This is a genomic window from Mycobacterium sp. 94-17, from assembly GCF_035617725.1.
In the GTDB taxonomy this organism is placed as follows: domain Bacteria; phylum Actinomycetota; class Actinomycetes; order Mycobacteriales; family Mycobacteriaceae; genus Mycobacterium.
On record NZ_JAPIYN010000001.1, the window covers coordinates 282672 to 338431 of the forward strand.

Annotated in this window: 60 protein-coding genes and 1 tRNA gene (1 of these 61 only partly in view); 26 read left to right on the forward strand and 35 right to left on the reverse strand. The window is 66.0% G+C overall.

Annotated elements, in window-relative coordinates; all coding sequences use genetic code 11:
- Positions 1–94 precede the first annotated feature (94 nt).
- Together OQ789_RS01390 and OQ789_RS01395 are read left to right on the forward strand one after the other, a co-directional pair.
- Positions 95–1237: an aromatic ring-hydroxylating oxygenase subunit alpha gene (locus tag OQ789_RS01390; protein WP_324682939.1), complete on the forward strand. Its 1143-nt coding sequence runs from the start codon at positions 95–97 to the stop codon at positions 1235–1237.
- A gap of 152 nt (positions 1238–1389) precedes the next feature.
- Positions 1390–2550, forward strand: a complete 1161-nt coding sequence (locus tag OQ789_RS01395) for an iron-containing alcohol dehydrogenase (protein ID WP_324682940.1) — start codon at positions 1390–1392, stop codon at positions 2548–2550.
- A gap of 539 nt (positions 2551–3089) precedes the next feature.
- Here the strand turns inward: OQ789_RS01395 and dapF are convergent.
- Both dapF and OQ789_RS01405 read right to left on the reverse strand, forming a co-directional pair.
- On the reverse strand, positions 3090–3956 hold the full coding sequence (dapF, locus tag OQ789_RS01400; protein WP_324682942.1) for a diaminopimelate epimerase: 867 nt from the start codon (positions 3954–3956) through the stop codon (positions 3090–3092).
- Positions 3957–4046: 90 nt separating this feature from the next.
- A complete protein-coding gene (locus tag OQ789_RS01405) occupies positions 4047–4976 on the reverse strand; it encodes an alpha/beta hydrolase (protein ID WP_324682944.1) in 930 nt (309 codons plus the stop codon).
- A gap of 256 nt (positions 4977–5232) precedes the next feature.
- Between OQ789_RS01405 and OQ789_RS01410 the strand changes: the two genes are divergently transcribed.
- Positions 5233–6261, forward strand: coding sequence for a hypothetical protein (locus tag OQ789_RS01410; RefSeq protein WP_324682945.1), 1029 nt, complete (start codon positions 5233–5235; stop codon positions 6259–6261).
- A gap of 99 nt (positions 6262–6360) precedes the next feature.
- On the opposite strand, the gene OQ789_RS01415 is transcribed toward OQ789_RS01410, so the two are convergent.
- A complete protein-coding gene (locus OQ789_RS01415) occupies positions 6361–7284 on the reverse strand; it encodes a metal-dependent hydrolase (protein ID WP_324682946.1) in 924 nt (307 codons plus the stop codon).
- A gap of 165 nt (positions 7285–7449) precedes the next feature.
- Here OQ789_RS01415 and OQ789_RS01420 point away from each other — a divergent pair, with 165 nt between their 5' ends.
- A complete protein-coding gene (locus OQ789_RS01420; protein ID WP_324682947.1) occupies positions 7450–7560 on the forward strand; it encodes a recombinase XerD in 111 nt (36 codons plus the stop codon).
- A 76-nt stretch (positions 7561–7636) separates the two neighbouring features.
- Here the strand turns inward: OQ789_RS01420 and OQ789_RS01425 are convergent.
- Both OQ789_RS01425 and OQ789_RS01430 read right to left on the reverse strand, forming a co-directional pair.
- A tRNA-Thr gene (locus OQ789_RS01425) sits at positions 7637–7708 on the reverse strand.
- Between the two features lie 27 nt (positions 7709–7735).
- Positions 7736–8452, reverse strand: a complete 717-nt coding sequence (locus OQ789_RS01430) for a hypothetical protein (protein ID WP_324682949.1) — start codon at positions 8450–8452, stop codon at positions 7736–7738.
- A gap of 158 nt (positions 8453–8610) precedes the next feature.
- Here OQ789_RS01430 and OQ789_RS01435 point away from each other — a divergent pair, with 158 nt between their 5' ends.
- Both OQ789_RS01435 and OQ789_RS01440 read left to right on the forward strand, forming a co-directional pair.
- On the forward strand, positions 8611–9330 hold the full coding sequence (locus OQ789_RS01435) for a response regulator transcription factor (RefSeq protein ID WP_324682950.1): 720 nt from the start codon (positions 8611–8613) through the stop codon (positions 9328–9330).
- A 40-nt stretch (positions 9331–9370) separates the two neighbouring features.
- Positions 9371–10804 carry a HAMP domain-containing sensor histidine kinase gene (locus tag OQ789_RS01440; protein ID WP_324682952.1) on the forward strand — a complete coding sequence of 478 codons (1434 nt, stop codon included), beginning with the start codon at positions 9371–9373 and terminating at the stop codon, positions 10802–10804.
- Here OQ789_RS01440 and OQ789_RS01445 read toward each other — a convergent pair.
- From OQ789_RS01445 to OQ789_RS01485, 9 genes are all read right to left on the reverse strand, one after another.
- Positions 10792–11196: an HIT family protein gene (locus tag OQ789_RS01445; RefSeq protein ID WP_324682953.1), complete on the reverse strand. Its 405-nt coding sequence runs from the start codon at positions 11194–11196 to the stop codon at positions 10792–10794. The genes OQ789_RS01440 and OQ789_RS01445 overlap by 13 nt on opposite strands.
- 37 nt (positions 11197–11233) lie before the next feature.
- The gene (locus OQ789_RS01450; protein WP_324682954.1) at positions 11234–11671 is read right to left on the reverse strand and encodes a ketosteroid isomerase family protein; all 438 of its coding nucleotides are present in this window, start codon (positions 11669–11671) and stop codon (positions 11234–11236) included.
- A gap of 8 nt (positions 11672–11679) precedes the next feature.
- Positions 11680–12807, reverse strand: a complete 1128-nt coding sequence (locus OQ789_RS01455; protein WP_324682955.1) for an NDMA-dependent alcohol dehydrogenase — start codon at positions 12805–12807, stop codon at positions 11680–11682.
- A 146-nt stretch (positions 12808–12953) separates the two neighbouring features.
- Positions 12954–13499, reverse strand: a complete 546-nt coding sequence (locus OQ789_RS01460) for a nuclear transport factor 2 family protein (protein WP_324682957.1) — start codon at positions 13497–13499, stop codon at positions 12954–12956.
- A gap of 2 nt (positions 13500–13501) precedes the next feature.
- Positions 13502–13708: a ferredoxin gene (locus tag OQ789_RS01465; protein WP_324682959.1), complete on the reverse strand. Its 207-nt coding sequence runs from the start codon at positions 13706–13708 to the stop codon at positions 13502–13504.
- 8 nt (positions 13709–13716) lie between these two features.
- Positions 13717–15069: a cytochrome P450 gene (locus OQ789_RS01470; RefSeq protein ID WP_324682961.1), complete on the reverse strand. Its 1353-nt coding sequence runs from the start codon at positions 15067–15069 to the stop codon at positions 13717–13719.
- Positions 15066–15890, reverse strand: a complete 825-nt coding sequence (locus tag OQ789_RS01475; RefSeq protein WP_324682963.1) for an SDR family oxidoreductase — start codon at positions 15888–15890, stop codon at positions 15066–15068. Before OQ789_RS01475 ends, OQ789_RS01470 begins: the two co-directional genes overlap by 4 nt.
- Positions 15891–17108 (reverse strand): cytochrome P450, encoded by a 1218-nt coding sequence (locus OQ789_RS01480; RefSeq protein WP_324682965.1) that lies wholly within the window; start codon positions 17106–17108, stop codon positions 15891–15893.
- The gene (locus OQ789_RS01485; protein ID WP_420716017.1) at positions 17109–17738 is read right to left on the reverse strand and encodes a TetR family transcriptional regulator; all 630 of its coding nucleotides are present in this window, start codon (positions 17736–17738) and stop codon (positions 17109–17111) included.
- A 209-nt stretch (positions 17739–17947) separates the two neighbouring features.
- On the opposite strand from OQ789_RS01485, the gene OQ789_RS01490 reads away from it, so the two are divergent.
- From OQ789_RS01490 to OQ789_RS01505, 4 genes are read left to right on the forward strand one after another with little or no spacing between them, the layout of a single operon-like run.
- Positions 17948–19417: an aldehyde dehydrogenase gene (locus OQ789_RS01490; RefSeq protein WP_324682967.1), complete on the forward strand. Its 1470-nt coding sequence runs from the start codon at positions 17948–17950 to the stop codon at positions 19415–19417.
- Positions 19418–19447: 30 nt separating this feature from the next.
- Complete coding sequence (locus OQ789_RS01495) at positions 19448–20197, forward strand: SDR family oxidoreductase (protein WP_324682969.1); 750 nt, start codon at positions 19448–19450, stop codon at positions 20195–20197.
- Positions 20194–21051, forward strand: coding sequence for an NAD(P)-dependent oxidoreductase (locus tag OQ789_RS01500; protein WP_324682970.1), 858 nt, complete (start codon positions 20194–20196; stop codon positions 21049–21051). The genes OQ789_RS01495 and OQ789_RS01500 overlap by 4 nt, the downstream gene beginning before the upstream one ends.
- Positions 21051–21479 carry a carboxymuconolactone decarboxylase family protein gene (locus tag OQ789_RS01505; RefSeq protein WP_324682972.1) on the forward strand — a complete coding sequence of 143 codons (429 nt, stop codon included), beginning with the start codon at positions 21051–21053 and terminating at the stop codon, positions 21477–21479. Before OQ789_RS01500 ends, OQ789_RS01505 begins: the two co-directional genes overlap by 1 nt.
- Before the next feature lie 6 nt (positions 21480–21485).
- On the opposite strand, the gene OQ789_RS01510 is transcribed toward OQ789_RS01505, so the two are convergent.
- Entirely contained in the window at positions 21486–21809 is a 324-nt protein-coding gene (locus tag OQ789_RS01510; RefSeq protein WP_324682973.1) for a helix-turn-helix transcriptional regulator, read from the reverse strand.
- A gap of 127 nt (positions 21810–21936) precedes the next feature.
- Here OQ789_RS01510 and OQ789_RS01515 point away from each other — a divergent pair, with 127 nt between their 5' ends.
- On the forward strand, positions 21937–22086 hold the full coding sequence (locus OQ789_RS01515) for a hypothetical protein (protein ID WP_324682975.1): 150 nt from the start codon (positions 21937–21939) through the stop codon (positions 22084–22086).
- Positions 22087–22127: 41 nt separating this feature from the next.
- On the forward strand, positions 22128–22358 hold the full coding sequence (locus OQ789_RS01520; protein WP_324682977.1) for a hypothetical protein: 231 nt from the start codon (positions 22128–22130) through the stop codon (positions 22356–22358).
- Between the two features lie 6 nt (positions 22359–22364).
- On the opposite strand, the gene OQ789_RS01525 is transcribed toward OQ789_RS01520, so the two are convergent.
- The gene (locus OQ789_RS01525; RefSeq protein ID WP_324682978.1) at positions 22365–23459 is read right to left on the reverse strand and encodes an aldo/keto reductase; all 1095 of its coding nucleotides are present in this window, start codon (positions 23457–23459) and stop codon (positions 22365–22367) included.
- A gap of 73 nt (positions 23460–23532) precedes the next feature.
- Between OQ789_RS01525 and OQ789_RS01530 the strand changes: the two genes are divergently transcribed.
- Positions 23533–23940, forward strand: a complete 408-nt coding sequence (locus OQ789_RS01530) for a MarR family winged helix-turn-helix transcriptional regulator (protein WP_324682979.1) — start codon at positions 23533–23535, stop codon at positions 23938–23940.
- A 51-nt stretch (positions 23941–23991) separates the two neighbouring features.
- A complete protein-coding gene (gene purD, locus OQ789_RS01535; RefSeq protein WP_324682981.1) occupies positions 23992–25260 on the forward strand; it encodes a phosphoribosylamine--glycine ligase in 1269 nt (422 codons plus the stop codon).
- Here the strand turns inward: purD and OQ789_RS01540 are convergent.
- Complete coding sequence (locus tag OQ789_RS01540) at positions 25257–26840, reverse strand: gamma-glutamyltransferase family protein (RefSeq protein WP_324682983.1); 1584 nt, start codon at positions 26838–26840, stop codon at positions 25257–25259. The genes purD and OQ789_RS01540 overlap by 4 nt on opposite strands.
- Positions 26841–26918: 78 nt before the next feature.
- Positions 26919–27836, reverse strand: coding sequence for an alpha/beta hydrolase-fold protein (locus tag OQ789_RS01545; RefSeq protein WP_324683347.1), 918 nt, complete (start codon positions 27834–27836; stop codon positions 26919–26921).
- Between the two features lie 61 nt (positions 27837–27897).
- Between OQ789_RS01545 and OQ789_RS01550 the strand changes: the two genes are divergently transcribed.
- The gene (locus OQ789_RS01550; RefSeq protein WP_420716018.1) at positions 27898–28515 is read left to right on the forward strand and encodes a TetR/AcrR family transcriptional regulator; all 618 of its coding nucleotides are present in this window, start codon (positions 27898–27900) and stop codon (positions 28513–28515) included.
- Here OQ789_RS01550 and OQ789_RS01555 read toward each other — a convergent pair.
- A complete protein-coding gene (locus OQ789_RS01555; protein WP_324682985.1) occupies positions 28469–29242 on the reverse strand; it encodes a DUF429 domain-containing protein in 774 nt (257 codons plus the stop codon). The genes OQ789_RS01550 and OQ789_RS01555 overlap by 47 nt on opposite strands.
- 119 nt (positions 29243–29361) lie before the next feature.
- Between OQ789_RS01555 and purB the strand changes: the two genes are divergently transcribed.
- Entirely contained in the window at positions 29362–30780 is a 1419-nt protein-coding gene (purB, locus tag OQ789_RS01560) for an adenylosuccinate lyase (protein ID WP_324682986.1), read from the forward strand.
- On the forward strand, positions 30777–32015 hold the full coding sequence (locus tag OQ789_RS01565; RefSeq protein WP_324682988.1) for a cytochrome P450: 1239 nt from the start codon (positions 30777–30779) through the stop codon (positions 32013–32015). The genes purB and OQ789_RS01565 overlap by 4 nt, the downstream gene beginning before the upstream one ends.
- Before the next feature lie 159 nt (positions 32016–32174).
- Here OQ789_RS01565 and OQ789_RS01575 read toward each other — a convergent pair whose 3' ends face one another.
- Entirely contained in the window at positions 32175–32798 is a 624-nt protein-coding gene (locus tag OQ789_RS01575) for a hypothetical protein (RefSeq protein ID WP_324682989.1), read from the reverse strand.
- A 51-nt stretch (positions 32799–32849) separates the two neighbouring features.
- On the opposite strand from OQ789_RS01575, the gene OQ789_RS01580 reads away from it, so the two are divergent.
- Entirely contained in the window at positions 32850–33752 is a 903-nt protein-coding gene (locus OQ789_RS01580; protein ID WP_324682990.1) for a phosphoribosylaminoimidazolesuccinocarboxamide synthase, read from the forward strand.
- Positions 33749–35872: a S9 family peptidase gene (locus OQ789_RS01585; RefSeq protein ID WP_324682991.1), complete on the forward strand. Its 2124-nt coding sequence runs from the start codon at positions 33749–33751 to the stop codon at positions 35870–35872. Before OQ789_RS01580 ends, OQ789_RS01585 begins: the two co-directional genes overlap by 4 nt.
- An 18-nt stretch (positions 35873–35890) precedes the next feature.
- On the opposite strand, the gene OQ789_RS01590 is transcribed toward OQ789_RS01585, so the two are convergent.
- Positions 35891–37510 carry a DHA2 family efflux MFS transporter permease subunit gene (locus OQ789_RS01590; protein ID WP_324682993.1) on the reverse strand — a complete coding sequence of 540 codons (1620 nt, stop codon included), beginning with the start codon at positions 37508–37510 and terminating at the stop codon, positions 35891–35893.
- Between the two features lie 156 nt (positions 37511–37666).
- Here OQ789_RS01590 and OQ789_RS01595 point away from each other — a divergent pair, with 156 nt between their 5' ends.
- Both OQ789_RS01595 and OQ789_RS01600 read left to right on the forward strand, forming a co-directional pair.
- Positions 37667–38371: a DUF2334 domain-containing protein gene (locus OQ789_RS01595; protein WP_324682995.1), complete on the forward strand. Its 705-nt coding sequence runs from the start codon at positions 37667–37669 to the stop codon at positions 38369–38371.
- Positions 38372–38420: 49 nt separating this feature from the next.
- Positions 38421–40088, forward strand: coding sequence for an FAD-binding dehydrogenase (locus OQ789_RS01600; protein ID WP_324682997.1), 1668 nt, complete (start codon positions 38421–38423; stop codon positions 40086–40088).
- Between the two features lie 230 nt (positions 40089–40318).
- Here the strand turns inward: OQ789_RS01600 and OQ789_RS01605 are convergent, their stop codons facing one another.
- Positions 40319–40957, reverse strand: a complete 639-nt coding sequence (locus tag OQ789_RS01605; RefSeq protein WP_324682999.1) for an MBL fold metallo-hydrolase — start codon at positions 40955–40957, stop codon at positions 40319–40321.
- Between OQ789_RS01605 and OQ789_RS01610 the strand changes: the two genes are divergently transcribed.
- The 3 genes from OQ789_RS01610 to purQ all read left to right on the forward strand — a co-directional run bounded on the left by OQ789_RS01610 (position 40934) and on the right by purQ (position 42642).
- A complete protein-coding gene (locus tag OQ789_RS01610) occupies positions 40934–41668 on the forward strand; it encodes an ATPase (protein ID WP_324683000.1) in 735 nt (244 codons plus the stop codon). The genes OQ789_RS01605 and OQ789_RS01610 overlap by 24 nt on opposite strands.
- Before the next feature lie 63 nt (positions 41669–41731).
- The gene (purS, locus tag OQ789_RS01615; RefSeq protein ID WP_044487430.1) at positions 41732–41971 is read left to right on the forward strand and encodes a phosphoribosylformylglycinamidine synthase subunit PurS; all 240 of its coding nucleotides are present in this window, start codon (positions 41732–41734) and stop codon (positions 41969–41971) included.
- Complete coding sequence (gene purQ, locus OQ789_RS01620) at positions 41968–42642, forward strand: phosphoribosylformylglycinamidine synthase subunit PurQ (protein WP_324683001.1); 675 nt, start codon at positions 41968–41970, stop codon at positions 42640–42642. The genes purS and purQ overlap by 4 nt, the downstream gene beginning before the upstream one ends.
- Here the strand turns inward: purQ and OQ789_RS01625 are convergent.
- From OQ789_RS01625 to OQ789_RS01640, 4 genes are all read right to left on the reverse strand, one after another.
- Positions 42609–44036, reverse strand: a complete 1428-nt coding sequence (locus tag OQ789_RS01625; RefSeq protein ID WP_324683003.1) for a wax ester/triacylglycerol synthase family O-acyltransferase — start codon at positions 44034–44036, stop codon at positions 42609–42611. The two genes, purQ and OQ789_RS01625, sit on opposite strands and share 34 nt — an antisense overlap.
- Positions 44037–44143: 107 nt before the next feature.
- Positions 44144–44959, reverse strand: a complete 816-nt coding sequence (locus tag OQ789_RS01630) for a lysophospholipid acyltransferase family protein (RefSeq protein ID WP_324683004.1) — start codon at positions 44957–44959, stop codon at positions 44144–44146.
- Positions 44960–45412: 453 nt separating this feature from the next.
- A complete protein-coding gene (locus OQ789_RS01635; protein WP_324683006.1) occupies positions 45413–45880 on the reverse strand; it encodes a YbjN domain-containing protein in 468 nt (155 codons plus the stop codon).
- A 116-nt stretch (positions 45881–45996) separates the two neighbouring features.
- Positions 45997–46824 (reverse strand): GntR family transcriptional regulator, encoded by an 828-nt coding sequence (locus tag OQ789_RS01640; RefSeq protein ID WP_324683008.1) that lies wholly within the window; start codon positions 46822–46824, stop codon positions 45997–45999.
- A 101-nt stretch (positions 46825–46925) separates the two neighbouring features.
- On the opposite strand from OQ789_RS01640, the gene OQ789_RS01645 reads away from it, so the two are divergent.
- Entirely contained in the window at positions 46926–47324 is a 399-nt protein-coding gene (locus OQ789_RS01645; RefSeq protein ID WP_324683010.1) for a VOC family protein, read from the forward strand.
- Here the strand turns inward: OQ789_RS01645 and OQ789_RS01650 are convergent.
- The 9 genes from OQ789_RS01650 to OQ789_RS01690 form a co-directional block, all read right to left on the reverse strand.
- Positions 47318–47785: a cupin domain-containing protein gene (locus tag OQ789_RS01650; protein WP_324683012.1), complete on the reverse strand. Its 468-nt coding sequence runs from the start codon at positions 47783–47785 to the stop codon at positions 47318–47320. The genes OQ789_RS01645 and OQ789_RS01650 overlap by 7 nt on opposite strands.
- A 3-nt stretch (positions 47786–47788) precedes the next feature.
- Entirely contained in the window at positions 47789–49246 is a 1458-nt protein-coding gene (locus tag OQ789_RS01655; protein WP_324683013.1) for an NAD(P)/FAD-dependent oxidoreductase, read from the reverse strand.
- Positions 49247–49303: 57 nt separating this feature from the next.
- Positions 49304–49993: a haloacid dehalogenase type II gene (locus OQ789_RS01660; RefSeq protein WP_324683015.1), complete on the reverse strand. Its 690-nt coding sequence runs from the start codon at positions 49991–49993 to the stop codon at positions 49304–49306.
- A 1-nt stretch (position 49994) separates the two neighbouring features.
- The gene (locus OQ789_RS01665; protein ID WP_324683016.1) at positions 49995–50588 is read right to left on the reverse strand and encodes a TMEM175 family protein; all 594 of its coding nucleotides are present in this window, start codon (positions 50586–50588) and stop codon (positions 49995–49997) included.
- Entirely contained in the window at positions 50585–51454 is an 870-nt protein-coding gene (locus tag OQ789_RS01670; protein ID WP_324683018.1) for a DUF427 domain-containing protein, read from the reverse strand. Before OQ789_RS01670 ends, OQ789_RS01665 begins: the two co-directional genes overlap by 4 nt.
- A 45-nt stretch (positions 51455–51499) precedes the next feature.
- The gene (locus OQ789_RS01675; RefSeq protein ID WP_324683019.1) at positions 51500–52546 is read right to left on the reverse strand and encodes a zinc-binding dehydrogenase; all 1047 of its coding nucleotides are present in this window, start codon (positions 52544–52546) and stop codon (positions 51500–51502) included.
- Between the two features lie 122 nt (positions 52547–52668).
- A complete protein-coding gene (locus OQ789_RS01680; RefSeq protein WP_324683020.1) occupies positions 52669–53340 on the reverse strand; it encodes a TetR/AcrR family transcriptional regulator in 672 nt (223 codons plus the stop codon).
- Positions 53341–53364: 24 nt separating this feature from the next.
- Positions 53365–54060, reverse strand: coding sequence for a TetR/AcrR family transcriptional regulator (locus tag OQ789_RS01685; protein WP_324683021.1), 696 nt, complete (start codon positions 54058–54060; stop codon positions 53365–53367).
- Between the two features lie 59 nt (positions 54061–54119).
- Positions 54120–54989, reverse strand: coding sequence for an alpha/beta hydrolase (locus tag OQ789_RS01690; RefSeq protein ID WP_324683022.1), 870 nt, complete (start codon positions 54987–54989; stop codon positions 54120–54122).
- Positions 54990–55243: 254 nt separating this feature from the next.
- Here OQ789_RS01690 and OQ789_RS01695 point away from each other — a divergent pair, with 254 nt between their 5' ends.
- Positions 55244–55760 carry the 5' portion of an SDR family oxidoreductase gene (locus OQ789_RS01695; RefSeq protein WP_324683024.1) on the forward strand. The gene runs 200 nt beyond the window's last position, so only the first 517 of its 717 coding nucleotides appear in the window; it begins with the start codon at positions 55244–55246; the stop codon falls past the right edge of the window.

Consider the following 55760-nt stretch of genomic DNA (forward strand, 5'->3'; position numbering starts at 1 on the left):
TACCGTCGCTAGACGGCTGACGTTAGATGTCTAGTCACCTGCTGGGCTCGGGTGCTTGCACATCGAGTCGAGTCAGAGTTAGGGAGTCATAGACATGCCACGCCAGGAATCTTTGGATCTTACGCACAGGTCGCTCAAGCAGTTCGAGAACAACTCATTGGAAGTCGCCGACGATGTGTGGCGTGAGCCCCGCGCCACCTATGTCGATCAGGACAGGTTCGATGCCGAGGTGGGGATGCTTCGCCGAACTCCGCACATCATCGCCTGGTCCGGCGAGGTTGCGACCGCCGGTTCCTTCACCACCAAGGACGTCCTGGGTACTCCGGTGTTGGTGGTCCGTGGCCGCGACGGCGAGTTGCGTGCCTTCATCAACGGGTGCGCTCATCGTGGTGCTCAGGTAGCCGCCGAATGCGGGACGACGAGAACATTCACATGTCCTTATCACGGCTGGACCTACGGGCTCGATGGCAAAGTGGTGGGTGCGCCGGCCCGCAGGATGTTTGCCGGCGCGCTCGACGGGCGAGGGCTAGTACCGCTGTCAGTCGTCGAACAGGCCGGACTGGTCATCGTCGCTCTCAGCGATGAGGTGGATTTGTCCGATCCACTCGGTGACATCGCAGAACTGTTGGGGCACTACGACTTCTCCACGCGGCACCACGCGAATTCCAGGCGATTCGACATCGCGGCAAATTGGAAGCTGGCGGTCGATGTCAACTTCGAGGGCTACCACTTTCCCTACGTGCACGCTGACACGCTGGATCCGATCGCCTCCAACAACTCCGTATATGACATCTACGGTCGCCACAATCGCTGGGCGTTCCCTTTCCGCGACCTGGTAAACATGCGCGACACACCAGAAGCTGCGTGGCCGGACCAGTACTTCGGAACGGTGGTGTATGGCCTGTTTCCCAGTTGCGTGCTGATCGAAGCGCCGGCGTCGTATCAGATGCTGCGCGTCTATCCCGGTCGCACCCCCAGCAGCAGCGTGGTCCATCTGACGTACGGAGCGCCGACGCCGATCACCACCGACCAGGAGCGTGAGTGGTACAGCATCCTGATGGATGGGGTATGTAACGTGTTGGCCAATCAGGACTTCCCGATGGCCGAGGCCTGCCAGCGTGGCCTCGAAGCGGGCGTTCCCGAGGTGGTGTTCGGACGTAACGAGCCGATGCTGCACCACCTGGCCTTGGTGCGACAACAAGCTCTGCTGGAATCCACCACGACCGGAAGACGCTGATGCGCGGCACGGGGGCGGGCGAACGGTGCTGGGCGATCTGCCATCGGAATGACAACGCGATGTTTGCCAATGACGTCGACGCGGCGCAGCCCGTTCCGGCCTGACCCCGCGCATGGTGGCATCAACCTTATCCTCCCCGAAACGATGACGCGATGTATTGCAATGTGACGCTGCCTCGGCACAACAAGATTGGCGCCGGTGCCATCGAGGAACTGGGAACGCTCAGCTCACAGTTGGGAATTCGGAGGCCGGTGCTGGTCACCGACAGCTACCTCAACGGTGCTGGGCAGACCGATCGGCTGGCGACTATCCTGCGTGCCGCTGGTTGTGATCCAGCAGTCTTCTCGGACACGGTGCCGGATCCCACGTCGTCATCTCTGATCCCCGGAGTCGAGGCTGTTCGACGCCACAAGGCCGACGCGGTGATCGGTTTCGGCGGTGGTAGTCCGATAGACACGGCCAAGGCATTGGCTGTGTTGGCGACCTCAGAGCGCGGCATCGCCTCTTTCAAGGCGCCCAGCTTTTACAGCGGGCCGGCTCTGCCGATCGTTGCGGTTCCCACGACCGCTGGGAGTGGTTCAGAGGCAACTCAATTCACGATCATCACCGATGACGAGACGCACGAGAAGATGCTCTGCGCGGGCGTGTCGTTCCTTCCTCTGGCTGCCGTGATTGATTTTGAACTCACCGTCACGATGCCGGCGCGCCTGACGGCTGACGCCGGTGTCGACGCGCTGACACACGCCATCGAGGCATACGTGAGCCGTCGCGCCAACCCGTTCAGTGATGGATTTGCACTCACGGCGATGCGTAGCATCGCCGTGAACTTAAGGCGTGCGTACGTCGATGGCCAGGACCGAGTCGCACGAGAAGCGATGATGCTGGCATCCATGCAGGCGGGGATAGCCTTTTCCAATGCGAGCGTGGCGCTGGTCCATGGGATGAGCCGACCCATCGGGGGACATTTCCACGTGGCTCACGGGCTTTCAAACGCGATGCTGCTTCCCGTCGTCACGCGTTATTCCGCCGAAGCCGCCCCCGGGCGCTACGCGGACTGTGCGCGGGCGATGGGATTGGCCGACGATGCGACAAGCGACGTGGTCGCTGCGGCGGCGCTGGTTGACGAGCTGGATGCCCTATGCGATGACGTCGCGGTGCCCTCGCCGGCTGAGTACGGCATCAACGAAAAAGACTGGAACACTCGCCTTGATGTCATGGCCCAGCAGGCCCTCGCCTCTGGATCACCGGGAAACAACCCGCGAATACCCGACATCGACGAAGTAATCCAGCTCTATCAGAGGATGTACCGATAATCGGCTCACGCGATTCGTACGCCGGGTGCGCCTCAACCGTACGACCGCCCTGACCGGGCATAGCGGCGGCAAGAACCGGCATTGTCCCGGCGCAGACCCCTGACGACGTCGTGATGGACGTCCTAGGTGTGCTGGACTGGCAAAGTTGGTTGGGTAAGTGTGGATGCTCTGACCGTTGGCTATTTGCCTCGCGACTGTCGATAATGGCCGCAACGGTCTATGCGCTGCTGGTGCGGTGCCAATTGAACCGGTAGCCGCACATCGAAATCTGCCGCGGTGAGCCGCTACGAGCACGAGCATCCGGTGCGGGTGGTGAAGGACGGGTGGAGGTCAAGCCGAACGAGCGCTGGGCCTACACGAGCTCCTACTCAGCGATGTGCCTAACCTCGCGTGGTGTATCGGATATGCCAATGCATCCTGGACGATCTTGTGGACTTCCGATTCGACCGCATCGAAGAATCGATGGTGTTCAGCCGGTCCTGTTCGACACCGATGCTGCCGGCAGGATCGGCTGCGGCGGCTGCGCAGCCCGTTCGGCGCTATTGATCGCGCCACCATTTTTCAGATAACTCACCAGTGGCCACCAGGACCGACCGTCCGCGCAGATAACTGGTCTCATCGGCGACCGTCACCCTGACTTGTCCGCCCGGCACGCGAACTTCGACCGCGCCCGCGTGCGAACCGGAGAACGCCAGCGCCGCAACGGCTGCCGCAACCGCCCCGGTAGCGCACGACCGGGTCTCGCCGATGTCACGTTCAACGAAGCGCATTGACACCGATCGATCTACCGGTGCCGTCAGCACTTCGACGTTGAGGCCTGGGGGGAGCCGCGAGTGGTCGACGGTGCCTGGCGCCGGCAAGTCGAGCGCGGCCAGCTCGTCGAGCGTCAGGTCGGGGTCGACACAGGCGAGATGCGAGCCGCCCACGTCGATCGTCAGGCCCGCGAAGCGCCGCCCGCCCACCTTCGCCTCTCCGGTGCCGCGTTGAGTGGTCCTACCCATCTCGACCGTTACGTCCGCCGTGGTCGAGTCGGCGGAGTGTAGTTCGACGGGGCGTCCACCCGCGAGAGATCCGATCACGAACTCCCTGCGACGCTCCAACCCGGCCGCCCAGAGGTAATGCGCGAACACGCCGACGCCGTTGCCGCACATCTGGGCGATCGATCCGTCCGCGTTGCGGTAATCCATGAACCAGTCGTCGAGGGTAATGCCCTGCGGCAGTTGATCGAAGAGCCCTGCCTCACGAGCGGAACCCGCGACCGTCACCCGCAGCACGCCGTCGGCGCCCAGACCGCGGCGGCGGTCACAGAGGGCCGTCACGGTTGCCGGCGTGAGGTCGAGCCTCGCCGGCAGATCCATCAGCAGCACGAAATCGTTCAGGATGCCATGCCCTTTGGCGAACAACACGTGCTCAGGATCCGCGAATAGAGGGCAGCCGGTTGGCGTTCACGCCAGCCGTGAAATCTGTTGCACTCCGTAGTGCTGCGCATAGGGGAGTCACTGCTGACCCTGGGTTGCGGGATCGGGTCGGGAGGCCAGATAGTCCAGGATGGCTTCGGCGACCGGGCCCGGCCGATCTACCTGCAGGAAGTGGCCCGCCCCCGGGATGGTTTGAGTGCGGCTTCCTGCCGGCAAGGAGTCCAGCAGCTTTTCGGTGTAGCCGACCTGCATGGCGCCGTCGACGGCGCCATGCAGAAGCAACATCGGGTGACACGGCAACTCGAAGCGGTAGCGGTGCAGGTCCGCGTAATGCGCCGGCGGCGGGGTGAAACGAAACATATCCCGGTAGTAGCGGACTGCCGCCTTGCGGTGGGCGTCGTTGGGCAGCGCCGTCAGCGCATGGGCGGCGCCCTGGCCGGTGTCCGAGTCACACGGCGACCAGTCGCGCCACAACCGCGGGATCACCCTGCCCAAGGTGCGGTGCGGTCGCACCGGCAATTGGAAAAACAAGATATACCAACTCATTCGGAGCTGGATGGCCGACATCTTCAGCGTTCGCGCAAGCCCGTACTCTGAGACATCGATCGCTTGCACCGGTGGTAATGCCATCGAGATGTGCTCGGCGAAAGGCGATTCCGGCCATGCGGCGAGGGCATTGCAGGTCCATGCGCCCCAGTCGTGACCGATTAGTACAGCGTCGTGCGGAGCACCGAGTTCCCGGTGTAATTCGACGAGGTCGGTCATCAGCGCGCCGATGTGATGGCTGCCGTCGTCGGGCAGCGACGTCGGTGCGTAGCCCCTGGTGTAGGGCGCAACCACGCGGTAGCCCTGATCGGCCAGGATGGTCGCAACCGGGCGCCAGCTGTCGGCGCTGTCGGGGAAGCCGTGCACGCACAACGCAAGTCGTCCATCGGACGGGCCCCACGCCAGCGCGCCCATCCGGACATGCGAAAGCGTGAATTCGAGTTTCTCCGCCACGTCGGTCATCGCGCCACCGTTCGCTGATGAGCTGCGGGCGTGTTGGATGCCATGAGCTCCCGTCCCCGACACCAGTCAGTCCAAGCCGCCAGACGATCGACGCCGGCCGACGGCGCCACGGAGGCTCTGACGGTGTCCAGGGACGCTCTGATGTCGTGCACTGTCGTTGACAGATCGTACGACCCGAGCATACATTACCAAAATAATGTCCAGCCATCGACTGCTGGCCCACGCTGGCGCTCCTAATCAACGGGCGGGGTGAAAGATGAGCCTGATCGTCTTGAACAATCCAGCGGAAATTCCTTGGCAGACGAACGTGTTCGATCTGCTGATGCTGACGATGTTCGTGGCGGCGGTCGTTCACACCGTCGTGCAGTTCCGGCGGGGCCGGCGGATTTATGCAGCAGTGCTGATCGCGGCGTTCGTCTATGGCCTCATCTTGGAGCTGGCTGGCATGGCGACATTGAACATGTACGTGCAGGGAGATTTCCTGGTGATGCTCAACTGGACGGCCATCCCGTTGTGGAAGGGGACCACGATGATGCCGTTCTACGTCACGATCTTCTACCCGGTCTTCCTATTCACCGGCTTCAAAGTCGTTGAGGCGCTGGGCATTAAAAAGCGGTGGCAGGCGGCAGCCACGGGTGGTCTGTTCATGATCGCCCTCGACGCGCCATACATCATCGAAGGCAACCTACGCCATGTCGTGTGGTGGACGTGGGACCCGAACTTCACATATTTCCAGTACTGGGTCGGCTGGCCCCTGGTCGACATGTGCTGGCAGGGGCTTTGGGATGCACTCTTCATCTATGTCGCGTTATGGGCCTTGCCGCGCATCGATGGCACGGCGACTGCGCCGGCGCGCTGGTCGACAGCCAAAGCTTTGGGAGCCTTTCCGCCCCTCGCGGCGCTGGCCGTCCTGGTCGGCGGACCTATCTTGATGTCGCCTCTGACAGTCGTCTCTGCGCTTAAGGGACCGCAGTGGCCGTTGGCTGCCCTGTTGGTTGCGACGTATTGCGCCATCGCGGTGACAGCGCTTCGCTCGGCGCGGGTTAACGATCGCGTCGAACCTGTAACTGCGCTCGTTGTGGGCCTTTACGTCGTGAGCTTCGGTACCTTCGTGATCGGCAACGTCGTCCACGAGGGCGGTATCACGTCGTACCTGCTAGTGCAGACGCTGGGACTGGTTGTCACCAGCGGCTTCGCGCTCTCACCGATAGTCGTCGGCGCACGACGGCGCGCGGTTCACTCCAAATTGCCGAACCGAGCGAGCGTCGAACACATATCCGCGTAAGGGTCCGGGTGCTTGCGGGCATCTGGGCCGAGGTCAGCACACGACGCGGCGTATGGATGCCGCAAATCGGGCAGGCTCGGTCAGGCATTCCGCGCTCGGTCAGGCAGTCTTAGTGCCCACGGTGTACCAGCGTGCGGCGCTGCGAGGTTCCTCCTCGTAGCGGCGGAACCAGCGGCCGGCCAAAGCGGGTAAGGTCTCAAAATCCGGATTGTGGCCAGGAGCCTGGGAGCGCACCAGGCCCATGAGCATGGCTGCCATTTCGCGGTGCGGCACACCGGCGTACGTGGCCTGGTCGGGTCGGTGCAGCTCCTTTGCGGCTTTCATAGAAGCTCGCATTGCCTTGGGCGACATGCCTTTTGGGATCAGTCGACCCAGATCGCCGCCGTCCTCGGGTGGAACATGCTTCTGGAATCCGGTGGAAATGATGGACAGAATCTCACTCATGTGCTTGATCACGCCCGCCATCGTCTTGAACCGATACCAGTAATCGTTACGCACAGCGTTATAGACGATCAGCGCCGAGCTGCGGTGTTCGATCTCTTCGACGAAATGCCACATGAACAGCGAAGCGACCCGCTCGTCACCGGGTTCGAACAACTTGTCGTCGTGATCGAGGAACACCTTGAAGTAGGGCGTGAAGGTGTTTTCGATGACTGCCGTGTATGCGAGCCGCCAGTCCAGAGGCTTGGTGGCCGTGAGGTGATCGTAGGAAGCGATGACCTGATCCATTGTCTCCTGTAGCCCTGGCCAGCGCCGGCACAACGCATTAATGTGCCGCACGTGAGCCGACGAATGCTGGGCCTCCTGGCGCAGATACAGGTTGGCCTCTTCGATCGATTGGGCGTCGGTCATCAATGGGATAGCCTCGCGGGTCGCATCGACCACGAACTTCTCGAAACCGGGCGCGAAAAAGGAGATGGTGTTGCACTGCATCGCGAACGCCGGTCGTTCGGGATGCCAGTTAAAGGGGATGTCGTCTCCGGCAAGGTCGAATCGGACGCGCCGCACTTTAAGATTTGACATCAGACCCCTAAAGCACCGTCATCGGAAAGTAGGCTGGACTACTAGACACTATCACAGATCCGTATGGTCTCCCAGCCAAGGTTCGGAAGATTCGGCTGCATCACGCCGGGCATAGCTGCGCATGCTAATGCAGGCCGAGGGCGTGCCGATCGCGGTGATCTCTGCGTGGTTCGGCACGCCGACCCGGCTTTCACGATGCGCACCTACGTTCACGCCCAGGACGACGCGCTGAAGCTGGCGGCAGCGACCTTGCAGAAGGTTGTGACATCGACGTGACATCGAGCAGGATTCGAACACCCTTGCGGACGACGGCCGAACTTGTTTGCCCAGCTAGATAGGGATTTTGGCGCAGAGCCCCCTGTCAGGATTGAACTGACGACCGCTCGCTTACAAGGCGAGTGCTCTACCACTGAGCTAAGGAGGCGGGTGAAACCGGACCCAGCCTAATCGGTCACCCGTCGGTGTCGATGACGCGCGCTGAGCGCACCGCACGTGACGAGGGACGCCGTCGTCCCGGCAGCGGAATGCGGTCGGCGATGTTGCTCAGCGGGTTGACCACCATGGTCAGCGCGATGACGGCGTCCTGCAGGGTGGCGATGGCGGGCTCGAGGGCCTCCATCCCGGGCGTCAGTCGGGCCAGGGTGTCGGCCACGTCGGCGAGTTGGTCCAGCGGTCCGTGCTTCGCCGTCAGCTTGTCGACCAGCCCACCTTCGGCCAGCAACCGGTCGGCCAGGCCGTCCTCGGCCAGCAGCCGCTCGATCAGACCGTCTTCGGCGACCAGCTGATCGGCCAGCCCGCCGGGCTGCAGCGTACGTTGCAAGGCCCCACCCTCGGCGGTCAGCCGGTCGAGCAGGCCACCCTCCGACGTCAGCAGGTCGACCACGCCGCCCGGGCGCAGCATGCGATCGATCGGGCCGTCCGGGGCCACCGCCCGGCCCAGCGGGGCGTCGTCGTCAAGCAGCCTGGCCAGGCGATTCGCCCGAAGGATCGCGTCGTCGATCCCCAGCATGGACGTCATCGCGTTGGTGCCGGCGGCCCCGCCCTCACCGAGAGCCCGCTTCGCCACGCCGACGGCCGCGCTCGCGACGCTCAAACTTGCGTCCGCAGCGGCCAGCCCCATCCGCGCGGGCGCGGTCGCAGCCGACATGACGCTTTTGGCGAGATTCATTCCAAGAGTCTATTCGCCACGCATTGTCGGGCAACGGCTTTACATTCCAAGGGATTGCGATGATTCCTAGCAGACTACTATCAGTGTGTCGGCACTAATCTTGCAGGAACTACACAACCATCACATAGCAGCCTTTTAGTAAGGGACATGAGCAACTGATGACATCGGCAACTCCCAGTGACGCGAAACCCGAGGCTCGCGTCCTCGTGGTCGACGACGAAGCCAACATCGTCGAGCTGCTCTCGGTGAGCCTGAAATTCCAGGGGTTCGAGGTCTACACGGCAACCAACGGCGCCCAAGCCTTGGATCGGGCGCGCGAGTCACGTCCCGACGCGGTGATTCTCGACGTGATGATGCCGGGCATGGACGGCTTCGGAGTGCTGCGACGGCTGCGCGCCGACGGCATCGACGCCCCCGCACTGTTCCTCACCGCCCGGGATTCCTTGCAGGACAAGATCGCCGGCCTGACGCTGGGCGGCGACGATTACGTGACGAAGCCGTTCAGCCTCGAAGAGGTCGTCGCCCGGTTGCGGGTCATCCTTCGCCGCACCGGCAAGGGCGGCGCCGAACCGCGCTCCGCGCGCCTCACTTTCGCCGACATCGAGCTCGACGAGGAAACGCATGAAGTGTGGAAGTCTGGTCAGCCAGTATCGCTGTCCCCGACAGAATTCACGCTGCTGCGTTACTTTGTGATCAACGCCGGCACAGTGTTGAGCAAACCGAAGATCCTCGACCATGTCTGGCGCTACGACTTCGGAGGTGACGTCAATGTCGTCGAGTCCTACGTGTCGTACCTGCGTCGCAAGATCGATACCGGGGAAAAACGGCTGCTGCACACCCTGCGCGGAGTGGGATATGTGTTGCGGGAACCGCGCTGAACCGTCCCGCAGGCAGCAGCGGTAGCGAAGAAGTAGGTAGATGGTCAACAAGCCCCAACGCGGTTTGCCCCTCCGGATAGGGCTCGTCACCGCGACCCTGGCCCTGGTCGCCTGCGGCCTCGCCGTCTCCGGCATCGCGGTGACGTCGATGCTGCGGCACCGCCTGGTCAGTCGCATCGACTCCGCTCTGCTCGAAGCGTCCAGGGGCTGGGCTCAGGCCCCGCCGTCGCCGCCCTTCGAGGATCCCGACCCGGGCCGGCCGCCATCGAAGTTCTACGTGCGCGGCGTCAGTATCGACGGCACCCCGTTCACCGCCATCAACGACCGCAGCGCCGCACCGGCGCTACCGTCCGACAACGACGTGGGCCCCAACCCGACCACACTTCCCTCGGTGAACGGCTCCGACATTCAGTGGCGGGCCGTGTCGGTGCACGGTCCGCACGGACTGACCACGGTCGCGATCGACCTGTCCGACGTTCAGCACACGCTCCGCTCGCTGGTCTGGCTGCAGATGGGCATCGGGGCGGCGGTGCTGGCCGTGGTCGGAATCGCCGGCTTTGCGGTGGTGCAGCGCAGCCTGCGGCCGCTGGTAGAGGTCGAGCAGACAGCCGCGGCCATCGCTTCGGGTCAGCTGGATCGCCGTGTGCCAGAACGAGATCCGCGCACCGAGGTGGGCAGGCTGTCCCAGGCGCTCAACGGCATGCTCGCGCAGATCCAGGAAGCGCTGGCATCCTCGGAGTCCTCCGCCGAGCGGGCCCGTAGTTCCGAGGACCGGATGCGGCGGTTCATCACCGATGCCAGCCACGAACTGCGCACCCCGCTGACGACCATCCGCGGTTTCGCCGAGCTGTATCGCCAGGGCGCCACCCGCGACGTCGCGATGCTGTTGTCGCGGATCGAAAGCGAGGCCTCCCGGATGGGCCTGCTGGTGGAAGACCTGCTGCTGCTGGCCCGCCTCGATGTGCAACGCCCGCTCGAATACCACCGGGTGGATCTGCTGGCGCTGGCCAGCGATGCCGTGCATGACGGACAGGCGATGGATTCCGGCCGCACGATCACCATGGAGGTCCTCGACGGTCCCGGCACACCCGAGGTGCTGGGTGACGAAACGCGGCTCCGCCAGGTGCTGAGCAACCTCGTCGCCAACGCCGTGCAGCACACCCCGGTAAGCGCCGACGTCACCGTACGGGTCGGCACCGACGGGGCCGACGCGGTGCTCGAGGTGGCGGACGAAGGACCCGGCATGACCGAGGAGGACGCGTCGCGCGTCTTCGAGCGGTTCTATCGGACCGACGCGTCGCGGGCACGAGCCAGCGGCGGCACCGGCCTGGGGCTATCCATCGTCGAGTCATTGGTGCGCGCGCATGGCGGCGCGGTGAGCGTCACCACCGCGCCCGGCGAGGGCTGCCGGTTCCGGGTAACGCTGCCGCGCATCAGCGACGTGCCCACACACGAGGCGATTCACGCCAACTGAGCCAGCGCCGCCTTGATCTTGGCCTGGGCCTCGTCCAGCGACTGCGCCGACGGGTTGCGGTCGACGTTGGCGAAGCCGAAGTCGCTCAGGCTGCGGGTGGGAAAGACGTGCACGTGCAGATGCGGCACCTCGAGCCCGGCAATGATCAGGCCGGACCGCTCGGTGCGGAAGGCCTTGCACACCGCCTTGCCGATCAACTGGCCCACTTCCATGACGCGGGCGAAGGCCGGGCCGTCGACGTCTTGCCAGTTGTCGATCTCGGCGCGCGGCACGACGAGCGTGTGCCCCTGCGTCATCGGCTCGATCGTGAGGAACGCGACGACGTCGTCGTCCTCGTAGACGAAGCGGCCGGGCAGTTCACGGTTGATGATCTTGGTGAAGATCGACGCCATGGCCCCAGCATAGGTGGGGCGTTCAGGCGGCCCCTCGTCAGTCCGCGCTCTGCTCCTCTTGGCCGAACTTCATCATGTCGAGGTTCCAGTACCCACGCATGTTGGTGATCAGCCCGGCGTCGTTGACCTTGTAGGTGAACACGCCGCGCACCGAGCTGGTGACGCCGCCTTCGAACCTGCTGTTGAGCACCAGAATGTGGGCGACCTCGTCCGGCGAGCTCGATGGGAAGGTCTCCTCGCAGGTGATGCTCAGTCGATTGGCCGCGATGTTGGTGTCGTAAAAGGTTGCGACGCCGTCCCTTCCGTGGACCCCGGAGCCGTCCGGATTGGTGACGGACTTGCCGATCGGGTCCTCGACGACGACGTCATCGGCCATCAGCGCCAGCCAGCCCTCCCGGTCATGGGCCTGGACGCACCGCCACGAGGCCTGCGATGCGGCCAGTGCCGGCGATGCCTGGGATTCGGTCTGGGTCATGTCGACCCTTACCGGTCGGCGTCTGTGAAACGGATGACGCCGCGAATGTTCTTGCCGTCCAGCATGTCCTGGTAGCCGTCGTTGATCTGCTCCAGCTTGTACTGGCGGGTGATCATGTCGTCCAGGTTGAGCTTGCCGGCCTTGTACATCGACAGCAGCTGCGGGATGTCGTACTGCGGGTTGCCACCACCGAAGATGGTGCCCTGCAGGTTCTTCTGCATGAGGGTCAGCATCGCCAGGTTCAGGTTGACGTTGGTGTCCAGCAGGCTGCCGATCGCGGTCAGCACGCAGGTGCCGCCCTTCTGGGTGATGTTCAGGTAGTTGTCGATGTCGGCGCCCTGCAGCTCACCGACAGTGACCACGACCTTGTGGGCCATCAGGCCGTAGGTGACCTCGGCCATGCCCGCCATCGCGGCCATGATGTCGGGGTAGACGTGGGTGGCCCCGAACTTGAGCGCCTGGTCACGCTTCCACTCGACCGGGTCGATCGCGAAGATGTAGCGGGCCCCCGCGTTGACGGCTCCCTGCAGTGCCGCCATGCCGACCCCGCCGACGCCGACGATGGCGACGTCCTGGCCCGGGCGGATGTCAGCGGTGCGGACCGACGACCCGTACCCGGTGGTGACGCCGCAGCCGACCAGCGCGGCGACCTCGAAGGGGACGGACGGATCGATCTTCACCACCGAGCTGCGGTGCACGACCATGTAGGGGGAGAACGTGCCCAACAGCGTCATAGGGAACACGTTCTGGCCGCGGGCCTGGATACGGAAGGTGCCGTCGGACACCGCGGCGCCGCCCAGCAGGCCGGCGCCCAGGTCGCACAGGTTGCGCATGCCCGCCTGACAGGTCGGACACTGCCCACACGATGGGATGAAGGACAGCACCACGTGGTCACCGGGCGCGATGTCTTCCACGCCCGGACCGACCTCGGTGACGATGCCTGCGCCCTCGTGGCCGCCGAGCACCGGGAAGCCGGCCATCGGGATGCCGCCGGTGACCAGGTGATGGTCGGAGTGGCACATGCCCGCCGCTTCCATCTGGATCTTGACCTCATGGGCTTGCGGGTCGCCGATCTCGATTTCCTCGATAGACCAGGGCTGGTTGAACTCCCAGATCAGTGCGCCTTTTGTCTTCACGATGGTCCTGACCCCATTTCGCCTTTGAATTGATCAGAGCTGACCGGCCCGTTCACGCCGGCCAGCTAAGTGACGAGTGCCACAGGCACCCTTGTCGCGTCAGCATAGCGCGTGCAACGAATCAAATGCTTGGTTGGTACCAGCGCTCACCAAATCGGGACGGGCGCCTCGCCAAGCGGGTAGTAGCCGGCCAGCTTTTCGCCGGCGATGCTGCGCTCGATGCGCTTCTGCATGCCGTCGCTCAGGTCCCCGGACTCGATGAGCTTGCCGAACATGTACGCGACGTGACCGAAGTCGAAGAAGTCGCGCTGCCACTCGATGAGCTGGTCGCTGTCGAGGCGGAACCAGCTGCCGCCGATGCCGTAGATCTCGTCCTGGGTGCCGTCGGTCTTGTTGACGATCTGCTTCCAGAAGCCGACGATCTCGCCCTGCTTCTCGTCGATGAGCACCTTTTGGTACTCGTACACCCAGTTCTCCAGGCCCTCCATCTCCAGGCCCAGGGCGACGTCGCGGATCTCGTCTATGCCGACGCACATCACATCTTCCTTGGGGCCGATGTTCCAGCCATAGGTGGCGCCTTCGGTGTAGAAGTCCGCCAACGGCCGCCAGTCACCGGCCTTTTCGCAATCCTTGTTGGCCTGTAGCCAGCGGTCGACCCATGCTTCGAGTTCCTCGCGGGAGTGTGACGACACTGTCAGTCTTCTTTCTCTTTGATGAATAGTGCTTGGGTTGGACACATTTGGACCGCCAGTTCGACCTCGTCGCGGGCGTCTTCGGGCGGTTCGGGGTCGACGATCTCGACCTTGCCCCGCTTGGGCACCCTGAAGTAGTCGGGTGCCTCCAGTTCGCACATGGCGTGGCCCTGACACAAATCCAGATCCGCTTCGATTCGAAATCCCATGGGAGGAGCTACTTCCGGCGCTTACGGTAACGCGCCTTAGCCGGCCTGGCCAGCTGGACGACCATCTTGGAGTGGTCGTTGTGATAACTGTCGGCTGGCTGCGCCATCTCGAACTCATACTCGCGCAACAGAACCGAGAAGATCGCTTTGATCTGCATCTGCGCGAAGGCCGCCCCGACACAGCGATGCCGGCCGGCGCCGAACGGAATCCAGGTCCACCGGTTGGCGACGTCTGCCTGCTCGGGTTTGTTGTAGCGATCGGGGTTGAACGTGTTCGGGTCGGGAAAGTCCTCCGGAATCCGGTTGGAGATCGCCGGGGACGCGGCGACATAGTCACCGTCGTGGATCGGAAAACCCTCGACTTCGAACTCGCCCTTCGCCACCCGCATCAGGATGATCAACGGTGGGTGCAGGCGCAACGTTTCCTTGACCACGTTGTCAAGCTTCGGAATCTGGCGCAACGCATGGAAACTCACCTCCTGGCCGTCGGCGTAGAGCTCCTCGAGTTCGGTGAGCACCTCGGCGTAGGCGTCGGGATGGCGGATCAGCTCGATCAGCGTCCAGGCCGAGGTGCCGGAACTGGTGTGGTGCCCGGCGAACATCAGGGAGATGAACATCCCGGTGACCTCGTCGGCGGAGAACCGCAGATTGCCCTCGTCGTCCTTGATCGACACCAGCACGTCGAGCATGTCGCGGTCGCTCTTGTCCTTGGGCGGGTTGACGGCCCGCTGGTTCATGATCTCCTGTACGAGTGCCACCAGATCTTTGCGGGCCTGGTCACGCCGCTGGAAGCTCTCGATCGGCAGGTAGGGGTCCACATAGCACAGCGGGTCGGTGCCGCGCTCCAATTCGTGGTAGTAGTGCGCGAACCGGGAGTCCAACTGATTGCGGAACTTGACTCCGATCAGGCAGGCCGTCGAGGTGTAGATGGTGAGCTCGGCGAAGAAGTCCAGCAGGTCGATCTCGCCCTCGTCGCCCCAGTCGGCGATCATCCCCCGTACCTGATCCTCGATGGTGGAGGCGTGCCCCTTCATGTGCTCGCCGCGTAGTGCGGTGTTGTGCAGCATCTCGGCACGCCGCTCGGGGCTGGCGTCGAAGACCACGCCCTTGCCGAAGATCGGCGCCATGAACGGATACGCCGCGGCCTGGTCGAGATCATCGTCGGCCGAACGGAAGAAGAACTCGTTGGCGCCCGCGCCGGAGAGCAGAATGACGTGCTTGCCCGCCAGCTGAAACCAGCCGACGTCGCCGCATTCGTCGCGGACCCGCTGCATCAAGGCAATCGGGTCGGTCCGGAATTCCTCGAGGTGACCGTGTTCTTCTTCGCCGCCCGAAACGCGCGGCACGATCGCTGTGGTCATGAATTCAACGCTTTCTCGTCGACTTTGAGTTGCTGGCGTTCTTTCGCCGCGGCTAACGGCGCTTCGGGCTGAAGCTCCATGTTCGCGATGAAGCCACCGCGCGGTGTCTCGGCGACGAACGTGATGGCACGTCCCAAATCCGCCGCACGCAGGAAATAGTCGTGTCGAGCCTGGCCCCACTTCGCCCAGTCCTCGAGCGCGGGGCCGATCTTCTCGGCGGGCAGGCTCCAGCCCATCGATGTCTTCGTCGGGCCGGGATGCACGATCGAGGCCCGCACGCCGGTGCCCTCGAGCTCCATCTGCAGGTTGGTGACCATCGCGACGAGCGCGGCCTTGGCCGCGCCGTAGGCGCCCATGTGCGGCCGCTGGCGCAGGGCCACGTCGGATCCGACGAAGATCAGGTCGCCGCGCTGCCGCTCGAGCATGCCGGGTAGCACCGCGGTGGCCAGCCGGTTGGCGCCGACGAGATGGATCTGCAACTGCGACTCGAACTCGTCGGTGGTGATCTCGGCGAGCTTGCCGAAATAGGTGTCGCCGGCGCCGGCCACCAGCACCTCGACGTCACCGAGCGCCTCGGTCGATTGTGCGACAAAGGATTTCACCGAGTTCGGGTCGGTGACGTCCAGGTGGAATCCGACCGCCTCGCCGCCGTCGGCGTTGATCTTGCCGACGATGTCGTTGAGCTTCTCCACCCGGCGGGCGCCCAGCGCGACCGGGAAACCATGCGCCGCGAGCTCGATGGCGGTCGCTTCTCCGATGCCGGAGGAAGCGCCGGCCACGATGGCGGGCCTGCGTTCGGGCAGGGGATCAAAGCGGGGCATTCAGCGGACCTCCAAGGTCATTGGTAGGTGAGCGAATCCGCGGACATTGCTCGAGTGGACGCGGACGGCGTTGGCCTCGTCCACCTCGTACCTGCGGATTCGCTTGAACAACTCGGCGAGCGCAACCCGCGCTTCCATCCGCGCCAGATGCGCACCCAGGCAGAAGTGTGCGCCGCTGCCGAAACTCAGTAGTTTGGCCCCGATTTCGCGGCCGATCAGGTAGTCGTCGGGGCGGTCGAAGACGCGCTCGTCGCGGTGCCCGGACCCGGGCAACAGCAGCAGTACATCCCCGTCGGGAATGGTGGTGTCGTAGAGGGTGAGCTCGCCCGAGACGGTGCGCGCCAGGATCTGGCTCGAGGTGTCGTAGCGCAGGGTCTCCTCCACCCATAGCGGCACCTGCGACAGATCCTCGTAGATCGGTGTCAGCTGATCCGGGTTGCGGTGACCCCAAAAGGCAGCGTTGGCAAGCAGTTTGGTGGTGGTCTCGTTACCGGCGATCACCATCAGGAACATGAAGCCGAGCACTTCGTCGTCGGTGAGCCGGTCGCCGTCGATCTCGGCTTCCAGCAGCGCCGAGGTCAGATCGTCGGTCGGGCTCTTACGTCGCTCGGCCACCATGCCCTGGTAGTAGACGATCAGGTTGAGGGAGGCCTCAACCGCCTCGGGCGGCACGTCGGTGACGCCCTCCTCGCGGTGCATCACCCCGTCGGCCCAGGCCCGCACTTGATCGCGATCGGGCTCGGGTACCCCCATCAACTCCGAGATGACGTCCATGGGGAGTTTGCCGGCGAACTCGTCGACGTAGTCGACGGTGCCGTGCGAGGCCTTATCCAGCATGGTGTCGAGGTGCTGTCGGGCGATCTCGGTGACACGGGGTTCGAGTTCGCGAATCCGCCTGGGGGTGAAGCCCTTTGAGACCAGCGTCCGCAGACGCAGGTGGCCAGGGTCGTCCATCGCCAGGAAGGACATGGTCTTGCTCGCGTGCGGGCCTCGCGATGCAGGGTCCAGCGAAACCCCGTACTTGTTGGAAAGCGTTGTGCTGTTGCGGAATCCCTGCAGCACGTCTTGGTGCCGCGACAGCGCCCAGAACTTCAGCTCATCATTGCGATACAGCGGGGCCTCGTCGCGTAGCCGCTTGTAGTAAGGGTACGGATCTTCGTGGAAGTCGTAGTCGTAAGGATCGAGGACCAGCTCGTGGTCGCCCACATGGACGGTCATTTAAGTTCTTGTCTCCTGGCTTGTCTTCCCGGGCAGGATCAGGCTCACTACATAGGCCAATCGGTCGGCAATCTGGTGATAGGTGAACTGACCACTGGCGGCCTGTACCAACGCGCCGAAAAACGTCATCTCCAGCGCGGCCACCGTGTTCGGGTCGGCTCCTGGTCCGATCGCGGTCGCGATGCGGCGGTGGATCTCGGCGCCGATGCGGTCGCGCACCGCACCCACCGCGGGGTCGGTGCCTCCGCCGAGCAGTGCCGTCGTGCACGCGGCGCCGACCTCGGGCTCGTCGGCGACCACCAGCGCCAGGTGACGCAGCACCTTGTCCACCCGGACCGGCATCGGGTCGTTGACGTCTGTGAAGAACGGGACCTGATGCACCAAGTCCAGGTAGACCTCGGCGATCAGGTGGTTCTTTGACGAGAAGTAGGTGTACGCGGTGGCCGGGGCTACCTTGGCGCGTGCGGCGACCGCCCGGACCGTCAGGTCGGCGTATGACTTCTCCCGCAGGGTTTCGATGCCCGCCGCCAGCACCTTGCGGAAGGTCTCCTCCTGGCGACGGTTGCGCGCCGGCTGACCGGTCTGGCGGTCGCCGTCGGATGAGATGGTCACCAGTGCGTCGCTGGACACATGTCCAAGCTAACGGAAGGAAACGGCACGAAGCAAGCCCGTGCGCTAAATACGCAGTTCAGCGGCGTTAGTCACGGCTTTGTGCGCGACATTCGTGATCGCCTCTTGCACCGTTGATGACCAGGCGGCTATGGTTCGATCGGACAATATCGGACAACTGTCCACCACATTGGCGTGCCGAGTCGGCCGCGCGCAGACGGGAGCGGGACATGGCCTTGCTGGCCGACGGCGTGAGTGAACTATTCATCGACGGCAAGCTGTCGGCCGGGAGCGCCGGCAACTTCCCCACGGTGAACCCGGCGACCGAGGAGGTGCTGGGTGTTGCCGCCAACGCCGACGCCACCGACATGGACCGCGCCATCGACGCCGCGCGGCGGGCCTTCGACGAGACGGATTGGTCCCGCAACACCGAATTACGGGTGCGGTGCATACGGCAGTTGCGCGACGCGATGCTCGAGCACATCGAAGAACTGCGCGACATCACCATCGCCGAGGTCGGTGCCCCGCGGATGCTCACCTCGGCCGCCCAATTGGAGGGACCGGTCGGCGACCTGAGCTTTGCGGCCGACACCGCCGAGTCCTACGAGTGGAATCAGGATCTCGGCCAGGCATCGCCGATGGGCATCCCGACCCGGCGCACGATCTCGCGGGAAGCCGTTGGTGTCGTCGGCGCCATCACCCCGTGGAACTTCCCGCACCAGATCAACCTCGCGAAACTGGGACCCGCGCTGGCCGCGGGCAACACCGTGGTGTTGAAGCCCGCGCCCGACACACCCTGGTGTGCCGCCGTGCTCGGCGAAATCATCGCCGAGCAAACTGACTTCCCGCCCGGCGTCGTCAACATCATCACGTCGAATGACCACCGGGTGGGGGCGCTGCTCTCCAAAGACCCTCGGGTGGACATGGTTTCGTTCACCGGATCGACCGCGACCGGCCGCAGCGTGATGGGCGACGCCGCCGCGACGATCAAGCGGGTGTTCCTGGAGCTGGGCGGCAAGTCGGCGTTCGTCGTTCTCGACGACGCCGACCTGGGCGGGGCCTGCTCGATGTCGGCGTTCACCGCGGCCATGCACGCCGGGCAGGGGTGCGCCATCACGACCCGGCTGGTGGTACCGCGGGCCCGCTACGACGAGGCCGTCGCCATCGCGGCGGGCACCATGGGCTCGATCAAGCCCGGCGACCCCAACGACTCCGGAACCGTATGCGGGCCGGTGATCTCCGCCCGGCAGCGCGAGCGCGTGCAAAGCTATCTCGATCTCGCGATCACCGAGGGCGGGACGTTCGCCTGCGGCGGCGGCCGCCCGGCTGACAAGGACCGCGGGTTCTTCATCGAACCCACCGTAATCGCGGGCCTGACCAACGACGCGCGGCCCGCCCGCGAGGAGATCTTCGGCCCGGTGCTCACCGTAATCGCCTACGACGGTGAGGACGACGGGCTGCGCATCGCCAACGACTCGCCGTATGGCTTGTCGGGCACCGTGTTCAGTGCCGACCCCGACCGTGCCGCGAAGTTCGCCGCGCGGATGCGGGTGGGCACCGTCAATGTCAACGGCGGTGTCTGGTACTCCGCCGACGCACCGTTCGGCGGATACAAGCAATCCGGCAACGGACGAGAGATGGGCGTGGCCGGCTTCGAGGAGTACCTGGAAGTCAAAACCATTGCCACAGCCGTGAAGTGACCGCGCCAACTAGGCGAGCGAGAGGAAGACATGCGATTCGAAAATAAGGTCGGCATCGTCACCGGTTCTGGTGGTGGCATCGGGCAGGCGTACGCCGAGGCGCTGGCCCGCGAGGGCGCGGCGGTGGTGGTCGCCGATATCAACGCCGAGGCCGCCGACGCTGTCGCGAAGCAGATCGTCGCCGACGGCGGAACCGCCATCAGCATTCCGGTCGACGTGTCCGACCCCGCGTCGGCCAAGGAGATGGCCGACCGAACGCTGGCCGAATTCGGCGGCATCGACTACCTGGTCAACAACGCCGCGATCTTCGGCGGCATGAAGCTGGACTTCTTGCTCACCATCGACCCGGAGTACTACCGCAAGTTCATGAGCGTGAACCTCGACGGCGCGCTGTGGTGCACCCGCGCGGTGTATAAGAAGATGGCCAAGCGCGGCGGCGGAGCGATCGTCAACCAGTCATCCACTGCCGCCTGGCTTTACGCGAACTACTACGGCCTGGCAAAGGTCGGGCTGAACGGCCTGACGCAACAGCTTTCGCGCGAGCTGGGTGGCCAGAAGATCCGGATCAATGCGATCGCCCCCGGGCCCATCGACACCGAGGCCAACCGGACCACCACGCCCAAGGAGATGGTCGACGACATTGTCAAGGGTCTGCCGCTGTCGCGGATGGGGACGCCCGAGGACTTGGTCGGCATGTGTCTGTTCCTGCTCTCCGACGAGGCATCATGGATCACCGGACAGATCTTCAACGTTGACGGCGGACAGATAATCCGATCATGAGTGACGATCTGAAGCTCGGATTCATCGGACTGGGCAACCAGGGCACGCCGATTGCCAAGCGGCTCGTCGAATGGCCCGGCGGGCTAACGGTTTACGACCTTCGCGCCGAGGCGATGACCCCGCTGGCCGAAGCCGGCGCCGGCCTGGCCGACAGCGTCGCCGACGTCGCGCGGGCCGACCTCATTCATATCGTGGTGCTCGACGACGCCCAGGTGCGGGAGGTCGTCGGCGAACTGGCGGCGAACGCCAAGCCCGGCACGATTATTGCGATCCACTCGACAATCAATCCGGACACTGCGGTCGAGCTCGCCGAGCGGCTGGGGTCCGCGGGTATCCATATCGTCGACGCGCCGGTGAGCGGCGGGGACCGCGCGGCGAAGAAGGGCGAGCTGGCGGTGATGGTCGGTGCCGACGACGCTGCATTCGCTCTTGTGCAGGAGCCCTTCTCGCGATGGGCATCGCTGATCGTTCATGCCGGCGAGCCCGGAGCGGGCACCCGGATGAAGCTGGCTCGCAACATGCTGCATTTCACGTCTTTCGTTGCAGCGTGCGAGGCGCTGCAGCTCGCCGATGCGGCCGGTATCAGCCTGCAAGATCTGGGCAACGTTGTGCGCCACAGCGATAAGCAGACCGGTGGTCCCGGCATGATCATGTTCCGCGACGACGCCAAGCCGTTGATGCCAGACCACTTCCTCTACCAACCCTTCTTGCATACCCGGGCGCTGGGGGAGAAGGACTTGGGCCTGGCCCTGGCGTTGGCCGACGAGCTGGATGTTGATCTGCCGCTGGCACGGCTTGCCATACAAAACCTGGCAGCCGGCCTCGGGGTCCCGCACACGGGGAAAGAGGCGTAATGGACGAGCTGCGCAGCAAGGGCCTCGCGAAGATGAACGAGGTCTACGGCTGGGAGATGCCCAACATCGAAGGCGACGCGTACTTCGACCTGACCGTCGACCACCTGTTCGGCAGCATCTGGACGCGACCGGGATTGTCGATGCGAGACAAGCGCATCATGACGCTAACCGCGGTGACCGCGGTCGGAAACCGCGATTTGGCCGAAATCCAGATCAACGCAGCACTTCTCAACGGCGAACTCACCGAGACCGAGCTCAAGGAGATGGCCGTCTTCCTCACCCACTACCTCGGGTTCCCGCTCGGTTCTGCGCTCAACGGAGCGGTCGACGCCGTCGTGGCCAAACGCAAGAAGGCTGCGGCGAAGGGTTCTGGAGAGGACAAGAAGGCCAACGTCGAGGGTGCGGTCAAGATGCACAGGGGCGGGTGACCGCGACTAAGCGTGCCGTGCAGCCTCTTTGGCGAGCTGCACTCGCGAGGCGATCCCCAACTTGGAGTAAACGTTGCTGAGGTGCGCTTGCACGGTACGCGGCGACACGAACAGACCCGCCGCGATGTCCTTATTGGCAAGCCCTTCGCTGACGAGTTTGACGACGTTGATTTCCGCCGGCGTCAGCGATTCCCAACCGGTTGACGGTCGATTGCGCTCCCGACCGCCGCGTTGCGCGTAGGCGATCGCGTCGTCGAGGGACATCGCGTCACCGTCGGCCCACGCATCCTCGAATTCCTTATCGCCCAGAGCTTCGCGTAGCGCTGCCACCGTTGCGTCGTATGCGGCGTCGTAGATATTCATGCGCACATAACCGGTTCGGTTGCGTTCCGCCTGTGCCGCTCCGAGAAGGCGCGCGGCCTCACGGCCTGCCGCCGCCAGGGCGGCCAGGCATTCGATGACAAGCCTTCAGGTCGACCGCTCCGATCAGCGCGTCATTACTGTCGCGCTGCGCTTGCTCGAAGTCGCCTTGAGCGATCGCGGCCCGGGCGCGCTTCGCCAGCGCGAGCACCCGGTGCACGCCGGGGGCTGCCGCGACGGGACCTGATCTTTCAAGAGCAGGCCAACGGCACCGACCTGGTGTTGGCCATGCCGACTCGGTGGGGCATGGGCTTCGCCCTGCCGAATCCCGAGGCGGTGCCCGACGTTCCGAACGAGAAGATCTGCTACTGGGGCGGGTGGGGTGGCTCCATGGCGGTCATGAATCCGTACTGCCGCACTACCTTCGCCTACGTGATGAACAAGATGGGCCAGGTGACGCCGGCCGGAACCGAACGCACACGCAACTACACGCGGCTGATCTATCAGGGCCTCGGCTGAGGACTATCAGTACGGCTGAATACCTTCGGGCATCACGTATTCGGAGATCGGCCCGGTGACGCCATTGATGGTCGTTCCGCCGTTGATGATGCCCGGCGCCAATCCCAGCATGTTGTGCGGGAATCCGAGCCTCGGTTTGGTCAGCGCGTCCAGCCGCGCCAGCTCGTCACCGCTCAGGTTCACGTCGACGGCCCGGACGTTGTCGTCCAGCTGGGAAAGCCGGCGCGCGCCGATGATGACGGACGAGACGCCACGCTGCGCGCGGACCCAGGCCAGCGCCACGCTCGCGACGTTCGCGCCGTGCGCCGTCGCGATGGCCTCGAGTTCGTCGATGACGGCGTACGTCTTCTCGTTGAGGAAGGCATCGACCATGGCGCCGCGATCGGCGCTGTGCCGGCCCGCGTTGGCGCGGGTGTACTTGCCGCTGAGGACGCCGCCTTTCAGCGGCGACCACGGCGTGATACCGAGGCCGAACTCGGCCGCCATCGGCACCAGTTCTGCTTCGATGGTGCGTTCCAGTAGCGAGTACTCGACCTGCAGTCCGATGAACGCCGACCAGCCGCGGAGCCGGGCGATGAGGTTGGCCTGGGCGATCTTCCACGCGGGGGTGTCCGAGACGCCGATGTAGCGCACCTTGCCGGCGCGAACGAGGTCCTCGAGTGCCGCCATGGTCTCCTCGATGGGGGTGTTCTGGTCCCAGATGTGCAGCCAGTACAGGTCGATGTAGTCGGTTTGCAAGCGCCGCAACGAATTGTCGCAGGCATTGATCAGCGACTTGCGGCCCGAGCCGCCGCCGTTGGGATCACCCGGATACAGGTTGCCGCTGAACTTGGTCGCGATCGTCAACCGGTCGCGGCGGGCCGGGTGGCGCCCGATGTGGTCGCCGATGATCTTCTCGGAGTGGCTTCGGGTGTAGAAGTTGGCGGTGTCGATGAAGTTGCCGCCGAGCTCGATGTACCGATCGATGATCTGTTGGGACTCGTCGACGCTGGTGCCCCAGCCGAGGTCTTCGCCGAACGTCATCGCGCCCAGGCACAGGGGGCTGACGCGCAGACCGGATCGCCCGAGTGTCACGTATTGATCCAGCGGCATGATGCCCACTTCCGGTAGATTGTTCGACCATGAGTTTGTTCATATCGAAACTAGTTCGTAGCTGAACGATCTGACAAGTCGAATGTCTGCGGTCGACGCGGCCAGGATCTGGTCACTGAACTATCGGGTGCTGCTCTCGGTCATCTCGTGCGTCGAGCCCGACATCTGCGCGCTGGGCCTGGAGTCCAAGGAGCTGTTCCTGCTCGCCGAGATCGACGAGCACCCCTACCCGGCCGAACTGGCGGCGACGTTGAGCATGCCCAAGGCGACGGTGACCCTCTACCTGAAGCGGCTCGAGTCCGCGGGGTTTGTGCGCCGCGAAATCGACCCGTCCGATCTGCGCCGCCATCGGCTGCTGCTCACCCCGGCCGGGCGTCAGGTCGCCGGGAAGGGCCTCAGGATGCTCTCCGTCGAGTTCGACAAGCGCCTCGGTCGCCTGACGGTCACGCAACGCAACGACCTCAATCGGCTGCTGGAGAAAATCCTCTGAATCCACGGGCCTGTGGGCGTGAGCGGCCCGACCGGGCTAGTCTGACCTCTCGTGCGCGTCCTGGTGATCGGTTCCGGTGCCCGTGAACATGCGCTGCTGTTGGCGCTTCGCAAAGATCCCCAGGTCACGGGGCTGGCGATCGCTCCCGGCAACGCCGGCACCGCGCGGCTGGCCGACCAGCACGACGTCGATGTCGCGTCGGCAGAAGACGTCGTCGCGCTGGCGCGCGAGGTCGGCGCCGATCTGGTAGTCATCGGTCCGGAGGTGCCGCTCGTCCTCGGGGTGGCCGACGCGGTACGGGCCGCCGGCATCGTCTGCTTCGGCCCCGGCAAGGACGCCGCCCGCATCGAAGGCTCCAAGGCTTTCGCCAAAGAGGTCATGGCCGCGGCCGGGGTGCGCACCGCGAAAAGTGAAATCGTCGATACCCCAGCGCATTTGGATGCTGCCCTGGACCGGTTCGGCCCACCGGTGGGGGAGGCGGCGTGGGTGGTCAAGGACGATCGCCTGGCCGCGGGCAAGGGCGTCGTGGTGACCCCGGATCGCGGCGCCGCACGCATGCACGCCGCCGGTTTGCTCGAGGCGGGCCACCCGGTGCTGCTGGAGTCCTACCTGGACGGACCGGAGGTGTCGCTGTTCTGCGTCGTCGACGGTAAAACCGTGGTGCCGCTGCTGCCGGCGCAGGATTTCAAGCGTGTCGGCGACGGCGACAGTGGGCCCAACACCGGCGGCATGGGCGCCTACGCGCCCGTGCCGTGGCTGCCCGACGAGGTGTATCGCGACGTGGTCAGCAACATCGTCGAACCCGTTGCGGCGGAGATGGTTGCGCGTGGCAGCTCGTTCAGCGGACTACTGTACGCCGGGCTCGCCATCACCGCTAACGGGCCCGCGGTGATCGAATTCAATTGCCGCTTCGGCGATCCCGAGACACAGGCGGTGCTGGCGCTGCTGGAATCGCCGCTCGGACAGCTGTTGTACGCGGCCGGCAGTGGCACCTTGGCGGACTTCGGCGAGCTGCGCTGGCACGACGGGGCCGCCGTGACGGTGGTGGTGGCGGCGGAAAGCTATCCCGGACGCCCCCGCGTGGGAGACGTCATCGTCGGCTCCGAAGCCGACGGGGTCTTGCACGCCGGAACGGCGCGCCGCGAGGACGGCGAAATCGTCTCCTCGGGCGGCCGGGTGTTGTCCGTGGTGGGCACCGGCGCCGACCTGACGGCCGCGCGGGCCAACGCTTATCAGGTGGTGCGGTCAATTCGATTGCCGGGCAGCCACTTCCGAAGCGACATCGCCCAGTTGGCGGCCGAGGCCAAGATCCACGTCTAGAACGCGGCGGCCTGACCGTCCCGGCGCGGATCGCTGGCCGCGAAATAGCCACCATCCAGGCGCCAGATCGCCTGGCAGCTGCCGAACTGGTTGTAGTCGTCGACGGCGACCAGATCGTGTCCGCGCCGGCGCAGCTCGTCCAGTGTCGAAGCCGGGAAACCTTTTTCGCAGCTGACCTGTAAACCGTCCACCCACCGGAACCGCGGGCCGTCACACGCCGCCTGCGGGTTCTGCGCGTGGTCGGCGATGCGCACCATCACCTGCACGTGGCCCTGCGGCTGCATCGTGCCGCCCATCACCCCGAAGCTCATGACCGGGGCTCCGTCTTTGGTCACAAACCCTGGGATGATGGTGTGGTATGGACGCTTGTTCGGGCCCACGGAATTCGGATGTTCCGGGGTTGCAACGAAATTCGCTCCGCGGTTTTGCAGCGCGATTCCGGTTCCCGGCACCACCACACCCGAACCGAAGCCCATATAGTTCGACTGGATCATCGACACCATCATCCCCGCGGCGTCGGCTGCGGTCAGATAGACGGTTCCGCCCGCCGGGGCTCCCGCGGAGGCCGGCTGGGCGTGTGCGCGGTCGATTTGTGCCGCCCGTTGCCGCAGATATTCCTTGTCCAACAGCCGTTGCGGCGCCAGCGGCATGTGCTCGATGTCGGCGACATAAGCCTGGGCGTCGGCGAACGCCAGCTTCACCGCCTCGATCTGCAGGTGCACGCTGTCGGCGGAATCAGCTGGCAGCGAGGCCATGTCGAAGTGTTCCAGGATGCCCAGCGCGATCAGCGCGACGATGCCCTGCCCGTTGGGCGGGATCTCGTGCACGGTGTATCCGCGGTAGCCGCCGTCGACGGTGCCGACCCAGTCGGCGCGGTGTGCCGCCAGGTCGCTGGCCCGCATGGCGCCGTCGTTGTCCAGCGCATGCGCCTCGAGGGTGGCGGCCAGTGGACCGCGATAGAACGCCTCGCCGTTGCTCGTCGCGATAGTCTCGAGCGTGGCGGCATGATCGGGCAGGCTGAATCGCTCGCCGGGGAGCGGCGCTTGCCCGCCGGGCAGAAACGCCTCGGCGAAACCCGGCTGGTCCGCAAAAAGCGTCACCTGGGCGGCCCATTGCTCAGCGACCGTCGGCGAGACCAGAAAGCCGTTGCGGCCGTAGGAGATTGCGGGCTCGAAGAGCCGCTCGAACGGCAGCTTGCCGAATGTGGCGTGCAGTTCGGTCCACGCCGACACCGCGCCGGGCACCGTCACCGAATTCCAGCCCAGGGCCGGTACGCCGCTGCCGCCGAAGTAGTCCGGCGTCCATGCCGCGGGTGAGCGGCCCGAGGCGTTCAGGCCGTGCAGCCGCGTGCCGTCCCAGACGATGGCGAAGGCGTCCGAACCGATGCCGTTGGATACCGGTTCCACGATCGTCAGGGTGATGGCCGTGGCGACGGCCGCGTCCACCGCGTTCCCGCCTTGTGCGAGCATCCGCAGGCCCGCCTGGGCGGCGAGCGGTTGGGATGTGCACACAACGTTTTCGGCCACGATGGGCTTGCGTGGCCAGGCGTAGGGAAAGGTCCAGTCGAAAGGCGCGGTCACCGCCCTTAACGTACGCCGCGAGTCACTCTGGCGTGACGCTCGACGCTCACTGCCGCGCTGGCGTGACGCTCGAGCGCATCAGGCGGTCAGCAGCGGGGCCATCCAGGTCAGCTCGGCGGGCAACTGCGAGCTCCAAAACGCCCCGTCGTGCCCACCGGGCGAGAACCCACCCGCCGGGGGATTGGGCAGTTGCGCGATGAACTGCTTCGTCGCGGAGTAAAACGGATCGCTTTCTCCGCAATCGATCCGGATGGGGATCGAGGCCAGGGCGGGCATGCCGAACACCGAGTTCGCCGCGAAGTCATCCGGCCCGTCGAACGCTCCCGGCGCCGCCGCACCCGAGGACATCCACAGCGCCGGGCTCACCGCGCAGATCACCGCGGTGCGTGCCGGTCCCAGCCGGCCGCCCAGCAGCAAGGCGCCGTAGCCGCCCATCGACCAGCCCAGGAACGCCACCCGTGAGGTGTCCAAATTCTGGCCGCCGAGCATCGGGATGAGCTCGTCGAGCACCATGGCACCGCTGTCCTCGCCGGAAGACCGCTTGTGCCAGTAGCTGCCGCCGCCGTCGACGGCGACCACCGCGAACGGGGGCAGACCCGCGTCGACGGCCTGCGCCAGACCGTGTTCGACACCGCCCGCCATCACGGTGGACGCGTCACTGCCCTTGCCGTGCAGTGCGATCACGGGCCGTAGCGGCTTGGTCTGGCCCGGCGGACGCGCGATCGCCCAGTTCGTGTTCACCCCGCCGCGCGCGGCGGAGACGAAGGAACCGGTCGCCATCGTGGGTGCGGGCGCCGCCGGGGGAGCGGGATCGCGGGGCGGGCCGGGCGCCGGCGCCAAGGGCATCGGGGCGCCGGCGGTCGATGCCGGCACGGCGTGAGATGTGCGCGGCTCTAACAGGATGTCGAGCCCGTAGGCGCTCACCGCGCCGAGAGCCGCGCCGGCGCCGAGGCCGAGAAGGGCGCGTCGGCTCAAGTCGGGCATGCGGGCCATTATGCCCTGGCCGTTTGGCCGAAATGGCAATGCAGTACCACTCTGGCTGGCACGATGGCTACTCGTGACTGCAGCGGTTACTCCGAAAGGAGAACGTCGGCGGTATGCGCTCGTCAGCGCTGCCGCCGAGCTGCTGGCCGAGGGCGGGTTCGAAGCGGTGCGGCACCGGGCGGTCGCGCGCCGGGCCGGATTGCCTTTGGCGTCCACCACCTATTACTTCTCCTCCCTCGACGATCTGATCGCGCGCGCCGTCGAACACATCGCCATGATCGAGGTCGCGCAGCTGCGGTCGCGGGTCGGCGCCTTGTCGCGGCGGCGGCGGGGACCGGAGACCATCGCCGAGGTGTTGGCCGATCTGCTCGTGGGCGACGTTTCCGGAGCGGGCCTAACCGAACAGCTGATCTCGCGATACGAGCGGCACGTCGCGTGCATCCGCCTGCCCGCGCTGCGCGAGACGATGCGCCGCAGCCTGCGTCAGCGCGCCGAGGCGGTGGCCGAGGCGATCGAGCGCTCGGGCCGGTCCGTGCACATCGAACTGGTGTGCACGTTGATCTGCGCGGTCGATGGTTCGGTGGTGTCGGCGCTGGTGGAGGGCCGGGACCCGCGCGCGGCGGCCCAAGGTGCGGTGGTCGACCTCATCGAGGTGCTCGCGCCCATCGATCAGCGGCCCGTGCAGATCTGACCGGGGGCGACGGGGTGACGATGCACCCGGTGTCCAGGTCGCCGTAGAGCGTCACGTCCGCCGGGCTGCGCTGCGCAAATAGAGCCACGTAGGCGCACACCACGGCGTCGACGGGATCCTCCGCGCGGCGCAGTTCGCTTTTGCGCTGCGCGGCGGCAACGGCCCGGCGCAGCGCGACCCAGCCGTCGTGCCCGCCGACCTTCAGCGGCACCGGCGCCCGCGCCAGTCGCTCGACGCCGTCCATCAGCAGCATCAGCTCGGATTTGAGCCCGTCGACGGTGCGCCCGGGCTTGGCCTTGTACTTCAGCGTGCGCTCCAGGCGGAACAGCGCGACGGTGGCGGCGTGCGGGTAGACCTCGATGGCGCGCCGGGCGGCCGGAGACCGCGGATCGAGATCCAGGCCCAGCGCCGCGGCCAGCCGGCCCGCGCGCGGGCCGGCGGCGAATTCGGGCTTTCCGGTGTTGCAGGGGTGCGTGCCGGCCTCGTACCTGCGGAAGTCGCGGTTGAGCGCGGTCTCGGCGGGACGTTGGCCGGCCGGGTTGTTCACGATCAGCGGCGCATCGAAGGCGACCAGGCAATCGCCCTGCACATACGGGTGCAAAGCCGTCAGGATCTCGTCATCGTCGCGGACCGCGCACACGCTCACCAGGGCGCCACCGGAGTCGACGACGGCGACGCCGGTCGGGTTGCGGCCTGCCCACGCGAGGTCGACGCCGACGAAGTACATCCGCCACATTGTGCCGCGAGAGTGCAGCTACCAACGCGCCACTCCGGAAACGCGTCGCCCGTCGCACTCTGCTGGCGTGGGGGAGCCGCGACCGTAAGCTGTGTGTTCGTGAGGACCAAGTGAGCATTCCGAACGTGCTGGCCAGTCGGTACGCCAGTGCCGAGATGGTCGCGATCTGGTCGCCGGGGGCCAAGGTCGTCGCCGAGCGGCGGCTGTGGCTGGCGGTGCTGCGCGCGCAGGCGGAACTCGGCATTGCGGTGCCTTCCGAGGCCATCGCCGACTACGAGCGGGTGATCGAGGACGTCGACTTGGCTTCGATCGCGGAGCGCGAACGGGTGCTGCGCCACGACGTCAAGGCGCGCATCGAGGAATTCAACGCACTGGCCGGCCACGAACACGTGCACAAGGGCATGACCAGTCGCGACCTGACCGAGAACGTGGAGCAACTGCAGATCCGGCGTTCGCTGGAGTTGGTGTTCGGTCACGCTGTGGCGGTCGCCGCGCGCCTCGCCGAGCGGGCCGTGGCCTATCGAGACCTGGTGATGGCCGGACGCAGTCACAACGTCGCCGCGCAGGCCACCACGTTGGGCAAGAGGTTCGCCTCGGCGGCCCAGGAAACGCTGATCGCGCTGACCAGGCTGCGCGAATTGATCGACCGCTACCCGCTGCGTGGCATCAAGGGCCCGATGGGCACCTCGCAGGACATGCTCGACCTGCTGGACGGTGACGCGGCCAAGCTCGCCGACCTCGAGCGGCGCATAGCCGAATTCCTGGGATTCACAACGGTATTGACCAGTGTCGGACAGGTATATCCGCGTTCGCTGGACCACGACGTGCTCTCCGCGCTGGTGCAGCTGGGCGCCGGGCCGTCGTCGCTGGCGCACACCATTCGACTGATGGCCGGGCACGAACTGGTCACCGAGGGGTTCGCGGAGGGCCAGGTCGGCTCGTCGGCGATGCCGCACAAGATGAACACCCGCAGTTGCGAGCGGGTCAACGGCCTGCAGGTGGTGCTGCGCGGGTACGCCTCGATGGCGGCCGAGCTGGCCGGCGCGCAGTGGAACGAGGGCGACGTGTTCTGCTCGGTGGTGCGCCGGGTTGCGTTGCCAGACAGCTTCTTTGCCATCGACGGGCAGATCGAGACGTTCTTGACCGTGCTCGATGAGTTCGGCGCCTACCCGGCGGTGATCGATCGCGAGCTGGACCGATACCTGCCGTTCCTGGCCACCACCAAGGTTTTGATGGCCGCGGTGCGCGCGGGCCTGGGCCGCGAGGCCGCGCATCATGTGATCCGCGAACACGCGGTGGCCACCGCGCTGGCCATGCGCGAACACGGAGCCGAGCCCGACCTGCTGGAGCGCCTGGCCGCCGACGAGCGGCTGCCGCTGGACCGCGCGGCGCTGGGCGCCGCGCTGGCCGACAAGAAGGCGTTCACCGGCGCCGCCGGTGACCAGGTGGACGAGGTGGCCGCGCAGGTGGACGCGCTGGTGAACCGCTACCCGGACGCGGCCAAGTACGCCCCGGGCTCGATCCTGTGACGCCGCCCGGCGCGCTCGCCGACATCGACTTCACCGATCTGGACAACTTCGCAGACGGATTTCCGCATGACCTGTTCGCGATCCATCGCCGCCAGGCGCCGGTGTACTGGCACTCGCCCACGGACAACACCCCGGACGGCGAAGGCTTCTGGTCGGTGGCCACCTACCCGGAAACCCTTGAGGTGCTGAAGGATCCGGTAACGTACTCCTCGGTCACCGGCGGCGATCGACCGTACGGCGGCACGTTGTTGCAGGACCTGGCGATCGCGGGTCAGGTGCTCAACATGATGGATGACCCCAAGCATTCGCGGATTCGGCGGCTGGTCAGTTCCGGGCTGACGCCGCGGATGATCCGGCTGGTCGAGGACGACCTGAGAGCCAGGGCGCGCCGGCTGCTGGACGCGGTGGTGCCGGGCGAGCCGTTCGATTTCCTGGTGGACGTCGCCGCCGAATTGCCGATGCAGATGATCTGCATTCTGCTGGGAGTTCCTGAATCCGAACGGCATTGGTTGTTCGAGGCGATCGAGCCGCAGTTCGATTTCGGCGGATCGCGCAAGGCCACATTATCGCAGCTCTCGCCGCGAACGACGGTGGAAGAGGCCGGGTCGCGAATGTATGCCTACGGCCAAGAGTTGATCGAAGCGAAGCGAGGCGAACCGACCGACGACATGCTCTCCGTCGTCGCCAACGACCCCGAACTGTCCGATCTCGAGGTGTACCTGTTCTTCAGCCTGCTGTTCAGCGCCGGCGCGGAGACCACGCGTAACGGCGTCGCCGGCGGGCTACTCGCGTTGGCCCAGCACCCTAACCAATTGCACATGCTGCGTGCGGATTTCGACCTGCTTCCGACCGCTATCGAGGAGATGATGCGGTGGACGTCGCCGTCGCCCTCCAAGCGCCGCACCGCGACCCGCGACGTCACGCTGGGCGGGCAGTCGATCGAGGCGGGGCAGAAGATACAGATCTGGGAAGGCTCGGCGAATCGCGACGCCGCGGTATTCGAGAAGGCCGACGAATTCGACATCTGCCGAAAGCCGAACCCGCACCTGGGATTCGGTCAGGGTGTGCACTATTGCCTGGGCGCCAACCTGGCCCGCCTCGAACTGCGGGTGCTGTACGAAGAGCTGCTGTCTCGGTTTGGCGGCGTGCGTGTGGTCCGGCCCGTCGAGTGGACCCGCAGCAACCGGCACACCGGCATTCGCCATCTCGTCGTGGAGCTACGCGAAGAACCGTGACGATCCGGTTCCCCGATGTCGAGCCCGCGCCCGATGTGTTCGCCGCGGTGATGGCAACGGGGATCTTGCCGATCGATGCGCACAATCACGGGTACCGGTTGATCAGCGACACGTTGGGTGTCATCGCGACCCGGGCTGCTGCTCTTGTCACGCGCGCTGCTACTGGAGCCCGCGCATCGCGATGCCGGCCGACCGTAGTTCGAGCGCGGCCAGGGCCCAGATGGTGGCCGGATCCTCATGGCGCCACCCGCCGACGGGATCGGCGCTGGCGGCCATCAACTTCCGCGGCGGACGGGTGGTCAGCGCGCGCAGCGCAAGCAGTTGAGCACCGGCCGGGGTTGCGGCCAGTGCGGTCACCGTCAACTTGCGCCGAAAGAAGCGCAGCCGCAGAAAAAACCACGGGAGCACCGCGATGAGGATGGGGACCGCGACGACGGCCATCGCGAGCAGCACCGCGAGCCAGCTCGCCGTGGTGTCGAGATCGTGGCCCGCGCCGGCGATGTCCAGCGCGGCCTCGCTCGCGGAATTGAGGGGCTTGCTGACCTCGTCGCCCACCAGCGGAATCCGCTGGGCGCCGTGGCCGGCGGACGCGAGGTTGCCGGCGATGCCGTGCGCGCCGCTCTCGACCTGGCGGCCGGCGTCGGCGATGGTGGCGATCGCGTCGTAGACGGCCAGGCCGACGAGTAGCCAGAGCACCGTCCACAGGGCGACGGCCAGGTCGCTGAACAACTGCACGGCCAGCCGGCCGGGCCTGGTGGAGTAGGGCAGAAACCGCGGTGTCATAGGCCGATCCCAGCACAAAGCCGGTTTGCGGGTGCCCGATAGGCTGACCGGATGCCTGCACTGTCCGACTACCAGCATCTGGCCAGCGGCAAGGTCCGCGAGCTGTATCGCGTCGACGACGAGCACCTGCTGCTCGTCGCCAGCGACCGCATCTCGGCGTACGACTTCGTCCTGGATAGCACCATTCCGGACAAGGGCCGCATCCTCACCGCGATGAGTGTCTTCTTCTTCGGCCTCGTCTCGGAGCTCACCGAAGTCCCCAACCATCTGGCCGGGCCGCCGGACGACTCCCGCATTCCGGACGAGGTGCTGGGCCGCGCGCTGGTGGTGCGCGAGCTGGAAATGCTTCCGGTGGAATGCGTGGCGCGTGGTTACCTGACCGGCTCCGGATTGCTGGACTACCAGGCGACCGGCACGGTCTGCGGCATCACACTTCCGCCGGGCCTGGTCGAAGCCAGCAGATTCGCCGAACCGCTGTTCACCCCCGCCACGAAAGCGGCATTGGGTGATCACGACGAGAACATCCCCTTCGCGCGGGTGATCGAGCTGGTCGGCGCCGTGCCCGCCAACCAGCTGCGCGACCGCACCCTGCAGATCTACGTTCAGGCCGCCGATCACGCGCTCAGCAAGGGAATCATCATCGCCGACACCAAGTTCGAGTTCGGCACCGACCGCGACGGCAACCTGCTGTTGGCAGACGAGATCTTCACGCCGGATTCGTCGCGGTACTGGCCGGCTGACGAGTATCAGGTCGGTGTCGTCCAGAACAGCTTCGACAAACAGTTCGTCCGGAACTGGCTGACCGGCCCCGAGTCCGGCTGGGATCGCCACGGTACACAACCCCCACCCCCACTGCCGGAGCCCATCATCGAGGCCACCCGTGGTCGTTACATCGAAGCCTACGAACGCATTTCCGGCCTGAGCTTCGACGACTGGATCGGCCCGAGCGCGTGACCGAAGTGCACCTGGACGGGCCGGTTCCTCCTGTCGCCAAGCGGGTGGAGAGTCGGCGTGAGCATCACGGCGACGTCTTCATCGACCCGTACGAGTGGCTGCGCGAAAAGACGAACCCCGAGGTCATCGCCCACTTGGAGGCCGAAAACGCCTACGTCGACCGGATGACGGACCACCTCGAACCCCTGCGGCGGCAGATTTTCGATGAGATCAAGGCGCGGACCAAGGAGACGGATCTGTCGGTGCCGACCCGGCAGGGCGAGTGGTGGTACTACGCGCGCACCTTCGAAGGCAAGCAGTACCGCGTCCAATGCCGTTGTGCGATAAGCGGTCCCGATGACTGGGATCCACCGGTGCTGGACGAGAACACCGAGATCCCGGGCGAGCAGATCCTGCTCGATTCCAATGTCGAAGCGGAGGGCCACGAGTTCTTCTCCCTGGGTGCCGCGACGGTCAGCCGGGATTCCCACCTGCTGGCGTACTCCGTCGACACCGTCGGCGACGAGCGGTACACGTTGCGGTTCAAGGACTTACGTACCGGTGAGCTCTATCCCGACGAGATCGCCGACATCGGGGCGGGCGCGACCTGGGCCGCCGACAACCGCACTGTGTACTACCTGACCCTGGACGAGGCCCACCGCCCCGACAAGGTGTGGCGGTACCGGGTGGGCTCGGGCGAAGCGTCGGAGCTGGTGTATCACGAAGCGGACGAGAAGTTCTGGCTCGGCGTGGGGCTCACCCGCAGCGAGGCGTACGTCTTCATCGCCTCGGGGTCCTCGATCACCTCCGAGTACCGCTACGCCGACGCCGCCGATCCGCAGGCACGATTCAGCGTCGTGCTGCCGCGCCGCGAAGGCGTCGAATACGCGGTCGAGCACGCGGTCATCGGCGGGCAGGACCGGTTCTTGATCCTGCACAACGACGGCGCGGTCAACTTCACCCTCACCGAGGCGCCGGTCGGCGATCCGGAACGGCAGCGCACCCTGATCCCGCACCGCGACGACGTCCGGCTCGACGGGGTGGACGCCTTCGCCGGCCTCCTGGTGGTCAGCTACCGGCGCGAGGCGCTGCCCCGGATGCAGCTGTGGCCCGTCAACGCCGACGGCACATACGCACAGCCCGAAGAGATTTCATTCGATTCCGAGCTGATGACGGCCGGCCTGGCCGGCAACCCCAACTGGGCGGCGCCCAAGCTGCGGATCCGGACGGGATCGCTGGTCATTCCGGCGCGGGTGTACGACATCGACCTCGTCACTGGCGAGCGCACCCTGCTGCGCGAGCAACCCGTGCTCGGCGACTACCGGCCCGACGACTACCTGGAACGGCGTGACTGGGCGGTCGCCGACGACGGCACCCGCATCCCCGTTTCCATCGTGCACCGTGCCGACCTCGAATTCCCGGCCCCCGCTTTGCTTTACGGTTACGGCGCCTACGAGCTGTGCACCGACCCGAGCTTCTCCATCGCCCGGCTGTCGCTGCTGGATCGTGGAATGGTGTTCGCCATCGCCCATGTGCGCGGCGGCGGTGAGATGGGCCGGCTGTGGTACGAGCACGGCAAGCTGCTGGAGAAGAAGAACACCTTCACCGACTTCGTCGCGGTCGCACAGCATTTGGTGGATGAAGGGGTCACCCGGGCGCGTCAGTTGGTGGCGCTGGGGGGCAGCGCGGGTGGTTTGTTGATGGGGGCCGTCGCCAATCTGGCGCCGGAACTCTTCGCAGGCATTCTCGCGCAGGTGCCGTTCGTCGACCCGCTGACCACCATTTTGGATCCCTCGCTGCCGCTGACCGTCACCGAGTGGGACGAGTGGGGAAATCCCTTGGCGGACAAAGAAGTCTACTTTTACATGAAGTCCTATTCGCCGTATGAGAATGTCAAGGCCAAACGCTACCCGGCGATTTTGGCGATGACGTCGCTGAACGACACGAGGGTGTACTATGTGGAGCCCGCCAAGTGGGTGGCGGCGCTGCGCCACGCCAACGGTGACGGCAGCCCGGTCCTGTTGAAGACCCAGATGAACGCCGGGCACGGCGGCGTCAGCGGCCGCTACAAGGGCTGGGAGGAGGCCGCCTTCCAATACGCGTGGCTGTTGGCCGCCGCCCAGGCCGACTCGTCGGCGTAGTCCCGGCCGGCGGTGGCGTCATCCGCCCGCGGTTTCGGCGGCCGGCCTCTTCGGCAGGAACCACGCGGGAATCAGGGTGCACACCACCAGCGCGACGGCGATCGCGAACACCGCGGTGTAGGCGTGCGAAAGGTCGTGCACCACGTTGCCGGAGAACCCGGGGGCGAGCGCCTGCGCGGGTATGGCGGACTGGTCGACCGGGATCGCGTCGACGGCCGCCTTCTGATGCAGGGCGGCGAGCTTGTTCGCCGCGACGATGTTGGGGCTTCGATTGAACTGGTTGGTCAGGATCATCGACATCAGCGCGGTCCCGATCGACCCGCCCACCTGATGGCTGACGCTCATCAGCGTCGTGCCCCGCGCGATCTGATGGGGTGCCAGCGCCTGCACCGAGGCGACCGACAGCGGCATCATCGTGCAGCCCATGCCCAGGCCCATGATCGCCAATGCGACCAGCAGCGTGGGCAGATAGTGGGCCTGGGTGGCCACCGCGAACGCGAACGCGCTCAGGCCCGCGGTGATGAGCGCGATGCCGACCAGCACGATCTTGCCCGGCCCCTGCCTGTCGACCAGCGGTCCGGTCAGCCGCATCGTCAGCATGGCGCCCAGCCCCTGCGGGATCAGGTGCACGCCCGCCTGCATCGGCGTTTGGTGCAGCACCTGCTGGAAGTAGCTCGGGAGCAGCAGCCCGGCCCCGAAGAAGGCGCCGGCGAAGACCAGCATCGTCAGGTTGGCGTGGGTGAGCACGGGATTGCGGAACAGTCGCAGGTCGATCAGGGGGTGGTCCGCGTGATGCCACGCGTGTGCGACGAAGCCCGCGATCAACGCCAGCCCGATCACCGCCGGTATCACCACGTGGCGGTCGGCCACGGTGCCGCGGCCCGGGACGGAGGACACCGCGAACAAGAACATCGCCAGGCCCGGCGAGAGCAGCAGCACACCGACGGCGTCGAAGGTCTCCGACCGCGCCGGATGGTCGCGCGGGAAGATGATGGCGGCCAGCGCGATGGTGAGGACCCCGATCGGCACGTTGATCAAGAAGATCCACCGCCAGCTCGACGTGTCGATCAGCCAGCCGCCCAGGATCGGCCCGCCGATCGGGGCGAGCAGCATCGGGATACTCAGGACCGACATCAGGCGCCCGAGCCGTCGCGGGCCCGCTTCGCGGGTCAGGATCATGAAACCCAACGGCAGCAGCATGCCGCCGCCGATTCCCTGCAGCACGCGAAAGATGATGATTTGCACAATGTTTGCGGCGATCGCGCACAGCAGCGAGCCCAGCATGAAGGCCACCACGGAACCGATGAAAAGCCGTTTGGTGCCGAACCTGTCGGCCGCCCAGCCGGTTATCGGGATGACGGTCGCCAGCGCGAGCGTGTAGCCGGTCATCGTCCAGGCCACGACGGCCTGCGACGACGCGAACAGGTCGATGAAGGTGCGTTGCGCGACGCTGACCACCGTGACATCCAGGATCGCCATCACCGTGGCCAAGATGCACACACCGGAGATGCGCAGCAGCGGCGCATCGAGCCTGTCGGGATATTCCCGTTCCTCGACGCCCGGCTGTCCGCCGGGCCGGTGCGGCGGCGGTGTTGTGGCCGCTGTGTACGAGGCCTCATCCATGGCGTTGGTTAGCATATCGAACTGATCGCATCGGCCGGCGTTCGCGACGGTTGCGGCCTGGGCAGAACCGGGAACAAGCTGATACCGAGTTATCGGCGCGGCGATTGCGTATACGCCTGCTGTCCGCGTGTCCTTCACCATTCGGACACTTGGGATCGGCAAACTGCTGGTGTGTCTGGAAAATTGATCGTCTCGGTCTCGGGGATCTGCGAACGCACCCGGCCCGACGTCGAGGCGTTCTGCGCGCAAATGGATGCCCGCAAGGTACCGGTGTCGTTACTCGTGGCTCCCCGCCTGTCCGGCGCCTACCGGCTCGACCGCGACCCGGACACCGTCGAGTGGCTGACCGGTCGCCGCGCCGGTGGTGACGCCGTCGTGCTGCACGGCTACGACGACGCGGCCACCAAGAAGCGGCGCGGCGAATTCGCGATCCTGCGGGCGCACGAGGCCAATCTGCGCTTGACGGCCGCCGACCGGGTGCTCGAGCACCTCGGGCTGCGCACCCGCCTGTTCGCCGCGCCCGGCTGGGTGGTGTCGCCCGGTGTTGTCAAAGCCTTGCCGGACAACGGCTTCCGCCTGCTGGCCGATCTGCATGGGATCACCGATCTGGTCCGCCACACCACGGTCCGCGCACGCGTCCTCGGCATCGGCGAGGGCTTCCTCACCGAGCCGTGGTGGTGCCGGATGGTGGTGCTGTCCGCCGAACGGATCGCTCGGCGCCACGGCGTCGTGCGGGTCGCGGTCGCCGCGCGGCACCTGCGCAAGCCCGGCCCGCTGCAGGCCATGGTCGACGCGGTCGACCTGGCGTTGATGCACGACTGCACGCCCACCGTGTATCGCTGGCGGCCGGCCAACGCGGTGGCCGACGCGGCCTGACCAAGCGTCCGTCCGACCTGCTCGCGGCGGGGCACTACCCTTGTCCGACATGAGCGATTCTTCGATTGCGGGGTTCGACGCCGATGCCGTCGTCGTCGGGGCGGGCCTGGCCGGGCTGGTCGCCGCCTGCGAACTGGTGGATCGCGGCCTGCGGGTGCTCATCGTCGATCAGGAGAACAGCGCCAACCTGGGCGGGCAGGCCTTCTGGTCCTTCGGCGGCCTGTTCTTCGTCGACAGCCCCGAGCAGCGCCGGCTGGGTATCCGGGACAGCCACGAACTCGCGTTGCAGGACTGGCTCGGCACGGCGGCGTTCGACCGCCCCGAGGACTACTGGCCACGTCAATGGGCGCACGCCTATGTCGATTTCGCCGCCGGGGAGAAACGCAGCTGGCTGCGCTCGCGCGGACTGAAGCTGTTCCCACTGGTGGGCTGGGCCGAGCGCGGCGGGTACGGCGCACAGGGACATGGCAATTCGGTTCCACGCTTCCACATCACCTGGGGCACCGGGCCCGCGCTGGTCGAGATGTTCGCGCGGCAACTGCGCGACCGCTCATCGGTGCGCTTCGCGCACCGTCATCAGGTCGATGAGTTGATCGTCGAGGGCGAGGCGGTGACCGGCGTCCGGGGCACGGTGCTCGAGCCCACCACCGCTCCGAGGGGAGTGGTGTCATCGCGAAAATCGGTAGGGGAGTTCGAATTTCGAGCTGCCGCGGTGATTGTGACGAGCGGCGGCATCGGTGCCAATCACGAACTGGTGCGCAAGAACTGGCCCAAGCGGATGGGCCGCGTGCCCGAGCAACTCCTCAGTGGCGTACCGGCGCACGTCGACGGCCGGATGATCGCCATCTCGCAGCGGGCCGGTGCGCGGGTGATCAATCCCGACCGGATGTGGCATTACACCGAGGGCATCACCAACTATGACCCGATCTGGCCGCAGCACGGGATCCGGATCATTCCGGGTCCGTCGTCGCTGTGGCTGGATGCGACCGGCGTGCGGCTGCCGGTCCCGCTTTACCCCGGCTTCGATACGCTGGGCACGTTGGAGTACATCACCAAATCGGGATTCGACTACACCTGGTTTGTGTTGAACGCCAAGATCATCGAGAAGGAGTTCGCGCTCTCCGGGCAGGAGCAGAATCCGGACCTGACCGGACAGAGCATCCGCGAACTGCTGCGAAACCGGGCGCGGTCCGGGCCGCCGGGCCCGGTGCAGGCGTTCGTCGATCGCGGTGTGGACTTCGTCAGCGCGAACTCGTTGCGCGACTTGGTGACCGCGATGAACACGTTGCCCGATGTGCAGCCGCTGGACTACGCCACGCTGGAGGCGGAGGTCACCGCCCGCGATCGGGAGGTGGCCAACAAGTTCAGCAAGGACGGGCAGATCACTGCGATCCGCGGCGCCCGCAGCTATCTGGGCGACCGGCTGGGCCGGGTGGTGGCGCCGCACCGGTTGACCGATCCGAAGGCGGGACCGATGATCGCGGTCAAGCTGCACATCCTGACCAGAAAGACGTTGGGCGGCATAGAAACCGACCTTGCCTCACGGGTTTTGAAGGCCGACGGAACGCCGCTGAGTGGTCTGTACGCCGCCGGCGAGGTGGCCGGGTTCGGTGGCGGAGGGGTGCACGGCTATCGCGCCCTGGAGGGCACGTTCTTGGGTGGCTGCATCTTCTCCGGCCGCGCCGCCGGACGTGGCGCCGCAGACGACATCGCCTAGGCCCGGCGTATCGGAACGCTGGCTGTCGAGCGTCACGCCAGCGTGACCGCGGAGCGCGAGCGTCACGCCAGCGTGACCGCGGAGCTCGAGCGTCACGCCAGCGTGACCGCGGAGCTCGCGCTGTCGAGCGTCACGCCAGCGTGACCGCGGAGCGCGAGCGTCACGCCAGCGTGACCGCGGAGCGCGCCGCGCGCCGCGCGCCCGCGGAACACGCCCGCGGGACGCGACAGCTAGAACGTGACGGCGTCCTCTTCGGGCAGCACCATGAAGTCGGTGCTGGTCATCTCGGTGAGCCGGCCGTAGTAGATCCCCCGCGCATCCGGGGCGATGATGCCCTGGTGGATCGGGACGGCGCGCTGCGGGGCGACCGCTCGCAGGTAGTCGACCGCCTCGGACACCTTCATCCACGGCGCGGCCGCCGGTGTCGCCAGGACGTCCACCGGCTCGTCGGGCACGAAGAGCGCGTCACCGGGATGCATCAACCGGGCGCGGTGGCCGTCATCGCCCACCAGAAACGAAATGTTCTCTATCACAGGGATTTCCGGGTGAATCACCGCATGTTTGCCGCCGACGGCGCGAACCGTCAGCTCACCGATGTGCAGCTCGTCGCCGACACGGACCTCGCGGCACGGCGCGCCCAGTTGCGCGGTGGTCTGCGGGTCGGCGAAGAGCGCCGCATCCGGGTTGCCCTCGAGCAGCGCCGGCAGCCGGTCGGCGTCGACATGGTCGGGATGCTGATGGGTGATCAAGATGGCGGTCAGCCCGGTGATTCCCTCGAAACCGTGCGCGAACGTACCGGGGTCGAACAGCACGCGGGTGTGGTCGAACTCGGCAAGTAGGCACGAATGGCCGAAATGCGTCAGTTGCATATCTACGATTGTGCCTTGATGGACAAGCTGCCGATGCGCGTGATCCTGGCCACGATGCTGGTCGCCGGCACCTTTGCCGTTGCGCTGATCGTCGTCGTCCCCGCCCACGCCGAGCCGGAGACCTGCCCGGCCCTGTGCGACCGGATCCCGAACACCGCGTGGATCGACCGGCACGCCGTGCCGCTGGACGCGGTGTATCACTGGCCCGCGCTCGCCGGCCAGGCGGTTCAGACGACCGGTTCGGTGCCCGGCCCGCGGTTCCGGTTCGAGGAGCTGTGCGCGGCGCCGCCGATACCCCAGGATCCCCGCGACTCGGCCGTGGCGGCGCGCTCGACTGTCGCGCAGCCGGACGGGCAGTGGCAACTGCAGGCCCAGGTGCTGCACTGGCGCGGTGACACGGTCCGTGGTGGCGCGACCGCGGCCGCGGCATTCAGCAACGCCGTGGCCGCGCTGCGGGCCTGTCAGCAGCGCGCACCACAGGAATCACCGTCGCTGACCAGCGACGAAGCGAATCGGATGGCCGCGGTGATCAGCGGCCCAGTCGTCATGCACACCTATCTGCTCGCCCACCCGGCCAGCAGCACCATCAGTGAAATCACGCTCTGGTCGACCTCGCCGCCGCAGACGTCCTGGCCGGCGATGGCGGACGATCCGGTGCTCAACGCCATGGGCGCACCCCTGTGCGATGCCTACATCGCCTCGTGCCCGTAACGCCGAGCTGCGCTTCCGCCGGTAGAGTTGGCGCCGAAAACGCCAAACTCAGGAGGAGCGCCGGTGGCCCGGGTGATCGTGAGCGTGATGCCCAAAGCGGAGATTCTCGACCCGCAAGGTCAAGCGATTGTGGGCGCGCTGGGTCGCCTCGGACACCCGGGAATCTCAGAAGTTCGGCAGGGCAAGCGGTTTGAGCTTGAAGTCGACGACAGCGTCGACGATTCGGCGCTCGCCGAGATCGCGGAATCGCTACTGGCGAACACCGTGATCGAAGACTGGACCATCAGCCGGGAAACGCAGTGACCGCACGCATCGGGATCATCACCTTCCCCGGCACGCTCGACGACGTGGATGCCGCCCGCGCGGCGCGACGCGTCGGTGCCGAGGCGGTCAACCTCTGGCATGCCGACGCCGATCTCAAGAGCGTGGACGCCGTGGTGGTGCCGGGGGGATTCTCCTACGGCGACTACCTGCGTGCCGGCGCGATCGCCCGGTTCGCCCCGGTGATGACCGAGGTGGTGCAGGCCGCGCGGCGCGGCATGCCGGTGTTGGGCATTTGCAACGGATTTCAGGTGCTCTGCGAGGCCGGACTGCTGCCCGGGGCGTTGACCCGCAACGCGGGTCTGCACTTCATCTGCCGCGACGTGTGGCTGCGGGTGGCCTCGACCTCGACGGCCTGGACCTCGCGCTTCGAGCCCGACGCCGACCTGCTGGTCCCCCTGAAATCGGGCGAGGGGCGCTACGTGGCGCCCGCCGAGGTGATAGAGGAGCTCGAAGGCGAGGGACGGGTGGCGTTCCGCTACCACGAGAACGTCAACGGCTCGCTGCACGACATCGCGGGGGTCGCTTCCGCCAACGGCCGCGTGGTGGGTTTGATGCCGCATCCCGAACACGCCATCGAGGCGCTGACCGGGCCTTCCGATGACGGCCTGGGTCTGTTCTATTCGGTGCTGGACGGCGTGCTCGCCGGCTGAGCGACCGGTTGGTCGGAAATGCCTGCGGCATCCCGTAATTCGGCGAACGCCGCGCCGATGGCATCCGTCGCCTCGTGCGGATCGTGGAAGGTCTGGTCATCGGTGAGCACCGCGACCCCGAGTCGGTCCACGTAGCTCCACACCGTGATGTTGACCGGCGCGCCGGGCGAGAGCACCCCGGTGGAATAGATCTCGCTGACGGCCGCGCCGCCGAAGTGCCCCCGCTCGCGCGGACCCACCACGCTGGACACCGCGACGTTCATCAGCTTGTTCGGCGCGTCGCGCTCGCCCAGCCACCGGAACGCGGCGGGGGCGAGGGCGGTCGGCAGGTAGGCCATCAACTTCCCGTAGAGCTCCGGGCCGAGGACCTCGTGATCTTCCTTGGCGATCTTGGTGGCCAGGGCGACCAGCCGGGCCCGTTCCCCGGGGTCGGCGACGTGGACCGGAAGCGAGATCATTATCCCGCTGATCTCGTTGCCGGAGATGCGGTCCGACTTGTCGGTGGCCGTCGGCACCGAGGCGATGATCGGGCGCTCGGCCGCACCGTCATAAGCCAGCAACAGCGTTCGCAACCCCCCGGTCGCCATCGCCAGCACCACGTCGTTCACCGTGATGCCCAACGCCTTTGCCGTCGCCTTGACCTCCGGCAGCGACAACGACGTGGTGGCGAACCGGCGCCGCGGCGAGACGACATGGTTGAGGAAGGTCGGCGGCGCGTCGAACGCCTCCGCCAGGTCGGGGTGATCCCCGCGTTCCCGGGACCGCCGGCGCACCCTCGTCATTCCGACCGCCGCGTCCCTGAGCAGCCCGGGCAGCCGACCGATCTGCCGGACGTGGTCGCGTGCCGCCGCGCGCAGCAGGCCGGCGCTGGACATGACGACACCTGCTTCGGCGTTGTCGCGTTCGTCGGTGGGGCCGTCGCGCAGATCCATCGCGCGGGCCAGCAGGTTGACCGACGCCACGCCGTCGGCCAGCGCGTGGTGGACCTTGCCGATCAACGCGAACCGGCCACCGGCCAGCCCCTCGGCGAAATGAAACTCCCACAGCGGGCGGCTGCGGTCCAGGGGAGTGGACGCCACCTCGCCGATCACCTGATCGAGCTCGCGCCGGCCGCCCGGCGCGGGCACCTGCACCCGCCGCAGGTGATAGTCCAGGTCGACGTCGCAATTCTCCTGCCACATCGGGTGATGCAGATGCCAGGGGATCTTGACGAGCTTGTAGCGCAACGGTTCCAGCAGGTGCAGCCGACGACGCACGTGACGGCGGAACGCCTCGAAATCGAATTCACCGTCGAAGTCGGTGGGGTCGATGACGGCCACCTTCAGCGTGTGCGTGTGCAGGTTGGGCGTCTCGCTGTAGAGCAGCATCGCGTCCATGCCGTTGAGTCTTTTCACACGTCACCTCGCCGTGCCGACGCGTCCAGGCCCACAACTATGCCGGAGGGTGCGCGATGCTGCGGCGGATTGGCGGTCATCGGATCGGCGCGACCTGACGGCCGTCGTCAGCCCAGGATCGGGAACCGGCGCTCACCGGCGAGTCGCTTGAGCGCGGACTCCATGACGGAGCGGACGTGGGCGTCGACCTCGTCGACGTCAGGATCGCCACCGAACTGGGCGGCGATGTCGATCGGCTCGAGAACCTCGGTGACGACCTTTGCCGGCAGCGGCACATTGGGCGGGAAGATGACGCTCACACCGAAGGGGAACCCGACGCTGACCGGCACGATGTTTATTCGCGCCTTGGTCAGCCCCAGCTTGCGGGCCAGCCAGTTGCCCCGGGTCAGGAACAGCTGGGTCTCCTGGGCGCCGATGGAGACGGTCGGCACGATGGGCACTCCGGCTTCGATGGCGGTCCGCACGTAGCCGGTACGGCCGTTGAAGTCGATGGAGTTCGCACCGAAGGTCGGCCGGTAGGAGTCGTAATCGCCCCCGGGGAACACCAGCACCACCGCCCCGGAATGCAGGGCCGTGGCGGCGTTTTCGCGGCTGGCCTCGATGACCCCGAGGCGGCGCAACCAGCCGTCCAGCGGCCCCATGAACACCCCGTAATGGCCCAGCGTGTACACGGGGCGGTCGTAGCCGAACCGGTTGTAGAAGGCCGGCGAGAAGATCAGCACGTCCGGGGTGAGCATCCCGCCGGAGTGGTTGCAGACCACCAGGGCTCCGCCCGAGGACGGCACTTTGTCGATGTTTCGCACCTCGGCCCGGTAGTACCGCTTGATGACCGGCCCGAGCACCTTTGCCGCCTGTTCGGTGAATGCCGGATCCCACTTGGCGGTTTCGTGATTATCTGTGGCGTCAACACCGTTGCCTGTCATGGCTCCCCGCTGTCTGTTCTTCGCTATTTGTTGCCGGTGTGACGCCGGTCTCAAACCCCGACGAGCGTTTGGATGTCCTACTCTCTATTTAAGAGAATGCCATATTCATTGCTGGGGGCAAAGGCCGGGCGGGCTGATCAGCGTCGACCCCGACGCCGTGCCGTTCAGCGCCGACGCGTTGTTCTTCGAGCGCGCCCTTCCTGCCGATGGCCGCATCTACACCGTCGACGTCCGCGACGTCGCGCGCCTCCGCCGCCGCGGTCACCGCCGACGTCGTGGGTGGGCCTTGCCGATGTCGCCCTGCCGCAGCAGGTGCGACTCGTCCCTGGAAAGCCGTGCGGCATATCGGGATACGCCCGGGCGCTACGCCGATCCGTGGGGCGCGATCCGGCCAGGCTGGGTGAGCCGCGCCCAGACGCGCCCATCAGCTAGGTGGCCTGGGCCGCCCGTCCCTCAGCCGGCGTCGCGCAGCAACGGTCGTTCGTCGGGAGGCATGTCGACGGTAGGGCCCAGCCCCTCGAAGAGCTCGGTCGCGTCCGCGACGATCGAATCGACGAAGACGGCGAAATCGTTGAAGGAGACGTCATCTCGGATCCATTGCGACTTGCGGGCCACCACGCCGAGGCGCTGCGGATCCGACGAACCATGCACGATCGCGGTGACGTGGCGTTCGAGACGGTTCCAGCGATCGCAGAAGTACGTCAGCCAGGGGCGGTCGGCCGCGGGGAAATAGCAGCCGGGCGCCACGCGGACGATCAGCACGTCGTCGTGCGCCGGCGAGATGTCGAAGTGCACGTGCAGGCGCCGCGGAGCGTCGGTGACGAAGAAGTATTCGCCGTCGTGGTGGCCGCGGAAATATCGTCGCCCGCGGGTGCGCAGGTAGCGCTCGACCAGGTCCGCGCACAGCTGCTGATTCGTCATGGCTTCGATGGTGCGGGCTACGACTTTGGGAATGCTGGGAGCCGAGCGCAGCGGCACCGAAGAATCTGTTGAGAATTCGCTGAGCGAGCCTCGGGTGGAGCGGGTTCGGGTCGCGCTCAGCCGTCCGCACGCCGTTCCACGATGCCCCCGCCCTGCCTGGGCACGGTACGCGACAAAGTGACCGAGAACCGGTACCGCTCGGGACGATAGTGGAATTCCACGACTTCGAGGGGTTTATCGTCCTGGCCGTAGCTGGTGCGCTCGAGCACCAACACGGGGGATCCCATCGGCAGATTCAGGGCGCCGGCCACTTCCAGCGATGCGCCGGCCGCATGAATCTCGTACGCGGCTCGCGAGATGGGGATGTCCAGTCGCCGCTCCCACAGGGTGTAGGTGCTTTCCATGGCCTGGGCCGTCTGCTCGTCGGTCGAGCTCTTCAGCAGGGGTTCTGCCGCCTTGCCCAATCCCGGTGGCAGATAGGCAACCACCAGTGCGATGGGCTGGTCGCCGTCGCGAAAACGCCGGTGCACACACAGGACTTTGGACAGGCCCAACGTTTGGGCGATCCGTTGCGGTGCGTCTTCGACGCGATGCGACAGGACGTCGACGTTCGGCGTGATCCCGGAGTCGGCCAACACCTCGTTGATGGTCCGGACGCCGAATCCCAGTTCCTGCTTGATCGGGTTGGCCACGAACGTGCCGAGTCCTTGCTTTCGCACCAGCCAGCCCTGGCGTTCCAGAAGCCCGACCGCCGCGCGCACGGTCACCCGACTCACGCGAGTGCTGTCGATGAGGTCTCGCTCGGTGGGCAATCGCGCGCCCCGGGGCAGACGCTGTTTGACGATGGCCGCCTTGAGGGCTTCGGCGAGTTGAATGCTGGCCGGCACGCTGCCGCGGGAGATCCGGAGGTCGGCGGCGTCGAGATCTAATTGATCGGAAGCCATAAGATGTATTAAAACGTCCTATTTGCCGGGCGTAAAGCGTGCGCCAATCGGATTACTGTGGTACCGAATGGGTTTCGCCGGTGCGGTCAGGAGGGTCCCAGGTGGCGATCGCCGTGGAACGGTTCGATCACGTCGTCTTGAATTGCCGCGACGTGGAGGCCACCGCCGCGTGGTACGAACGGGTGCTGGGCATGCGGCGTGAGACATTCGGGCCGTCGCGGAGAACGGCGCTGCGTTTCGGGGATCAGAAGATCAACCTGCGACCGGTGGGCGCGTCGGCCGACGATCCCGACTGGTTCACCGGTGCGGTCGAGGCCGCCGGTTCCGAAGACCTGTGCTTCGTCACGCGCGCCGGCCCCCAGGAGGTCCGCGCCCACCTCAGCGCCTGTGGAGTGGATGTGATCTCCGGACCGGTGACCAAGATGGGGGCGCTGGGCGAGATGACGTCGCACTACTGCCGTGACGTCGACGGCAATCTGATCGAGATCGCCGTCTACTGAGGGTCGGTCAGCGGATACAGCGCCGGGAGATTGATGACGATGGCCTCCTGGGTGCTGCGGGCGATCACGACCTCGGCGGGCAAATCGGGGTTGGGGTTTTCCTCACGGTGCGGCAGATACGGCGGGATGAAGACGTAGTCGCCGGGCGCGGCGGCGATGCGAACCTCGCCGGTGCCGTCGTGAAACACGAACTCCGGGTTACCACTTCGCACATAGATCGCGGTCTCGGCTTCGCCGTGGTGATGGTTCTCCGACGCTGATCGCGGCGCCGCATGCGTCTCGCCCATCCAGAGCTTCTGCGCGCCTACCGACCCGCCGGACAGGGCGGCGAAGCGCCGCAGTCCCTCCGACTGCGCGGTGTCGGAGCTGATTTCCGACGCCTTGATGTGGCGTACCCGGTTGCGCGCGAGGGGGTTTGCCGTGTCGTCGAGGTCCGGATGAAATCCGTCGGGAGTCGCCATGGGTCAATTATCGTCCGCGGCATCGCGGTAGGCCTCGAGCAGTCTGAGCCACAGCTCGCTGACGGTCGGGAAGCACGGCACGGCGTGCCACAAGCGGTCGACCGGCACCTGCCCGGCGACGGCGATGGTGGCCGCGTGCAGCATCTCGGTCACGCCCGGGCCGACCATGGTGACGCCGAGCAGGCAACCGCTGTCGAGGTCGACCACCATCCGGGCGCGGCCCGTGTAGCCATCCGCGTAAAGCTTGGCCCCCATCACGACGTCACCGATCTCGATGTCGACCGTGTGGGCCCGGTGTCCGGCATCTTCGGCCTGTCGAGCCGTGAGTCCCACCGCGGCGGCTTCGGGGTCGGTGAAGAAAGCTTGCGGCACGGCGTAATGGTCGGCTGTCGTCGCGTGTGCACCCCACGGTTGGGTGTCCAGCGGCTGCCCTGCTGCGCGGGCGCCGATCGCCGCACCCGCGATTCGGCCCTGATACTTGCCCTGATGGGTGAGTAACGCCCGGTGGTTCACGTCGCCCGCCGCGTAGAGCCAGCCATCCTCGTCGGCGTTCCGGACCAGGCAGGTGTCGTCCACCTCGAGCCAGCTGCCCGGCCTCAATCCCACCGTCTCCAGGCCGATATCATCGGTCAGCGGCGCGCGACCAGTGGCGAAAAGCACCTCGTTGACCGTCAGCTCGGTGCCGTCGTCCAGGTCGAGGATCACGTGGGAGTCATCCGGCCGGCGCAGCGCACGGACCGATACTCCGGACCGCACGTCCACGCCGGCATCGGTCAGACCGCGTCCGATCAGCTCGCCCACGAAGGGCTCCATCCTGGGTAACAGCCCCGATCCGCGCGCCAGCAGTGTCACCTGGGAGCCCAACCCCTGCCAGGCCGTGGCCATTTCGACGCCCACGCCGCCGGCGCCGACGACTGCCAGCCGCTCCGGGACCGAACTGCTATCGGTGGCTTGCCGGTTGGTCCATGGCCTTGCCTCGGCCATGCCGGGCAGATCGGGCAACATCGGGCGGCTGCCGGTGCAGACGACAACGGCGTGCCTTGCCGTCAATGTCACGCGGTCGCGGTCGCCATTAGTGACAACGACACGGCGCGGGCCGTCCAGTCGCCCGTGCCCACGTATCAGGGCGGCACCGATCCCGTCGACCCAGTCCGCCTGGCCGCTGTCGTCCCAGTCGCTGACGTAGCGATTGCGGCGGCCGAACACTCCGTCGGCACTGATGGACCCGGTGACCGCCTCCCGGGCGCCGTCGACCCGGCGGGCGTCGGCAAGGGCAATGACGGGGCGCAGCAACGCTTTACTGGGCACGCACGCCCAGTACGAGCACTCGCCGCCGACGAGTTCGCGCTCGACGAGCGCGACGCGCAATCCTGCTGCGCGGGCACGTTCGGCCGCATTTTGGCCGATCGGTCCGGCACCGAGCACCACGACGTCGAAGTCTCCTCCGTCTGGTGTTGCCATGTTCGACGCTCCTTTCCGCGTGGGATAGTTGGCCACGGCGCCGACGGCGCCCCTTTACTATTCAGCGGGCCCGCTGATGAGTTGCTCGGCGAGCCGGGGCAAATCACTGACTACGATATTCGGCTGCGGCAGGACGGCTACCGGTAACCGCGCATTGCCCCGACGGGTGATGAGGGCTCCACCGAAGCCGATGCGTTGCGCACCGATCGTGTCCCACACGTGCGCGGCCACCATCATGCACTCAGTGGGCGCTACCCGCAGCGCGTCGCATGCGTGGCGGTACACGACGGGGGCCGGCTTGAAGGCGCGGCAGTCTTCGACGCTCAACTGCTGCTCGAAAAAGCCTGCCAGGCCGGCATTGTCGAGCGGTGTCGGCGTACCGACACGGTGCGGGGAATTCGTCAACGTGGCTAGGCGAAAGCCGTTGTCCCGCAGCACGGTGAGCCCTTCGATGACATCGGGGTGTGCCGGCATCGTGCGCATTTGTTCCTGAAGGCGATGCACGTCGTTGTCGGTGACGGGCACGCGGTAGACATCGCCGAGCATGTGCAGCACGCCCTGGCCAAGCGTGAAGAAATCCACGTAGAGTCCCGCCAGCGTCGCAGTCATCGAGTACTGCACGAGTTGGCCGAACCACTCGCGCAGCACCCGTTCGTCGCCGAACAGCTCTCCGAAAAGTGGTGCGATGGACTCGATGTCGATCAGTGTCTCGTTGACGTCGAAGACTAGGACGGACGGTTTGAGCACGTCAGGACTCTGCCTTCTTCATGGCGGGGACGTCCGGCCGCAGATACCCGGCCAGGCACAGACAGATCAATATCATCCCGGCTACCGGCCACCAGAGAGCGATGACTGCCGCAGCGGCGAAGACACCGATCGTGAAGAACGATCTCATCTGTAAAAGGCGCCGGATGCGCTGCGTGAGGTCTTCATGAGTGGGCAGGTCGACCGCTTCCTGACAAAGCGCCAGATAGGTGATGTTGACGAGCACGAACACCGACGCGTACAAGGTCACGGGCGCGGCGGCAAGCCGGCTGTCGGCGATCCACTCGGTGGTGATCGGAATGAGTGACACCGAGAACAGGTGCGCGAAGTTCGACCACACCAATCGCGGGGTCGCCACCTCGGCATAGCCGAACAAGTGATGATGATTCACCCACACGATCGCGATAAACCCGTAACTGACAATATAACTCAGTCCTGTCGGCCACTCAGGCAGCAAAGCGCTGAACGTGTACGCCTTGGGTGGTTTGAGCTCCAGGACGAGGATGGTGATCAGCACCGCGAAGACGCCGTCGGAGAACGATCGTACCCGCTCGGGAGTGCCGTGTTGGGCGGTCACCGCAAGCTCCTTCCGAGAACCTCATCCGTATCGAGCCCACGGTCGACACCGTGCGGGATCACGGTCTGGCCGGGTTCCAAATGAAGGTGTTCGCCGTCTAGGCGCACGTCAATCTTGTCCGGTTCGAAAGACACCAGGTTGCGGACTCGGGCTACCTCCGTCCAGGCATCGACGTAAGACCACGCCGCGCGCTGGTGGGTGCCGATGTCGTAGTAGGAGCATATCCCCTTGTAGGGGCAAAACGTCTGTACCTGAACGAGTTTGAGAACTGCCTCGTCGATATCCTCCCGCGGCACATACCAGCGCGGCGCAAACCCCGATTCATACAGTGCCAAGGGTCGATGACTGTCGGCAATCACTTGATCGCCGTCTTGTACGACGAAATGGCGCGAGGTGGAACGGATGTCGATGCGATGGTATGCGTCCGCGGCGTGCCCGACGATGCGTTCCTCTTCTTCGTAGAAGGCATCCATCGCGCGCCAGGCGAACGCCACCCGGCCCGCGAGCACCGTCGCATGCGCCGGGGGTCCGGTGTGCTCCCAGGCGCCGTGGTTGGTCTCGTGTCCGAGCGCTCTGACCGTGAACCACTGGGTGTCGCCGAGGTCACGGTGCTGAGTCACCCGGTCTTCGGCGATCAATGTCGCGTCGTCGATGTCATGGCGTGGGAAGTAGGCCACCGGGTAGCGGCCCGGCTCGTGCAAGAGCATCACATCTTCACTGTCGGCGACCCACCGATCCGCGAAGCGGACCCGCATCCGTCGTCGCAACGGCTCAGCGAAGAGCAGCCGCGCCGGCATCTGCTGTTCGGTCAGAAAGTGCCCGACCGACCCGGTCGCCAGCGGGCCTTGCTGCCATGCCAGCCCCATCGTCTTATCCCTTCCTCGCGAAATCTGCTGGAGCCCGCTGTCGCGTCACTGCACAACCACTACGATCTTTCCGCCGGCTTCTCCCGCCTCCGTCACCCGGTGCGCTTCGCGTATCTGGTCGAAAGAAAAGATACGCGACGGCTTTGCATCCAGCTCGCCGTCGGCAACCTGCCGTGCGACTTCTTGCAGAGGCACGTCGGAGAGCGGGAAGCCTGGTGTCCCAAAGACGAAGCTGCCGAAGAAGTTCCAATTCACACCGCTGGCCATGCGCAGCAGCGGGTTGAAGTCACCAATGGGATCGAGTCCGCCCAGCCATCCTGCCAGGCACGCCGTGCCGCCGCGGCGCAGCATGTCGAGAGAGTCGAGGATGGTGCTGTTGCCGACAAGATCGAGGACGGCGTCGATGCGGTGGGCTTCGGCGATGTGGGCGGCCAGGTCACGACGCTCCGCCTCGACACGGCTGGCGCCCAAATGCTGGAGAATTTCGAAGCGCTCACGGCTGCGTGCGGTGGCGATGACATTCGCGCCGGTGATCACGGCCATCTTGAGTGCGGCCTGTCCCAATGCCGAAGTCGCCCCGCGGATCACCAACGTTTGCCCGGCGGTCAGATTCAGGTTGCGGTACAGGCATGTCCACGCTGTCGCATAGGTTTCCGGCAACGCGGCCAGCTGCGACCACGGCAGGTCGGATTCGATGGGCGCGACATTGGCCGCACGCACGCGGGTGTACTGCGCGTAGCTGCCATTGATGGTGCGCCCCAAACCACCCATGAGTGCGGCCACCTTGGAGCCGACCGGGAATTCACCTCCAGGACACGAGTCCACGATGCCGACACACTCGATTCCGCTGACCTCGGCAGCCTCAGCCCATTCCCCTCGACGCATGTGGAGTTCGGCGTGATTGATGCCGAAAGCCTTTACGGCAATTACGACTTCGCCGTCCTTGGGCAGCGGCTTGGGGATGTCGGCGTAGACCAGGCTGTCCAGACCGCCGAACCTCTCCAGGATGATCGCCCGCATAGTTTCCCCGCCGGGTTGCTCGCGTACCACTGCCGGGGCGGTGGGCAGCTGAGGTGACTCAAGAGTGGACATCGGCTGCCTCTTTCGAAAGCGTTGGCAGGCGCCATATGCTGGCCGGCGGCCCGCTAATATTGGGCCAGTTGACCCATTATTATGGGCGACCGCATGTACTATGTCCAGCGGAAGGCCACCGGTCAGGATTTGCGTCGGCGGCGCGGTGGTGCGGGCCGGTTTTTACGGGATGAAGGATGAGGCGCGAAGGAGCGCACGTAGTCGACGGCGGCGTTGACTGCCGCCCGCAACGGTTGCGGATCGCCGGTGACGTGGGTGAGCATGGCACCACCCTGGTGCGCGGTGACCAGCGCTACGGCCAGGTGCCGCGGATCGGCTTCCGGACGAAGATCGCCGCGATTGCGCATCGCTTCGAGGCCGGCCCGAAACAGTTCAATCCATTGGTCGTAACCCGCCGCAAGGTCGTCGTGCATTTCGGTGTCGGCCTCGATCAACTCGCCGGCCAAGGACCCGTAGACGCAACCTCCGACGCGGTATACGGCGTCGATGTCGGACTCGCAGGCATCGGCCCAGGCCTGCAGGGCATCGATGCTGTCGAGTCCGGAGAATTGCGGTCGAGTGTGGAAGGTGCGCACGTCGTTGCGCCGCGCATCGACGACGTGTCGGGTCAGGTCGCGCTTATTGCGGAAGTAATGCGAGATTTGGGACCCGCCCACTTCGGCGGCGCGCCGCACCTGGTCGATGCTGGTGTTGGCAACGCCATGCTCGAACATCAGCCGGCCGGCGACCTCGATGATGCGCGCGCGCGTTGCCAGTCCCTTGCGGGTGAACCGCGGTGGGGTGTGTTCAGTCACGTTGCCGCCTTCGGCGCGGATGAGTCAGCCCGCATGTCGGGGCGGGCGACGCCCCCGCGACCGGTGCGGCGGACGGGGTATTCGCTCGGCGCTGTCGGTGGCGAACATTCGCAGGTAATTGACCGCGAAACGCGTCGCGTCGACGTGCGGCCACTCCTCTCGATAAGTGAAGGTCAACACACCACCTCCTTGATGCGCGGTGACGATCACCCACGCCAGTTGCTGTGGGTCGGCTTCGGGCACCAGCAGCCCGTTGTCTTTCATCCGCTGAATCGCCTGGCCCAACAAGTCGATCCACTGCCGGTAGCCGATTGCCAGCGCGGCACGCGTGGCGTCGTCCGACTTGGCCAACTGGGCGGTGAGCGCGTGATAGGTGGGGGTGCCGAAATATCCGATGCGGCGCAGATAGCGAATGTTCAGGTCGATCCACCGCTCGAAGTCTTCAAACGAAGCCAGGCCCCGAAGCGTCGGCTGGCGGTGGAAGTCCAAAACCATGCCGATCTGCCGCCCGATCACCCCACGGATCAGCGCTGCTTTGTCGGCGAAATAGTGGGCGAGCTGTGAACCGCTGACCGAAGCCGCTTGGCGCACATTGTCCATGTTCGATGCGGAGAGGCCCTCGGTGACGATCAGCTGGGCGGCGGCCTGCACGATCCGGTCGCGGGTGGCGCGCCCCTTGGCGGTCAACCGTTGTTCGTCGTGAACATCGGGATGGGCCATCGCGTCAGGCTAACCCGCGAGCGCCCCCATTTATGGGATCTCCAGCCCATACGACACGATCAGGCTTTGAGTTGCTTGGCGAGGAAGTTCCGGGTCAGCCGGGCGACGTCATCGCAAGCGGACTCCAACAGAAAGTGCCCGCCTTCGAGCAAGTGGATCTCGGCGTCGGGTAGGTCCTCGGCGAACGCCTGGGCGCCGGCCGGCCCGAAGATCTCGTCGCCGCGGCCCCATACCGCCAGCAGTGGCACCCTGCTGGCGCGGAAGTATTCGTGCAAGCGCGGATACAGGGGCGCATTGGTGGTGTAATCGCGAAACAGCTTGAGCTGCACCAGGTCGTTGCCGGGGCGGGAGAGTAGCGCGTAGTCGTGGTGCCAGGACTCGGGATCGACCAGGGTCTCGTCAGGCACTCCGGTCAGGTATTGCCAACGGGTGGCGTCCAGCGTGAGGAACTGCCGCACCGGCGCCTCGGTGTCTGCCGTCTGCTCCTGTTGGTACGCCTGCACGACCTTCCAGAAGCTCTCGACGAATCCGGCGTCATAACCGTTGCCGCTCTGGCTGATGATCGCGCTGATCGCGGATGGGTCACGCAGCGCAAGCCGCCACCCGATCGGCGCGCCGTAGTCCTGGACGTACACGGCGTACCGGTCGACGCCCACGGTTTGCAGCAGAGCCGCCGTGAGGTCGGTAAGCGCGTCGAATGTGTAGTCGAACTCCTCGACCGGTGGGGCGTCGGACAACCCGAAGCCCAGGTGGTCGGGCGCGATGACGTGGTAACGGTCGGCGAGCGCCGGGATCAGGTGGCGGAACATGTAAGAGCTCGTGGGGAACCCGTGCAAGAGAAGCACCGCCGGAGCGTGTGGGTCGCCGGCCTCACGGTAAAAGAGCCGATGGCCGCCGACGGTGGCGTATCGATGATGAACTACAGCCATGAGAATCCTCCCGGCACAACATGATTGACCGTCGAATGCCTCGGCGGCGACCGATAGAAGCGCAACCCATCATCAGAGGGTTATGGGTTACATGACCCATTATGCACCAAACCGGCATCGCGCAACAGCCCGCGAAGCGGATATGTTGCCGCCCGCCCGCGGCTGCCATATTCTGGGCCAACGATCCCAGTTAGTGGCTCGGTCGCGGGCGCGCGGGCCGTCGCCGGCCGGTTCGGCAGAGGAGACAGCACATCGTGTCCAAGGCGTTGCTGGACAAGAAGGTCGTGGTGGTGGGGCGCGGAAGTGGAATCGCACAAGCGGTCGCGTTACTCGCGCAGTTCGAAGGTGCCCAGGTTGTGGTGGCTGGACGGGACCAGGCCAAACTCGCTAGCGCCTACCGCGACAGTGACGTCATCGCCGAGACGGTTGACATCACCGACGACGGATCGATCGCAGCTCTTGCAGATCGAGTAGGTGCCGTCGACCATGTCGTATCGACCGCCTCGGCCCGCGCCCGCGGAAAACTGCGCGACTTGCAACGCCCACAACTGCAACTCTCGTTTGACACCAAGGTCATCGGCCCAACCATGTTGGCTAAATACTTTGCCTCGCAGATAAACCCGGGCGGATCGCTAGTGCTGTTCTCCGGCGTGCATGCCTTCAAGCACAACGTTGGCTACCTGGGCGTGGGCATAACCAATGGTGCCGTTGACTTCTTGACGCGCTGGCTGGCGGTCGAGCTCGCACCGATCAGGGTCAACGCGATCTCAC

Bases quoted from the DNA above. Each gene is read 5' to 3' on its own strand.
- OQ789_RS01685 (WP_324683021.1), bottom strand. From the start codon at position 54,060: ATGGCCCATCCCGATGTTCACGACGAACAACGGTTGACCGCCAAGGGG.
- OQ789_RS01655 (WP_324683013.1), bottom strand. From the start codon at position 49,246: ATGGCAACACCAGACGGAGGAGACTTCGACGTCGTGGTGCTCGGTGCC.
- OQ789_RS01650 (WP_324683012.1), bottom strand. From the start codon at position 47,785: ATGGCGACTCCCGACGGATTTCATCCGGACCTCGACGACACGGCAAAC.
- OQ789_RS01505 (WP_324682972.1), top strand. From the start codon at position 21,051: ATGGACGAGCTGCGCAGCAAGGGCCTCGCGAAGATGAACGAGGTCTAC.
- OQ789_RS01515 (WP_324682975.1), top strand. From the start codon at position 21,937: ATGACAAGCCTTCAGGTCGACCGCTCCGATCAGCGCGTCATTACTGTC.
- OQ789_RS01675 (WP_324683019.1), bottom strand. From the start codon at position 52,546: ATGTCCACTCTTGAGTCACCTCAGCTGCCCACCGCCCCGGCAGTGGTA.
- OQ789_RS01610 (WP_324683000.1), top strand. From the start codon at position 40,934: ATGGCCGAAATGCGTCAGTTGCATATCTACGATTGTGCCTTGATGGAC.
- OQ789_RS01430 (WP_324682949.1), bottom strand. From the start codon at position 8,452: ATGAATCTCGCCAAAAGCGTCATGTCGGCTGCGACCGCGCCCGCGCGG.
- OQ789_RS01600 (WP_324682997.1), top strand. From the start codon at position 38,421: ATGAGCGATTCTTCGATTGCGGGGTTCGACGCCGATGCCGTCGTCGTC.
- OQ789_RS01590 (WP_324682993.1), bottom strand. From the start codon at position 37,510: ATGCTAACCAACGCCATGGATGAGGCCTCGTACACAGCGGCCACAACA.
- OQ789_RS01390 (WP_324682939.1), top strand. From the start codon at position 95: ATGCCACGCCAGGAATCTTTGGATCTTACGCACAGGTCGCTCAAGCAG.
- OQ789_RS01435 (WP_324682950.1), top strand. From the start codon at position 8,611: ATGACATCGGCAACTCCCAGTGACGCGAAACCCGAGGCTCGCGTCCTC.
- OQ789_RS01405 (WP_324682944.1), bottom strand. From the start codon at position 4,976: ATGACCGACGTGGCGGAGAAACTCGAATTCACGCTTTCGCATGTCCGG.
- OQ789_RS01500 (WP_324682970.1), top strand. From the start codon at position 20,194: ATGAGTGACGATCTGAAGCTCGGATTCATCGGACTGGGCAACCAGGGC.
- OQ789_RS01580 (WP_324682990.1), top strand. From the start codon at position 32,850: ATGCCTGCACTGTCCGACTACCAGCATCTGGCCAGCGGCAAGGTCCGC.
- OQ789_RS01605 (WP_324682999.1), bottom strand. From the start codon at position 40,957: ATGCAACTGACGCATTTCGGCCATTCGTGCCTACTTGCCGAGTTCGAC.
- OQ789_RS01445 (WP_324682953.1), bottom strand. From the start codon at position 11,196: ATGGCGTCGATCTTCACCAAGATCATCAACCGTGAACTGCCCGGCCGC.
- OQ789_RS01490 (WP_324682967.1), top strand. From the start codon at position 17,948: ATGGCCTTGCTGGCCGACGGCGTGAGTGAACTATTCATCGACGGCAAG.
- OQ789_RS01690 (WP_324683022.1), bottom strand. From the start codon at position 54,989: ATGGCTGTAGTTCATCATCGATACGCCACCGTCGGCGGCCATCGGCTC.
- OQ789_RS01475 (WP_324682963.1), bottom strand. From the start codon at position 15,890: ATGCCCCGCTTTGATCCCCTGCCCGAACGCAGGCCCGCCATCGTGGCC.
- OQ789_RS01530 (WP_324682979.1), top strand. From the start codon at position 23,533: ATGTCTGCGGTCGACGCGGCCAGGATCTGGTCACTGAACTATCGGGTG.
- OQ789_RS01415 (WP_324682946.1), bottom strand. From the start codon at position 7,284: ATGTCAAATCTTAAAGTGCGGCGCGTCCGATTCGACCTTGCCGGAGAC.
- OQ789_RS01410 (WP_324682945.1), top strand. From the start codon at position 5,233: ATGAGCCTGATCGTCTTGAACAATCCAGCGGAAATTCCTTGGCAGACG.
- OQ789_RS01640 (WP_324683008.1), bottom strand. From the start codon at position 46,824: ATGGCTTCCGATCAATTAGATCTCGACGCCGCCGACCTCCGGATCTCC.
- OQ789_RS01520 (WP_324682977.1), top strand. From the start codon at position 22,128: ATGCCGACTCGGTGGGGCATGGGCTTCGCCCTGCCGAATCCCGAGGCG.
- OQ789_RS01630 (WP_324683004.1), bottom strand. From the start codon at position 44,959: ATGACAGGCAACGGTGTTGACGCCACAGATAATCACGAAACCGCCAAG.
- OQ789_RS01450 (WP_324682954.1), bottom strand. From the start codon at position 11,671: ATGACCCAGACCGAATCCCAGGCATCGCCGGCACTGGCCGCATCGCAG.
- OQ789_RS01395 (WP_324682940.1), top strand. From the start codon at position 1,390: ATGTATTGCAATGTGACGCTGCCTCGGCACAACAAGATTGGCGCCGGT.
- OQ789_RS01575 (WP_324682989.1), bottom strand. From the start codon at position 32,798: ATGACACCGCGGTTTCTGCCCTACTCCACCAGGCCCGGCCGGCTGGCC.
- OQ789_RS01480 (WP_324682965.1), bottom strand. From the start codon at position 17,108: ATGACCGTCCATGTGGGCGACCACGAGCTGGTCCTCGATCCTTACGAC.
- OQ789_RS01670 (WP_324683018.1), bottom strand. From the start codon at position 51,454: ATGGGGCTGGCATGGCAGCAAGGCCCGCTGGCGACCGGGTCGGTCGGG.
- OQ789_RS01555 (WP_324682985.1), bottom strand. From the start codon at position 29,242: ATGTACTTCGTCGGCGTCGACCTCGCGTGGGCAGGCCGCAACCCGACC.
- OQ789_RS01440 (WP_324682952.1), top strand. From the start codon at position 9,371: ATGGTCAACAAGCCCCAACGCGGTTTGCCCCTCCGGATAGGGCTCGTC.
- OQ789_RS01495 (WP_324682969.1), top strand. From the start codon at position 19,448: ATGCGATTCGAAAATAAGGTCGGCATCGTCACCGGTTCTGGTGGTGGC.
- OQ789_RS01465 (WP_324682959.1), bottom strand. From the start codon at position 13,708: ATGGGATTTCGAATCGAAGCGGATCTGGATTTGTGTCAGGGCCACGCC.
- OQ789_RS01470 (WP_324682961.1), bottom strand. From the start codon at position 15,069: ATGACCACAGCGATCGTGCCGCGCGTTTCGGGCGGCGAAGAAGAACAC.
- OQ789_RS01635 (WP_324683006.1), bottom strand. From the start codon at position 45,880: ATGACGAATCAGCAGCTGTGCGCGGACCTGGTCGAGCGCTACCTGCGC.